Consider the following 57,671-nt stretch of genomic DNA (forward strand, 5'->3'; position numbering starts at 1 on the left):
AACATCGGTGCATTATTACGTGGTACAAAACGTGAAGAAATCGAACGTGGTCAAGTATTAGCGAAACCGGGTTCAATCACTCCACACACAGACTTCGAATCAGAAGTATACGTATTATCAAAAGAAGAAGGTGGTCGTCATACTCCATTCTTCAAAGGTTACCGTCCACAATTCTATTTCCGTACAACTGACGTAACAGGTACAATCGAGTTACCGGAAGGCGTAGAAATGGTAATGCCGGGCGATAACATCAAAATGACAGTAAGCTTAATCCACCCAATCGCGATGGACCAAGGTTTACGTTTTGCGATTCGTGAAGGCGGCCGTACAGTAGGTGCAGGCGTAGTAGCACGTATCATCAAATAATCCGCTTTGAATTAAAAGCAGAAAAAGGCATATCTTCGGGTATGCCTTTTTTGTTTTGGAGCTATGATTTAACGCTGAAATGAGATTGGTAAGCTTGTTGAATCGTGGTTGATGAGCTTATCGAAGCACGGTTGGTGAGCCTGTCGAACCACAAGGCATTTCAACAACTACACAAGACTTACGTTTCGACAGGCTCAACGACCGTCTTGTGCAACTGCTACATAATATCGGAAAAAGAGCCGCAGAGCGGCTCAGATTAGGAACCCTATACACGGTCGTATAGGGTAGGTTCACAGATTAAGGATGGGATTAAGCGTTAATATTGGCTTTCAAGAAAGAAAGTAACTGCTCTTTAGCAATCATCTGTTTTTCGCCGGTGCGGCGGTTTTTATATTCAATCTCGCCGTTTTCAAGGTTTTTCTCGCCAATAACCACCATATGCGGTACGCCGATCAATTCCATATCCGCAAACATCACACCCGGGCGTTCTTTGCGGTCATCAAAAATCACATCCACACCTTGTGCTTTTAAGGTTTTGTATAGATCTTCGGCGAAAGCTTGAACTTTTTCAGATTTGTGCATATTCATTGGCACGATTGCCACGGTAAACGGTGCAATTTCATCTGAAGGCCAAATAATACCGCGTTCATCGTGGTGCTGTTCAATTGCTGCAGCCACAACACGTGTAACCCCGATACCATAACAACCCATTGTCATAATTAAAGGTTTGCCGTCTTCGCCTTGCACGGTTGCCTTCATCGCTTCGGAATATTTTGTGCCTAATTGGAAAATATGCCCTACTTCAATACCACGTTTAATTTGTAGCACACCTTTACCGTCCGGGCTTGGATCGCCCTCAACCACATTACGTAAATCAAAGATTTCAGGGATAGCCGCATCACGTTCCCAGTTTACGTTGAAGTAGTGTTTACCATCAATGTTTGCACCACAACCAAAATCTGACATCAATGCCACTGAGCGGTCGATAATCGCAGGAATCGGTAAATTTACCACACCCAATGAACCTACGCCTGCACCGATTTTGGCTTTGATTTCCGCTTCATCAGCGAATTCAAGCGGATCTGCCACTAACGGATGTTTTTGTGCTTTGATTTCATTTAACTCGTGATCGCCACGAATCACTAATGCCACAAGCGGTTGTTCTTCTGTTGCACCTTTCACAATCAAGGTTTTTACCGTTTTTTCAATCGGTAAATTGAATTGTTCTACTAACTCATTGATAGTTTTCGCATTTGGCGTATCCACTAATTGCATTTCAGCGGTTGGTGCTTGACGTTCGCCCACAGCGACCGCTTCGGCTAACTCAATGTTTGCAGCAAAATCGCTTTCTGTTGAAAATACCACATCATCTTCGCCACTTGAAGCCAATACTTGGAACTCGTGTGAAGCCGAACCACCGATAGAACCGGTATCTGCTTGCACCGCACGGAAATCTAAGCCTAAACGAGTGAAGATGTTGCTGTACACTTGATACATCACATCATAGGTTTCTTGTAAGCTGGCTTTATCCATATGGAAAGAATAAGCGTCTTTCATAATAAATTCACGTGAACGCATTACGCCAAAACGAGGGCGAACTTCATCACGGAATTTAGTTTGAATTTGGTATAAGTTAAGCGGAAGCTGTTTATATGAAGAAACTTCACGGCGCACTAAATCCGTAATCACTTCTTCGTGTGTTGGGCCAAGTACAAAATCACGGTTACCACGGTCATTAAAGCGTAATAATTCTGGACCATATTGTTCCCAACGCCCCGACTCTTGCCATAATTCCGCAGGCTGAACAACCGGCATTAGCACCTCAATTGCACCGCCTTTGTTCATCTCTTCACGAACGATATTTTCCACTTTTTTCAACACTTTGATCCCTGTCGGCAACCAGTTATATAAGCCTGACGCCATCGGGCGGATCATACCGGCTCGTAACATAAGTTGGTGACTGACTACTTGTGCATCATTCGGGGTTTCTTTAAGGGTAGAAAAGAGATATTGACTTGTACGCATATTGTATCCTGTTTAATGTCAAAAAATTGGCGGTATTTTAGCATTAATTCCCACAAAGTGCGGTGAAAAATAAGGAAAATTTTGTGGTATGTTGCTCGACTTGCATAACAATCTTTCAAAAAACAGAAAGTGCGGTTATACTTAACCCCTATTTTCACTATCATTCGAGAGAACTTCCATGGAAGAATTTTTATCTCAAGCCGTCCCTTTCGCTAAAAACCATACCTTATTGGTCGGCGCGTGGGTCGCAATTTTTATTGCTACTATTTACACCTTTATCAAATCGGCTTTAAGTAAAGTAAAATTCGTATCAAATGCTGAAGCAACAGCCTTAATTAATACAAAAGATGCGGTTGTGATTGATTTGCGTACGATTGATGAATTTAAGCGCGGTCATATTGTGAACAGCTTACAATTCTTACCTACAGATATTAAAAATCACAATCTTGGCAAATTAGAACAGCACAAAGAAACCCCGATTATCTTAGTGGATACAAACGGTGTTGTTGCACGTTCATCTGCTGAAATTTTAGTAAAACAAGGATTCAGCCAAGTATATGCCTTAAATGAAGGCATTGCTGGCTGGAATGCGGCTAATTTACCACTCGTTAAATAAGGATTAATTATGTCAGAAGAAAACCAAGTGGCTCAAGAACAACAAGAACCTGTATTACAAATTCAACGTATTTATGTGAAAGACGTGTCTTTTGAAGCACCGAATCTACCCCATATTTTCCAACAAGAGTGGAAACCGAACTTAGCATTTAATCTCAGCACAGAAGCGAAACAGCTTGGCGAAGATTTATACGAAGTGACGTTACATCTTAATGTTGAAACCACACTGGAAGAAACAGGCGATTTAGCCTTTATTTGTGAAGTGAAACAAGCAGGTGTTTTTGCCATTAGCGGCTTAGAAGATATTCACATGGCACATGCTTTAACATCACGTTGCCCTGAAATGTTATTCCCATACGCCCGTGAATTGGTAGCAAGCTTAGTTAACCGTGGCACATTCCCGGCGTTAAATCTTGCACCGGTCAACTTTGACGCCCTCTTCCTTGAGCATATGCGCCGTGTCGAAGAAGAACAAGCGCAAGAATCGGCAGAACAACCGACATTAAATTAAAATTGAGCTCACGTTCTGCGTGAGCTTTTCTTTAGGATTTTAGGATAAAACATGACTCAAGCTGCAATGACGCCAATTACCGTGCTCGGTGCAGGCTCTTACGGCACTGCGCTTGCCATTGCATTTTCGCGCAATGGCTATCCCACCTATTTATGGGGACACAACCCTGATGAATGTCATCGCTTGCAGGCGGAACGGCAAAATGCACGGTTTTTGCCTGATATTCCTTTTCCTAATTCCCTTGAAATGATTGCCGACTTAGAAAGTGCGGTCAAAAAATCGCGAGATTTACTCATTGTCGTGCCAAGCCATGTATTTGGCGATGTCATTAAACAAATCAAACCATTTTTACGTACAGATCAACGCATTGCATGGGCAACCAAAGGATTAGAGCGCGATAAAGGGCGGCTGTTGCAATCGGTGATAGAAGATGAGTTGGGTTCCAATTACCCCCTTGCGGTCTTATCCGGCCCAACCTTTGCCAAAGAACTTGCTGCAGGTATGCCAACCGCCATTACCCTTGCCGCCAACGATTTAGCGTTTGCTCACGAACTACAAGCGCGTATTCATTGCAGTAAGCATTTCCGCGTCTATTTAAACCAAGATATGATCGGCGTGCAACTGGGGGGCGCGATTAAAAATGTCATTGCCATTGCAGCGGGTATGTCGGATGGTTTGGGCTTTGGGGCAAATGCACGTACGGCGTTAATTACGCGTGGTTTAGCTGAAATCAGCCGTTTAGGGGAAGCTTTGGGGGCAAATCCCCAAACCTTTATGGGCATGTCCGGATTAGGGGATCTTGTGTTAACTTGCACGGATAACCAATCGCGCAACCGCCGATTTGGTGTGGCACTTGGGCAAGGAAAATCCGCTCAAGAAGCGATGGATGAAATCGGGCAGGTGGTTGAAGGTTATTACAATACCAAAGAAACCATGGTGTTAGCGCAACGTCATGACGTAGAAATGCCCATTACGGAACAAATTTACCAAGCGTTATTTCATGGAAAAAATCCCCAAGAAATGGCGACCGCACTTTTAGGGCGCGCGCGTAAAGGGGAATAATGAGCGTATTTTAGGAGAACTTATGGCGATTGAAGTATGGAAAAAAATTCGTGATGAAGCGCAATGCTTAGTAGATAAAGAGCCGATGCTGGCAAGTTTCTTCCATTCCACGATTTTAAAACACAAAAATTTAGGTGGCGCACTGAGTTATATTTTAGCCAACAAACTGGCTACCGCGACCATGCCGGCGATTTCCTTGCGTGAAATTATTGAAGACGCCTACCAAGCGAAACCCAGCATTATCGAAAGTGCGGCCTGCGATATTCGCGCGGTGCGTCAGCGTGACCCTGCCGTGGATTTATGGTCAACGCCGCTGTTATATTTGAAAGGCTTCCACGCTTTACAAAGCTATCGTATTACCCATTATTTATGGGAAGATGATCGCCGTTCGTTAGCGATTTATTTGCAAAACCAAATTTCCGTTGCCTTTGATGTGGATATTCATCCGGCGGCACGTATTGGTTGTGGCATTATGTTTGACCATGCCACAGGCATTGTGGTGGGGGAAACTGCGGTGATTGAAAATGACGTGTCTATTTTACAAGGCGTTACGCTTGGTGGGACAGGAAAAGAAACAGGCGATCGCCATCCGAAAATTCGCGAAGGCGTCATGATTGGCGCGGGCGCAAAAATTCTCGGCAATATTGAAGTGGGCAAATACGCTAAAATTGGTGCCAATTCGGTGGTGTTACAACCTATTCCGGAACACGCCACTGCCGCAGGCGTACCCGCTCGCATTATCAGCAAAGATCATTCATCAAAACCCGCCTTTGATATGAACCAATATTTTATTGATGATGCGGCAATGCTGAATATTTAAGTAAAAAAGCGCGGTGAATTTTACAGGAGTTTTATATGCCAATTAACAAAGATACCAAACTGTGCATTTCAATTTCAGCACGTCCGAGCAACTTTGGGACAACCTTTCATAATTATTTGTACCAAAAATTAGGTTTGGACTTTATTTATAAAGCCTTTCAAGTGGACGATATTGAACAGGCGGTAAAAGGCGTGCGTGCGCTAGGTATTCGCGGTTGCGCGGTGTCAATGCCGCACAAAGAAAGTTGTATGGCGTTTGTGGATGAAATTTCCGAGTCAGCGGCGGCAATTCAGTCGGTGAATACCATTGTCAATGACAACGGCTATCTCAAAGCCTACAACACAGACTATATTGCCATTTATAAATTAATCGAAAAATATCAATTAGATAAAACGAAATCTGTCATTGTTTACGGTAGTGGCGGAATGGCAAAAGCGGTGGTGGCAGCGTTCAAAAACTCAGGTTTTAGCCACTTGAAAGTCTATGCCCGTAATGCAGAAACAGGCAAAAATCTCGCCGCACTTTATGGCTTTGAGTACATTTCAAGTCTTGAAAATCAACAAGCTGATATTTTGGTCAACGTTACGCCAATCGGCATGAAAGGCGGCAAAGATGAGTTTGAGTTAGCCTTTCCCGAAGCGTTGATTAAGGCGGCAGAAACTGCGTTTGATGTAGTGGCAATGCCGGTGGAAACGCCTTTTATCAAATTGGCGGAACGTTTGAACAAACAAGTGATTTCAGGGGCGGAAGTGATTGTGTTACAAGCGGTGGAGCAGTTTGAACTTTATACCCATCAACGTCCAAGCGATGAGTTAGTGATTGAAGCAGGCGATGTTGCACGAGCGACAGTGCAGAAATAATTAAAGCTTGTTGATTCCCGGCATGGCAGAGCCATACCGGGTTACGCATAAATCAGCCCCTTTGGGGCTGAAAATTAGCGTGGCAAAGCCATACATCAACAAGCCTTAAAAAGCGCGGTCAAAAAATTTATTGATTTTTGACCGCGCTTTCATTTTATTTTGTGCTCTTAGCCATTAAGCTGCCAAGCAAATTTGGCGAGATTAAAGGCAATTGCCCACATAACTAAACCAATCATCCCATCTAAAATCCGCCAAGTCATTGGGCGTTTAAAGAGGGGAATAAGCAAACGTGCGCCATAGCCCAATGAGAAAAACCACAGCAAAGAAGTGCAAAGCGCACCAGCCAAGAAGAAAATTTTACTGTCTGCCGGAATGGTGCCGGCAATGCCACCGATAATGGCGAAGCAATCCAAATAAACGTGCGGATTGAGTAAGGTGATGGCAAGGGTTGTGGCAATGGCTTTCCACGTAGATTGCTGAACGCTGTTATCATCACTTAATTCTAAGGCGACATGACCTTGATAAGCAGAACGAAACGCGCGTGCGCCATAAACCGTTAAGAATAGTGTGCCGACAATAGCAAGTGCCACCGTTGCCACTTGGCTTTCGCTAATCATGGAACCCAGCCCTAAAACGCCAAGGGAAATCAAAATGAAATCACAGGCGAAACAGGTAAGAATAATGGGCAAAATATTGTTTTTTAATAACCCTTGTTTTAAGACAAAGGCATTTTGCGCGCCAATGGCGATAATTAAACCGCCACAAACAAGAAAGCCTTGAATAAAAAAATCCATTATTACCTCCATTTTGAAAAGTCGCCGAAATTATACCGCACTTTTTGTGTTTTTCCCTTTAAATCCGCTATGGTTCAGTAGTACACTAGGGGCAATTTTGATTAACCCAAAAAAGGGGGAACCATGAAACCTTATCTTATTGCGCCGTCAATTTTGTCTGCAGATTTAGCCCGTCTTGGCGAAGATGTGGCAAATGTGCTTGCGGCAGGGGCGGATGTCATTCATTTTGATGTGATGGATAATCATTACGTGCCTAATTTGACCTTTGGCGCGCCTGTGTGTAAAGCGTTACGCGACTACGGTATTACCGCGCCTATTGATGTGCATTTAATGGCAACGCCGGTGGATAGTTTGGTGGTGGATTTTGCCAAAGCTGGGGCAAGTTCAATTACCTTTCATGCGGAAGCCAGCCAACATATCGATCGCACATTGCAATTAATTCGTGCGCAAGGTTGCCAAGCGGGTTTAGTTTTTAACCCTGCCACGCCATTGAGTTATTTGGATTATGTGATGGATAAGGTGGATATAATTTTATTAATGTCCGTCAATCCTGGTTTTGGCGGACAATCTTTTATTCCTGCAACATTGGAAAAATTACGCCAAGTTCGTCAGCGTATTGACGCCGGCGGTTATGATATTCGCTTAGAAATTGATGGTGGCGTGAAAGTGAATAATATCGCAGAAATTGCCGCTGCCGGCGCGGATATGTTTGTGGCGGGTTCTGCCATTTTTGATGCGCCTGATTACAAAAAAGTGATCGATGAAATGCGCGCTGAATTAGCAAAAATAGAAAAATAGGAAGAAAAATGACCTCTCAATTTAAAGTAATTGGATTTGATTTAGACGGCACATTAGTCAACAGCTTACCCGATTTAGCCTTGTCCGTTAACTCTGCTTTAGCGGAATTTGATTTGCCTGCCGCGCCCGAAGAGTTAGTATTAACTTGGATTGGTAATGGCGCCGATGTGCTCATTAGCCGCGGTTTAGCTTGGGCGAGTGAACAAACGGGCAAAACCTTAAACGATGAGCAAATTGCGCAATTAAAAGCGCGTTTTAATCATTTTTATGGCGAAAATATTTGTAACGTCAGCCGTTTATATCCCAACGTGAAAGCCACCTTAGAAGCCTTAAAAGCCCAAGGTTTCAAATTAGCGGTTGTGACGAACAAGCCAACCCAACACGTTTTGCCTGTGTTAAAAGCCTTTGAAATTGATCATTTATTCGATGAAGCCTTAGGCGGACAGTCTTTGCCGGCCATTAAACCGCACCCGGGTCCGCTTTATTATTTATGCGGAAAATTTGGCGTATTGCCACATCAAATCTTGTTTGTGGGCGACTCACGCAATGACATTATTGCGGCCCATGCGGCTGGTTGCCCTGTGGTGGGGTTAACTTACGGTTATAACTACAATATTCCAATTAGCGAAAGCCATCCTGATTGGGTGTTTGATGATTTTGCAGAGATTCAAAAAATCCTGTAAAGTGCGGTCGGAAATTTAGCAATTTTAAAACAAAGAGAAAGAAATTATGACAAAACCAGTTGTTCTGAGCGGTGTTCAACCTAGTGGTGAGTTGACTATCGGTAACTACCTTGGCGCGCTTCGCCAATGGGTCAAAATGCAAGAAGATTACGAATGTTTATTTTGTATTGTAGATTTGCACGCAATTACGGTGCGCCAAGATCCGGCGGCATTGCGTAAAGCGACTTTAGATGTGCTGGCTTTATATTTGGCTTGTGGCATCGATCCTGAAAAAAGCACGATTTTTATTCAATCTCATGTGCCGGAACATACGCAGCTTTCATGGGTGCTAAATTGTTACACTTATTACGGCGAAATGGGACGAATGACCCAATTCAAAGATAAATCGAGCAAACACGCAGACAATATTAATGTGGGCTTGTTTACTTACCCTGTGTTGATGGCGGCGGATATTTTGCTTTACCAAGCTCATCAAGTGCCGGTAGGCGAAGATCAGCGTCAACATTTAGAAATTACCCGTGATATTGCGCAACGTTTTAACGCTATTTATGGTAACGAAGACGGCTCGAATCAACCCTTTGTTGTGCCTGAAGCCTTTATCCCGAAAGCGGGCGCGAAGATTATGGCATTGCAAGATCCAAGCAAGAAAATGTCAAAATCCGATGATAATCGCAATAATGTGATTACCTTATTGGAAGATCCAAAATCCGTAGAGAAAAAAATCAAACGCGCTTTAACGGATGGCGATGAACCGCCTGTGGTGCGTTATGACTTACAAAATAAAGCGGGCGTATCCAACTTGTTGGAAATGCTTTCTGTGATGACAGATAAGCCAATTGCGCAGTTAGAACAAGAGTTTGAAGGCAAAATGTACGGTCATTTAAAAGGCGCGGTGGCTGAAGAAACCGTGAAAATGTTAACCGCACTTCAAGAGCGTTTCTGGCAATATCGCAATGATGAAGCCTTGTTGCATCGTATTGCTGCAGAAGGGGCGAAAAAAGCCCGTGAGCGTGCGCAAGCAACCTTAAAAACCGTTTATGATGCGGTGGGATTCGTGGCAGCACAATAACGCGCTGCAGAAAAACAAAAATCTCGTTGATGTGTATTCAACGAGATTTTTTATTTATTTAAACATTAAAGATAACGTTTGCTGATCACTTTTAAGTTATCGTCTAATTCGTACACTAACGGCTGACCGGTTGGGATTTCTAAATCCATGATGTCTGCGTCAGAGATACCTTCAATGTGTTTTGCTAATGCACGTAATGAGTTACCGTGTGCAGTCACAAGAACACGTTTACCTGATAATAATGCCGGTGCGATTTGATCTTCCCAGAATGGTAAAACACGTTCTAAGGTAATTTTTAAGTTTTCTGCATTTGGTACAACGTCTGCCGGTAAGTGCGCATAACGGCGGTCGTTGTGTGCAGAGAATGGATCTTGTGGATCTAAATCCGGTGGTGAAATGTCGTAAGAACGGCGCCAGATGTGAACTTGTTCATCACCGTATTGTTCTGCCGTTGCTTTTTTGTCTAAACCTTGTAATGCACCGTAGTGACGTTCGTTTAAACGCCAGTTTTTCACTTGTGGAATCCACAATTGGTTAGATTCTTCTAACACGATGTTACAAGTTTTGATCGCACGTGTTAAAACAGAAGTGAAAGCGATGTCGAATTCAAAGCCTGCTTCTTTTAATTTTTGACCGGCAGATTTTGCTTCTTCGATGCCGCGCTCTGTTAAGTTAACATCGCGCCAACCTGTGAATAAGTTTTTTGCGTTCCATTCACTGAAACCGTGACGGATAAAGACTAATTGCATTGGAATACTCCTATGTTGATAAAATGAATTCAAAATTCACCGCACTTTATAGCAAAAAATAGGTAGCTTTGAAAGCAAAAAGCGAATGTTTCCTGATCTTGCGCAAAAATATGCTATATTTAGTGCTAAATTTTTAGGCGATATGAAAGGAATATTTCAATGCAGTTATCGAAAATGCGTAAATCTATGATGAAAGTCACCACCTTTTGTGGCGGGGCGATATTGGCATTTTCTGTGCAAGCTGGGGATTTAAACCAAATTCAAAAGCAAATTAAGCAGCAAGAGCAAAAAATTGCGGAACAAAAACGTGAACAAAATAAGCTGCAATCTACCTTGAAAAATCAAGAAAATAAAATTAATGACGTGGTAGGCAATTTGCGTGAGACGGAAACCAACTTAAAAGAAATAAAGAGAATTATCGCGGAAACCAATAAGCAAATTCAGCGTTTAGGGCAACAAGAAAAAGCGCAGAAAGCAAAATTAGCCAAACAGCTAGATGCTATTTATCGTTCGGGCAACCCGAATTCGGTGGTGGAGCATTTGCTTTCTGATGACGCGAGTAAAAATGATCGAATGATGGTTTATGCGAAACATATGAACCAAGCTCGTTTGAACTTATTGGCGGATTTAAAGGCAACCCGTGCGCAATTGGAAAATGAGAAAGCCGAATTAGCCAATCAGCAGAAATTACAGCAAACGCAACTTTCTGAGCATAAAAAACAACGTCAAGAATTACAAAAGGCCCAAAATGAGCGGCAAAGTACGTTAAATCAGATCAATAAAAATCTCGAGCGGGATCAGAATAAATTAAATACGCTGAAAGAAAATGAAAATGCCTTGCGTAATGAAATTGCTCGTGCGGCACAAGCGGCTGAGCAGCAAGAAAAACGCGAGCGCGAACAGTTGGCACAGAAAAAACAAGCAGAAGAAAAACGCACTAATCGCACTTATCAGCCAACGGAACAAGAGCAACAGCTTATTCGTTCAGGTGGCGGATTAGCAGGGAAATATCCGCGCCCTGTGAATGGTTCCATTTTAAATAGCTATGGTTCAACCCAAGTAGGGGAAGTGAAATGGAAAGGGATTGTGATTGCGGCACCGGCAGGGACAGCGGTTAAAGCTATTGCTGGTGGTCGCGTGATTTTAGCCAGTTGGCTAAGCGGTTATGGTCAAGTGGTGGTGATTGATCACGGTAAGGGCTATATGTCGCTTTATGGCTATAACCAAGCGGTTTTTGTGCGTTCGGGAGCGTTGGTCAATGCGGGGCAAAAAATCGCGGAAGTGGGCAATAGCGGCGGACAAGGTCGTTCCGCACTTTATTTTGAAATTCGCCGTCAAGGAAATGCGGTGAACCCGATGAATTGGTTACGTTAATGAAGATGAATAATTGTCAAAGTGCGGTGAAAATTTTCTTTGTTTTTTTGACCGCACTTTTTGCGGCGTCGGCTCAAGCACAAAGGGCGAAGCTTGCCATTGTAATTGATGATGTGGGGTATCATCCCAAAGAAGACGCCGCGATTTATGGGATGCCGAAAGAAATTTCGGTGGCGATTATTCCTTCCGCACCTTATGCACAACAACGCAATAATCAAGCAGTTGCTCAAGGGCGTGATATTTTGATCCATATGCCGATGCAACCTGTGAGCAATATTAAAATGGAAGAAGGTGGCTTGTCGGTGGGGATGTCCCCGCAGGAAGTGGCGCAACGGGTTCAGTTCGCTAAAAGTATTGTGAAAAACGCGATTGGCATGAACAATCACATGGGCAGTGCAGCTACCGCGGACGTGCCATTGATGACCGCTTTAATGCAAGAATTGCACCGTTATCATTTGTTCTTTTTAGATAGCCGAACCATCGGCAAAAGTGTGGCAGGCAAAATCGCGAAAGAGCACGGAGTACAATCTTTAGATCGACATATTTTTTTAGATGACAGCGATGTGTTAGCGGATGTTCAACGTCAATTTCAATTGGCGTTACAGTACGCGCAAAAGCACGGTGTGGCAATTGTCATTGGTCATCCGCGTAAAAATACCGTTGCGGTGTTACAAGCGGGGCTGGCACATTTGCCCGAGAATATTCAGCTGGTGAGTATGGGTAGTTTATGGCGTAATGAAAAAATTGTACCACCAAAACCGTTTATTTTGCTGTTTAGTGATTTAAGTGCACCCACTAATCGCGCGCCTTATGAAGCCGTGCCGTTATTGCGCGGTGTTCCACGATAAGTAAGAAAAAGAGGATAACTTATGGCAGATCCGCATATTCAATCGCCCATGGATTTTTTAGATAAACTCACCGTGGTGATTTATCGTTTGGGCTTCATGGTGGCTGCGGTGGGAATGGGATGTTTATTTGTGCCTTCTCAGCACGGCTATTTGATTTTATTAGTCGCGGCGACAATGTGCGCGTCTTCTTTGCATATTTATCTCAAACCTTTTCGTTTACTGCTTCAATTCGCGACCTGGATTGCTTTGTTGTGTCATTTGTTTGGCTTGCCTGAACTTGCCCTTGGTGGTGCATTGCTGACGCTAGGCGGTTTGTGCTTTAAAGAATATTTTTGTTTTCGAGTGCCAACCTTGAATTTTATGCCGATTTTTGTGGCGTTACTTTGGGTTAGTTTTGTGGCGGATATGGTGTTGCTACGGCAAGCGATGAGCATAATTTGCGCACTATTGCTGGTGGTGTTGTTTGTTCAAAAATGCCGTATGCCGTTGCATTTTGATATTGGCGATAAAATGAAGTATCAAATTTAAAACTCGTGTAAAATAGACCGCACTTTTCTTTCAAAGGATTTATTTATGAACAAACTAAGTGTTGTAATTTTAGCAGCCGGTAAAGGCACGCGTATGTATTCGGACTTGCCGAAAGTGTTGCACAAAGTGGCTGGTAAGCCGATGGTGAAACATGTGATTGATACCGCAAAACAATTAAGTGCGGATCAAATTCACTTAATTTATGGTCATGGTGCAGATTTATTGAAAGCACGTTTAGCGGATGAGCCTGTGAATTGGGTATTCCAAGCAGAACAGTTGGGAACAGGTCACGCGATGCAACAAGCCGCACCGTTCTTTAAAGATGATGAAAATATTCTGATGCTTTATGGTGATGCGCCATTAATTACCAAAGAAACCTTGGAAAAATTAATTGCCGCGAAACCTGAAAACGGTATTGCGTTGTTAACGGTTAACTTGGAAAACCCAACAGGTTATGGTCGCATTATTCGTGAAAATGGTTCGGTGGTGGCGATTGTGGAGCAAAAAGATGCGAACCCTGAACAGTTGAAAATCACGGAAGTGAACACGGGCGTTATGGTGTCAGACGGCGCGAGCTTTAAAAAATGGTTAGCGCGTTTGGATAATAACAATGCGCAAGGCGAATATTACATGACAGATGTGATTGGCTTGGCGAATCAGGATGGCTTCCAAGTGGCGGCGGTGACGGCAGAGGATATTATGGAAGTAGAAGGTGCGAATAACCGTTTGCAACTGAATGCACTGGAACGTTATTACCAACGTAAACAAGCAAAAGCCTTGTTATTGGCGGGCGTCAGCTTGGCGGATCCTGAACGCTTTGATTTGCGTGGCGAATTAGTACATGGCAAAGATTGCGAAATCGATATTAATGTGATTATCGAAGGCAAAGTGGTATTGGGCAATAATGTCAGAATTGGCGCAGGTGCGGTGCTGAAAAATGTGACGTTGCATGATAACGTAGAAATCAAACCTTATAGTGTATTAGAAGACAGCGTTATTGGTGAAGCAGCGGATGTGGGTCCATTTGCACGCTTACGTCCAGGCGCAGAATTAGCGGCAAAAGCCCATGTGGGTAACTTTGTGGAAATCAAAAAAGCGGTGATTGGTGAAGGCTCAAAAGTTGGGCATTTAACTTACATCGGCGATGCCGAAGTGGGCGCGAATGTCAACGTAGGCGCCGGGGTGATTACGTGCAACTACGATGGTGCAAACAAATTCAAAACCATTATTGGGGATGATGTGTTTGTGGGGTCAGACAGCCAGTTAGTGGCACCAGTGACCATTGAAAAAGGGGCAACCATTGGCGCAGGTTCCACCATTACCAAAAACGTGGCGGAAAATGAATTGGTGATTACCCGCGTACCACAACGCCATATTCAAGGCTGGCAACGTCCAACGAAGAAAAAATAAAAGGTCTCTAAAAGCAAACCGCACTGGAGTAGTGCGGTTATCAAATTTCTGATAAGGTAGAGTTTCTACTTATATCGTCAAATAGGCACTAATTCACTATAGATTACGTCTATTCTCTACTCATTTAAATTTAATTGTCTCAGTTATCTATTTCTCATTTGGGAATATTGCATTAAAATCTCTTCAAGCTACTTAAGGAGGCATAACATGCATAATAATTGCTCATTTCGCTATTCTCTGCTTGCCTTACTTGTCTCAGGCGTCATTTACAATCATGCCTATGCAAGCACTGTACCCAATCATATCAATTACCAAGACTATCGTGACTTTGCCGAAAATAAAGGCAAATTTACAGTAGGTGCTAAAAACATTGCAGTTCATAGCACATCAGGCGCTGTATTAGGCACAATTATGACTAAAACACCAATGCCTGATTTTAGTGCAGTCAGTAAAAATGGTATTGCAACCTTAGTTAATCCTCAATTTATCACTAGCGTTGCGCATAATACCGGCTATACCACAATAAATTTTGGCTATAACGATATTCAAAATCAAGACTATAACTACCTCGTGGTTGCACGCAATAATTTTGCCGAGACACATTCTACTAGCTATGATGATTATCACGCACCACGCTTAAATAAATTGGTCACTGAAGCTGAACCTTTACCTATTCATTACTATGGCGAAGATGCCACAGCTTATCGTAACCCTACTCATTTTTTAGATTATGTAAGGCTAGGTTCCGGCTCTCAATATCAAGGTACAACGCCTGATGATAAAACAAATTTATCGGGCGCTTACAAATATCTTACAGGGGGAACACTCCCCGCTTTTGCAGATACCGTTGGAAAAGGCGTTCTCTATTTTAAACGTAGCTTTAACAATGCTCAAGGAGCAATGCCTTCTATGATTGAAGCTGGAGATAGTGGTTCTCCTTTGCTAGCCTATGATGCGAAAAAGAAACAATGGGGATTTATTGGCGTAGCAAGAGGTATATCAAGCAGCAAGATGTGGTACACCCTTGCTAAACAAGATTTTACGGATCAAAAAGTTAAAGAAACATATGCCGGAACGCTAAATAATACCCAAACAGGTGCTTCATTTAGCTGGGTTCCAACAGGAAATACCAGCCAAATTAGTGGCGTCGGTAAACGCCTACAAGTGGATCTTAAAGATGATGATAGTGTTAATACATCTAAGGAATTTCTAGCACTTAATCACGGTAAATCTGTTATTTTTACAGGAAAATCAGGCGTTCTTACCGCAAGCCAAAATATCCACCAAGGTGCCGGTGCTTTAGAATTTGAAACAGATTATACCGTTAAAGGTGCAACTTCCAATACAACTTGGGTGGGGGCTGGTGTCGTTGTTGCTGAAAATAAAACCGTAAACTGGCAACTTAAAAACCCTGAAGGTGATCGTCTATCAAAATTAGGGAAAGGCACACTGAATGTGAGTGGTACCGGTGTAAACCAAGGCGACATCAGCGTTGGCGATGGAACCGTTATTCTTGCGATGAATAGCGATGCTAATGGTCAAAAACAAGCCTTTAACAAAGTTGAAATCGTCAGTGGACGCTCAACGGTTGTATTAGCGGATGATAGCCAAATCAAGCCTGAAAACATTGTTTTTGGCTATCATGGCGGTCGTTTAGATTTAAACGGTACAACCTTTAATACCACGGTGATTAGCAATCGAGATGAAGGTGCACAAATTGTAAATCATAACAATAATCAGACCGCTAACCTTATTATTCGAGGCAATGGAAATATTGATACAAATCTGACGTGGGGAGCTTTGGGGAAGGCTGGAGCGGATATTTATGAATATATCAACACCCATCATAATAACCGTAAAGATTATTTTGTGCTAAAAAACAACGGGAACCCAAATCACTATTACCCAACGAACCAAAGCAGTAATGCAAGTTGGGAGTATATTGGTAGCGATAAAGAAGCTGCTGTACGCCTAGTTCAAGCCAATAAACTGGCTGAAACATTAACTTGGGGGCAATGGGCAACATCAGGGGCGGATATCTATGAGTATATCAATACCCATGCTGGTAACCGTAAGGACTACTTTGTCTTAAAAACTAATGGTCGCGCGAACCAGTTTTTCCCAACAAATCAAACGAGTAACGAAAGTTGGGAATATATTGGCAGTGATAAAGTCAATGCCATTGAAACAGCGTTTGCTCAAAAAATGGCTAAAGAACTCACTTGGGGAACGTCAGGTTCTACAAGTGCGGATATTTATGAGCACAAAACAGCAAACCGCACCGATTATTTCACATTAAAAGAAAATGGTAATGCGAATAGTGCTTTCCCAACCACTCAAACCAGCAATACGCATTGGCAATATATTGGTAGTGATCTCTTTACAGCAGTAACAAAGGCACTATATCAAAAAGAAGTCGCTCATTTAACGTGGGGAAAGTGGGGCGAAAGTGGTGCAGATATCTATGAATATATCAATAACCACGCTAGAAATCGCACTGATTATTTTGTCCTCAAGGAAGGTGGGAACGCAAATAGCTTCTACCCAACAAACCAAACGAGTAATGCAAGTTGGGAGTTTTTAGGCAGTAACAAGGATGAAGCAATTAAAACCGTTTTATCTCGTCAATATGCCAATAGCCACATTGAAACATTTGCAGGAGTACTTGGTGAAACCAGCGGCACAAATGGCAAAATGAATGTTACCTTTGCACCAACAGATGCCAAAGATACACTGGTAATGACGGGTGGAATGAAGCTAAACGGCGAACTAAAAGTCAATAATGGAGCGGTTATTCTTTCGGGAAGACCTGTTCCACATGCTTACGACTTTATTAACAATCAAGAGATTGTTTATGATGATAAATGGCTCAATCGTGAATTTAGAGCCAATGCCTTTAGCGCAAACCATGATGGAAAACTGATCTTTGGGCGTAATGCGGAACTTGCGACAGGTAGTTTCTATGCAGCACAAAACGGTTTATTACAATTAGGTTTCGTACAGGGCAATACGCCTATTTGTCAAAGATCGGATTATACAGGTGCAACAATATGTCAAACGCCAACTGTGGGAAAAGAGGTTTACGATAGCATCCCGACGTTACAAGCTAAAGGTAATGTTCGCTTGTGGCACAATGCTCAACTGCATATTGGTAAATCTATTTTATCTGGTGCAATCACCGCTGATAAAGAAACCAAAACCACCATTGAACATGATGGCCAATGGTTAATGAGCGGTAACAGTAGTATTGGAAGCCTCGTTTTAAATGGTGGTGTTGTTGATCTCAATGCGGCTAATAACCATAATGCTTATCAGAAACTGACTATTAACGGTGATCTGACCGGTCAAGGGCAATTTATTTACCTAACAAATGTGACTGCCGGAAAAGGCGATCATGTTACGGTAAATGGCACAGCTACGGGTAGTTTCTCTCTTTCTATGACAAATACTGGGGCAGAACCTAATTCTGTTCTACCCATCAGTCTATTTACCGTAGATAACCGTAGCCAAAATGCAAAATCGCTCAAACTTTCATTGAATGAAAATGGTTATGTTGATCTTGGGACCTATCGTTACATACTCAAAAACCAAAATAATGACTATTTCTTATATAGTCCTTTACGAGATGCCCAAATCAATAATAACTACTCACAGATTCAGTCACTGCTCACTGAAGCGCAGCAATCTGCTAAAGATTATGCTGAAGAAGTAGTAGAATTAAGTAATAAAGTAAAACAAGTTCAGTCTGAGCAAAAAAGTGTTAAATTATCCAAGGATAAAGCACAAAAACAAGTAGATGAACAGCAAGCCAAAGTAAATAGCTTACCGTGGTTTCGTTTTATTGCAAAAGCTCAAGCACGTAAACAGCTCACTAACTTACAAAAACAGTTAGGTGGCTATACTAACTTATATAACCAGCTTCAAACCACCATTGAAGCACTTGATCGCTCAATTTTACATGCGCAAAATCAGAAAGCGAATGCGGAAGCTAAACTTGAAGCTGTTGATTTGATGGTTAAAGATATTCTGGTTAAAGCTGAGAAACTGTGTTTACAAACGGAGTCTGCAGGAATTTGTAATGCTGTGGTCAATTTGACTTCTGGAGAGCCAGAGACTGCAGATGAAGAATATGATGTAATGAAAACGCAAAAAAATGGGATCAGTCGTTATGCTAATGCCGCTTTATCTGAACTTTCAGCCCAAATTGGTGCTTTGCTACAAGTAGAACGCAATCTTCACCGAGAACTGGTTACGCCGAAATATGAACCTTTATCGGTATGGGTAAACTACGACTATCAACAAATTAAATCAGACTCTGATAATTATAGAGGATACCAGAAAGATAGCACCTTAACGCAATTAGGTGTGGAAGGAGAACTCTCTAAGCACTTCCGCTTAGGGTCGATACTTTCCTCCGTAAATTCATCGTTAGATTATGATCAAGCGCAAGGTAAAGGAAAGCTAAATATGGCAACGCTTTACTTAAAAGCACAATCTGAAAATGGTTGGCTTTCAACCCTTGAAGCAAGCTATGGTCAAACTAAAAATGAATTACAGCTAGATGGCGAACGCAAAAATATCAATAGAGATGTTTCTGCATTGGGTATTAACTTTGCCAAAGCGTGGCAGTTAGAATCATGGAAAATTCTACCGTCCTTTGGTATCAAGCGTTATCGTTTATCAGGGGAAAATTACACGCTTAATGGCGCAAATGTACAACTTAAACCACTCACATTTACAAGCTATCAAGCAGGTTTATCTCTTTCTCGTGATTTTATGCTCGATAACATGACCATTACACCACGCATAAGTACGATTTATGTGGATGCTCGTCATCATTCTAATATTGAAAATGCCGTGATAGTAAATGGAAATCCATTAATTCAGACATTAGATCGCCATCTTAATCATGAATTTGGCATCACCTTTAAAGGCAACAATTGGTCTGTTGATGCTAACTTAGGAGTAATTTCTAGTAAAGAAATACAAAGACGGCGTTATGCTGGATTGAAAGTGGGTTATTACTGGTAAAATGTAAAGAGACAAGAGTAACGCTGTGATATAACAGACAAAACAGTTGCTAATATTTAGTTAGTTTAAATGTTAGCAACTTTTTTATTTAAATAATTTGTAATAGACAATATCTCACGATTTGTCTATTACACCAAAAAATAACCGCACTTTGTGTTGTCAGAGTGCGGTTATTTTTTTATAAAATTTATTTATGAAATGAAGTGTGATTAACCACGCACAGCAATGGCTTCAATTTCCAAGCCCACGTCTTTCGGTAAACGTGCCACTTCCACGCAAGAACGCGCCGGGAAATTTGGATGGTTATTTTCTTTAAAGAAACGTTCGTATTCCGCATTAACGGTCGCGAAATCATTTAAATCTTTCACAAATACCGTAGTTTTTACAATATCGCCAACGGTTAAACCGGCTTGCTCAATAATAGCCTTCACATTTTCTAAAGATTGACGCGCTTGTGCCGTAATATCTGTTGGGATTTCGCCTGTCGCCGGGTTAACCGGAATTTGACCTGAAGTCAATACCATATTGCCTAAGTCAACAGCTTGAACATAAGGGCCGATTGCTGCCGGGGCTTTTTCTGTATGAATAATCTTTGTCATAAATTTTCCTTTATTTTCATGTTATTGATATTGTATAGCCGTTACACAAGAACAAGACGTTCGTTGAGCTTGTCGAAACGTTAGTCTTGTGCAGTCGCTGAAATGGCTTATGGTTCGACAAGCTCACCAATCGCCATTTCAGCTTTGAGCAATAATTACATCATATCGATAAAACTCGGTAACCATTCTTCCGCGGCTTGTTCGTGGTCGAAGATGTTTCTCACGTCAATGCGCAAAGAGTCGCAAATTTTGACCGCGCTTTGGGCGTTTAACGCCTTTTCCACTTCATCCACGGCAAAGCAGAACGTGTCATAATCGGAATTTCCCAACCCCACTACACCGTAGCGCAACGCAGATAAATCCGGTTTTTCCGCATTGATTTGTGCAAACAACGGTTTGAGATTATCGGGCAATTCCCCCGCGCCGTGGGTGGATGTCACGATTAACCACAAAGATTGATCGCACACATCCGCTAAATTTGCCTGATTTTCAACTTGAACTTGATGCCCTTGTTGTTCTAACAAATCCGCTAAATGATCGCCCACATATTCCGCTCCACCGAGCGTACTACCTGTGATAATACAAATATTCATAGTCTTTAGTATCTGTTTACTTTTTATTCAACCACGCCATATATTCCGCTACACCGGTTGCCACATCTTTAAATTGATAATCACAACCTGCGGCGCGAAGTTTGCCCAAATTTGCCTGCGTGTATTCTTGATAACGGGATTTTAAATGTTCCGGGAATGGAATGGTTTCAATGGAACCTTTGCCGTGGAATTTCACGACCGCATCCGCCACTTCTCTGAAGCTTTGCGCTTTGCCTGTGCCTAAGTTGAAAATCCCTGAAATGCCATTTTGCCACGCCCAAATATTGACCGCCGCCACATCGCCCACATAAATAAAATCACGCAAGAAATGTTCGCTACCGGCAAATAATTTTGGATTTTCGCCTTTGTTGATTTGGTTGTTCAAATGGAACGCCACACTTGCCATCGAGCCTTTGTGCTGTTCACGTGGGCCGTAAACATTGAAATATTTAAAGCCGCAAACCGGAGAATTGGCTTCAGGTAAAATATCGCGCACATATTGGTCAAATAGGAATTTGGAATAGCCGTAAGCATTTAGTGGGCCTTCAAATTGGCGTTCTTCCACAAATTCTGTTTTATCGCCATAGGTCGCGGCGCTGGATGCATAGAAGAACGGAATTTCGCGATCTAAGCAATAATGCAACAACTCTTTGGAATATTCGTAGTTATTGTGCATTAAATATTTGCCGTCCCATTCTGTGGTTGCCGAGCAAGCACCTTGATGGAAAACCGCATCAATATCGCCTAAATCATCGCCGGCAATAATGGACGCTAAGAAATCGTCTTTATCGCAATAATCCGCAATATCTAAATCCACTAAATTGATGAATTTTGTGCCGTCTTTGAGATTGTCCACCACCAAAATATCTTTACGCCCCATATCGTTTAAAGCTTTCACGATATTTGAGCCAATCATGCCCGCGCCGCCGGTTACAATAATCATAATCTTGTCCTTTTTGCTATTTGAATTACCGCTATTGTAATCGATCTTAACAAAGTGCGGTCATTTTTTTCGTTGAATATCGGTGTTTTGTTGCCAATCCTAAAAATAAATTCCTAGGACAACAAGGTTTTTAGCTGATACAAATACGCTAACGCTTGTTTTGGGGTTAAGTCATCGGGATCGAGTTTTTCCAGCATTTCTAATATCGCCTTTTTGCTGTCATCTTCTTCCAATAACGCCAATTCCCCTTGAGATTGGTGCAAGTTACGCAAATCTTGCACTTTTTTATCCGCACTTTGCGCGCTGACTTTTTCCAAATAGGCTAATTTTTGTTTTGCCAATTTGATCACATTTTGCGGAACCCCTGCCAACGCCGCTACCGCCAAACCATAGCTTTTGCTTGCCGCGCCTTCTTGCACGCTGTGCATAAAGGCAATGCTGTTGTTGTGTTCTAAGGCATCTAAGTGCACGTTTGCGGTGCCGGCGATTTGCTCCGGTAAGGTGGTTAACTCAAAATAATGGGTGGCAAAAAGCGTCAGCGAGCGGATTTTTTTTGCCAACCATTCTGCACAAGCCCACGCCAAGGATAAGCCGTCATAGGTAGAAGTGCCACGTCCGATTTCGTCAATTAAAACCAGACTTTTTTCCGTGGCTTGGTGAAGAATATTCGCCATTTCTGTCATTTCCACCATAAAGGTTGACCGCCCTGACGCTAAATCATCACTTGCACCAATTCGGGTAAAAATACGATCAATTTGCCCGATTACCGCCTTTTCCGCTGGAACAAAGCTGCCGATATGCGCCATGAGCGTAATTAAAGCCGTTTGGCGCATATAGGTGCTTTTACCGCCCATATTCGGGCCGGTGATGACCAATAAATGTCGTGCTGAATTCAACTGCACGGGGTTGGCGATAAAGGGCTCTTTGATCACTTGCTCAACCACAGGATGACGCCCATTTTCAATGTGCAAACCGATGTCTTGGCTGAACTCAGGTTGCACATAATTCAAGGTATCCGCGCGTTCCGCTAAGTTAGCAAGCACGTCTAATTCCGCTAAGGTCAAACTAGAAAGTTGCAGCGCGCCTAAGTGCGGTAAAATTTGGTCGAAAATTTCATCATAAAGCTGTTTTTCCAATGCCAAGCTCGCGCCTTTGGCTTTTAACACTTTATCTTCGTAGGTTTTGAGCTCAGGAATAATATAGCGTTCCGCATTTTTCAAGGTTTGACGGCGCACATAGTGCATCGGCGCTTTGTGTGCTTGCCCTTGGCTGATTTGAATATAATAGCCGTGTACGGCGTTAAAACCGACTTTTAGGGTGTCAATGCCTGTACTTTCCCGCTCGCGGCGTTCCAATTCTTCTAAATATTGAGTTGCGCCATCCGCAAGGGAACGCCATTCGTCTAATTCCGCGTTGTAGCCTTCTGCAATAACGCCCCCATCACGAATTAAGAGCGGTGGCGTGTCGATAATGGCTCGTTGAAGCAAGTCAAAAAGTTCGCTAAATTCGCCAATTATGCTAGAAAGTGCGGTTAAATTTGACGATGTTTTGAGAAGTTGGTTAATCCAAGGCAATTGTTCCAAGGCGGTGCGTAAACGGGTCAAATCCCGCGGTCTGGCGGTGCGTAAGGCAACGCGCGCCAGAATTCGTTCCATATCGCCCACTTGTTGCAAGTGCGGTTGTAATTCGCTGACTAAATCCTGTTCCAGCAAAGCTTTAATGGTATTTTGTCGTTGTTGTAATTTGGAAATTTGGCGAATGGGTTGATGAATCCAACGTTTAAGCAAACGGCTTCCCATTGGGGTCACACATTTATCTAATACCGCCGCAAGGGTATTTTCTGTGCCGCCTGCAAGATTTTGCGTCAATTCCAAATTACGGCGCGTAGCCGCATCCAGTTGGATATTTTCCGTGTTTTCAATCAAACTGATACTTTGAATATGGGGCAAGGCAGTGCGTTGGGTTTCTTTGGCGTAGTGCAATAAACAGCCTGCTGCGCAAAGCCCTAAAATCGCCTTTTCCACCCCAAAGGCTTTTAAGTCTTTGGTGCCAAATTGACGATTAAGCAATTGCACTGCCGTGCCCGGTTCAAATTCCCAAATAGGACGGCGGCGCAAGCCTTTGGCATGTTCAATTAATGTCATTGCCGCGAAATCTTCGCAATAGAGCAATTCCACCGGGGCAAGGCGTTGTAATTCCGCGCGCAAGGTTTCCGGATTTTCCGGCTCAGAAATTTGGAAACGCCCCGATGTCATATCCAAGGTGGCTAAGCCGAATTTTTCTTTTTCCTGATAAACAGCGGCTAAAAGATTATCTAACCGTTCCGGCAATAGGGCTTCATCACTGACGGTGCCGGGGGTCACAATGCGCACCACTTTGCGCTCAACAGGCTGCCCTTTCGCCAAAGCAGGATCGCCAACTTGTTCGCAAATCGCCACAGACTCGCCCAGTTGCACCAATTTCGCCAAATAGCCTTCCACCGCATGATAAGGCACTCCCGCCATAGGAATTGGCTCGCCCGCCGAAGCCCCACGTTTGGTCAAAGAAATATCCAATAACGCCGCCGCTTTTTTGGCATCGTCATAAAAAAGCTCATAAAAATCCCCCATACGATAAAACAGCAAAACATCGGGATTTTCTGCTTTAATGGTTAAATACTGACGCATCATTGGGGTATGTTGTGTTAAATTTTCATTTAAATTCATTATGTTGACTCGTTTAATAGGGCTATTATCGGACGATGGGTTTCTCGCTGTAAAACCAAGAAAGCTTGCCGAATATCGAATGGAAATTGTAAATGAAAGGGGAACTGATGTTCAAGTCGTAGGATGGGCTTTAGCCCATCATTCGCCTAATTCACAGCCCCAAAGGGGCTGATTTATGCGTAACCCGGTATGGCTTTGCCATGCCGGGATTTTTGGGGCGAACCGTACCAAAATAATCACTGAACATCAGGACGAAAGATGTTTCGCCCGTACAACTATCCCCAATCCCATAGCATTTCAATAAAATTTCCTATTTTTTCACCGCGCTTTTTCTTGCGTTAAACCTAAAAATCATTAAAATGAACGAACGTTCATTCAGTGGCATTTTTACCATTGAATGAATTTTCTTTAATCTACTATGAAATCTCAAATTATGTGTCGATCTGAACTGGATATGGCGGAGCAGATTTTCTTAGCCACAGAGCAATTAATTGCAGAAGGCGGGGTTCATAGCCTCTCTATGCATAAGATTGCCAAGGAAGCAAAGATTTCAGCCGGAACCATTTATCTTTACTTTAAAAGCAAAGATGAATTGCTTGAACAGCTGGCTCGCCGTGTATTGCAACTCTTTTCTCAAGAGTTGGAAAAAGACTATGACGAAACACGTTCTTATTTTGAGCAATATCGAACGATATGGTGGAATATTTGGCATTATTTTTCGGATAATCCCATTATGGTGAAGAATATTCACCAGTATTTTTCTCTGCCCTCTTTTGTTAACGTTTGCTCTGAAATGAAAAGTCAAAGTCATTGGGCTTTATTTTGCCAAAAGGCAGTGGCTGCCGGGGCAATGTGTGATTTGCCATTAGCAGCATTATCTTCTTTAGGTTTGGGAAGTATTATTCATTTAGCGAGCGATCGTATTTACTTTAACCTTCACTTAACGGAAGAATATTTGGAATGCGTCATTGAACGAACGTGGCGCGCACTTAAAAAATAAATTTTATTTTCTTTTAACGGAGTTTTTATGACCCAACTTCAAACAAATAAACCCAAACGTTCCCACGCTTTCTTTTTGAAAGTGGGCTTAACGGTAGCGGTATTGGTCTTTGCCCTTGTCATTGGTTTGAATAAATTCAAAGAAATTATGATTGGCAAAGCCATTGCGAATATGCCTGAAAAAGCCAATCCTGTAACGGCTGTGATTGTGAAGCCAAGCGAATGGACGCCGGTGATTAATACCACCGGTCTTGTACGCCCAAATCAAGGGGCAATGCTCAGCGCACAAGCCTCAGGAACGATTAAAAAAATCTTGGTTCAATCAGGCCAAACCGTGAAAAAAGGCGATGTGTTGGTTGAATTTGATAATGATGTGGAAGTGGCAAGTTTACGCGCGGCAGAAGCGCAAGTGCCGGCGGCACGTCTAACCTATCAACGCTATGCCAACTTAATTAAGTCACAAAGCATCTCACAAACGGAATTGGACAACGCCAAAGCCACCTTAGATCAGTTGGTTGCCAATGTAAACTCTCTTAAAGCCACCATTGAACGCCGTAAAATTGTGGCGCCTTATGATGGGGTAACCGGTATTGTTCAAGTGAATGAAGGGCAATATGTGGCAACAGGCACAGCCATTGTGCGTGTGGAAGATATTAGTGCTATGAAAGTGGATTTCTCGATTTCGCAAAATGAGCTTGAGAATTTGCAATTAGGTCAGAAAGTGACGGCAACATCCGATGCCCGTCAAGGGGAAACTTTTGCAGCCACCATCACGGCCATTGAACCGGCCATTAATAAAGCCACCGGTTTAATTGATGTTCAAGCAACATTTGCACCGGAAGATGGGGCAAAATTGCTTTCAGGTATGTTCACTCGTTTACGTGTCGCGTTGCCTACGGAAAGTAATCAAATTGTGATCCCTCAAGTGGCAATTACCTACAATATGTATGGTGAAACCGCTTATGTGTTAAAACCCTTATCTGATGAAGATAAAACCAAATTTGCAGATAACGAAAATCTAAGCAAAATGTATCGTGCGCAACAAATCACTGTCTTTACCAAAGACCGTCAAGGCATTTATTCACAGTTAAAAGGGGATGATGTCAAAGTCAACGATATTATCGTGACAGGCGGTCAACAACGTTTGAGCAATGGCAGTTTAGTTGTTGTATCAGACAAAGAAGGGGTTGGTACGGTACAACCCGCCGCAAAAACTAATCTTTAATTTCGGAATCATTCAATGAAATTTACAGATATTTTTATTAAACGCCCCATTATGGCAATTTCTATTAGCTTGCTGATCGTCATTCTTGGCTTGCAAGCGATTTCCAAATTGTCTGTGCGCGAATACCCGAAAATGACGACTACGGTGATTAACGTTAGCACAACCTATGCAGGGGCAGACGCAGGCTTAATTCAAGCCTTTGTAACGTCAAAGTTAGAAGAAGCTATTGCACAAGCCGATAATATTGATTATCTCTCATCCACCAGTGCACCAAGTTCTTCTAATATCACCGTAAAAATGAAGTTAAATACGGATCCGGCGGCAGCCTTGGCAGATGTGTTATCCAAAGTGCAATCTGTTCGCTCAGAACTGCCAAGCGGAATTGAAGACCCAACATTGACTTCATCAACCGGTGGTTCCGGTTTGATGTATATCAGCTTTGTGTCGGATAAATTACATCCAAGCCAAGTCACGGACTATATTGAACGCGTGGTAAAACCACAATTGTTTACCGTAGAAGGTGTGGCAAAAGTCAATGTTTATGGGGCAGCAGAATACGCCATGCGTATTTGGTTGGATCCACAAAAAATGGCGGCGCAAAACCTGTCTGCAAGTCAAGTTGCTTCTGCCTTAGCAAGTAATAACGTACAAGCGGCAGCCGGTAACGACAATGGCTATTTCACGGTTTACCGTAACAAAGTAGAAACCACCACAAATACCATCGAAGATTTAGGCAATTTAATTGTTTATTCCGATGGGGATAAATTAGTACGTTTACGCGATGTAGCGGATGTGGAATTAGATAAAGAAAGCGATTCCACGCGTGCGGCAGCGAACGGCTCTGATGCGGTGGTATTGGGGATTGAACCGACTTCAAGCGCGAACCCATTAGATGTAGCGGCAAAAATTCGTCCATTGTACGAACAAATTAAAAAGAACTTACCGAACAGTATTAAATCCGACATTCTTTATGACCGCACTATTGCCATTAACAGCTCAATCAATGACGTAATTCACACCATTGTGGAAGCGGTGGTGATCGTATTAGTGGTGATTATGATGTTTATCGGTTCCTTGCGTGCCATTTTAATCCCAATTATCACCATTCCAATTTCATTGATCGGGGTTATCTTTATGCTACAAGCATTGGATTTCTCCCTGAACTTAATGACCTTACTGGCGATGATTCTCGCCATCGGTTTGGTGGTGGATGACGCCATTGTGGTGCTGGAAAACGTTGACCGTCATATCAAAGAAGGGGAAACCCCGTTCCGTGCGGCAATTATTGGAACGCGCGAAATCGCGGTGCCGGTTATTTCTATGACCATTGCCCTTGTGGCGGTATATTCGCCAATGGCGTTAATGGGCGGAATTACCGGTACGCTGTTTAAAGAGTTTGCCTTAACCTTAGCCGGTTCCGTTTTCATTTCAGGGATCATTGCGTTAACCCTTTCGCCAATGATGTCGAGCAAAATGTTGAAACACGAAAGCTCGAATTTTGAAGAAAGAGTAAACCGCACTTTAACCAAAATGACCAACCTTTATACCTACGTGTTAGGTTTGGTGATGCAAACCCGTAAAACGGTATTGGTCTTTGCGGTGATTATTTTTGCCACCTTACCAACCTTGTTTATGTCGCTTTCTAGCGAATTAACGCCGGCGGAAGATAAAGGGGCGTTCTTAGGTATGGTGACGGCGCCGTCTAATGTGAACGTGGATTATGTTCAACAAGCGACCAAACCTTATGAAGCAATCTTAAATAACACCCCTGAGAAACAATATTCGCAGGTGATTGCCGGTGCGCCAAATACCAACCAAGCGTTGGTAATTACGACCTTAAAAAATTGGTCTGAACGTTCGCGCAGCCAAGCGCAAGTGATGGCAGATTTAACCAAACAGGCAGCCGCCATTCCTGAAGTGTCTATTTCAGCCTTCTCATTCCCTGAAATTGACACCGGGGAACAAGGTCCGCCCGTAGTTTTTGTGTTAACTTCACCAAGCAGCACCAAAGAACTGGCGCAAGTGGCGGGTTCTTTCTTAGATAAAATCCGCAAATCAGGGAAATTTGTGTACTCAAACTTAACCTTGAAATATGACGTGGCACAAATGCGCATTACCGTGGATAAAGAAAAAGCAGGAACCTATGGTATTTCTATGCAACAAATTGCCAATACCTTAGGCAGCTACTTATCCGAAGCCACCATTACACGTGTGGATATGGACGGACGTGCTTATAAAGTGATTGCCCAAGTGAAACGGGAAAATCGTTTATCCCCTGAAAGCTTGAAAAATTACTACATTAATGCGTCTAACGGCGAAAGCGTGCCATTAAGCAGCTTGCTTGAAATGACCCTTGAACCACAACCTTATTCACTCCCGCGTTTCAGCCAATTGAACTCGGCGGAAATTCAGTTAGTGCCATCGCCAACCACAACCACCGGTGATGCCATTGCGTGGTTGCAAGACGCAGCAAAAGAGTTACCGCAAGGTTATAACTACGACTGGAAAGGCGAAGCGCGTCAGTTAGTGCAAGAAGGGAATTCCCTTGCGACCACTTTCGTGTTGGCAGTATTGATTATCTTCTTGGTATTAGCGATCCAATTTGAGTCTATCCGCGATCCGTTGGTGATTTTAGTGTCCGTGCCATTGGCAATTTCAGGGGCATTATTGGTGTTGAACTTGCTCAGCTTCCTTGGTGTCACCGGCGTGACGCTCAATATTTACTCGGAAGTAGGTTTAATTACACTGGTGGGCTTAATTACCAAACACGGTATTTTGATGTGTGAAGTGGCAAAAGAAGAACAGCTCAATCACGGTAAAAACAAAATGGAAGCCATTATGACAGCGGCAAAATTACGTTTACGCCCAATCTTAATGACCACCGCCGCGATGATTGCCGGTCTTATCCCATTGCTTTACGCCTCAGGCGCAGGCGCGGTAATGCGCTTTAGTATGGGCGTAGTGGTGGTTGCCGGTCTTGCCATTGGTACCCTGTTCACCTTATTCGTTTTACCGGTGATTTACACCTACTTAGGTTCCAACCATGAACCTGAACCGGTATTTGATGAAAACGCACCGCGTATTAGCACAGGCGAACATCATTAATCATAAAATCCCTTAATTTTGACCGCACTTTAAAGTGCGGTCGTTTTTTCTGAGATTCCGAGGTTAGAAACGAGTAAACCCTATATTCACTCCTCCAACCAAACCTGTACGTTTTTATCCTGATAACGCTTAGCTGCATTTCGGCAGTGGGCTTGGGTTTGTGCCACCAACGGGCGGATTTGCGCTTGGTGGGGTTGGTGGTTCAGCCAGTTTTCGAGAATATCGATGGTCGCCCAAAAGCCTTTGATCATCTTATTGCGCCCGTTGATGGTTTGGTTCAACGAGCCATCACGCTCACGGTAATAATAGCAAAGCAAATCGCTTTCGATCACCTTGGCATTCGGATCGGATAAAAAGAGTTTGCAGCTAAACGCCACATCTTCCGCAAAAACGCCTTCTTCAAACATCAGCTGATGTTTTTCCAAAAAGCTACGTTTAATCAAATACTTCCACACCATTTGCGTATTGTGCGCCAACAAAAGCGGGTAAAAATCCGCCGCCCGATGGTTTACCTTTGGTAAACCATACTCACTAGTGAGTAGCGTCGATGTTCTGAGCAAACTACGATATTGCATATTGGCAATCTGTGCGTTATTTTCCACCGCTTGTTGCAGCAACTCGGCAAGATTTTGGTTAATCAAATAATCGTCAGCGTCCACAAAATGCACATAATTACCGCGCGCCAGCTTAATGCCTTTGTTGCGAGCCGCCGACAGCCCTTCGTTTTTACTGCGCACCAACACAATTTCCTCATTACGCACCGCATAATTTAAGGCGATAAGCAAACTGTTATCCGTTGAACCGTCATCAATCAAAATAATCTCTTTGCGCACCTTTTCCGCCAAAATGCTTTCCAAACAAGTGGGCAGCCACTTTTCCACATTGTAAATCGGCACAATAAAACTAATGTCAATCTCCGGCGGTTTGGGTAGCAAGGCTGAAAAAGTGCGGTCGTTTTTTTCTGCATTTGGGTTGAGATAATAGCCACGACCAACTTGCTGCTCCGCCAACGCCGCTTCTTTGGCTTGATAATCGGCAAATTGGGTCGAAGTGAGTAACCATTTAAAATAAGGCTGCTGTTCTAACAAGGCTTTATCCACGCCTTGCGAGCGCAACACCGAATGATTTTGGGTAATAATGCTACGCAATTTATCCCGCACATAATCGAAATGGCGAGTTGGTGGATAATGGACGCTGATCGCCTGCAAATAATCCAAAAAATAGGCTTTGCCGTTGGTTTTCTCAATGGAAATCGGCGCAGTAGAAAGGGAATTTTCACGCTTTTGATAGTGATAAAACACAAAAGGCACTTCCGCCATTTTGACATTGCTGCTGAGCAATTGATAAACAAACAGCATATCTTCACACATCGGCATTGGCGAAACAAAGGCTAAATTTAACCGCTTGAGCGTTGTGCGGCGGATAAAATAGCAGCCAATATGGGCAAAATAATGCGTGCCAAAGGCTTGCTCGGCAAAGTCAAGGCTTGAAATAATGGCTTTCTGCCCTTGCGCCACCGCCGCCAACACCGGCTGTTTCACCATCGGCGGCACATCGGGAATACTCAATAAATACAGCCCTTTCAGCAGATCCAATTGATTGCTTTCCGCATAATCCAACAACACATTCAAATCGCTGTCGTTAATCATCACATCATCGCCGTCCACAAACAGCAACCAATCGCCACTTGCCTGCGAAAGCCCCGCATTACGTGCGCCGGATAGCCTTGCATTATTTACCGATTGTGACTATTTGGGTGCTCCTTCTGAGTTTTTTAATTCTTCTTCTTGTGAAGATATAAAATATCTCGTGTTCCAAGACACCGACAACACGACTACAGTAAGTTCTAATAAGTCATTTTTAAAAGCAACGGGAACTACGGCAACGACTGAAAACAAAAATGCGCAAGGTATCGGTTTTAACACGGATTACCAATTAGATTTTGACTATGATGAGAATATCTTCAACGTTACTAAAGACGATAAATTCTCGCTTAAACTTAACGGCACAAGTTCGCCGTTAGATATCACACCTGCTGGTTTAAGGTTAAATTATGATCCGGCAACTTTAACCGTAACTGACGGCAAATTAACCGCACTTCCAAGTCAAGTTTACTTCCACACCAACGATGGCACAGGCACGCAAGGCGCAGGCGATCCAAATACCAACCTTGGCAAATTAACCGATTCAGCGGGCGCAACAGGCAAATTTTCGGTCACTGCCGGTGTGAATGTTACGGCTAAGGGCGAAGGTGCGTTTGCAGCGGGTTATAATGTAACCACAGTAGGGAATGGCGGTATTACCATTGGTGATAGCTCAAATGTCTCAACGACTATGGTCGAGTGGGTTGCTTCTGATACGAAAAATGATAGCAAGGGCGATAAAGGTGTCTACTACACCAAAATCACTACAACCAAAAATGGTAACCAAGTTACAGTAACGCGCGAGATATACAAAGATACTAACAATCTCGCTAAGGTGACAAGAGGCGATCGTTTTAACCCTGAAAAAATTACTGATGTAGATGTAACAGGTTTAACACCCGTTACTTTTGCTGAAGCAAGCCAAACGACCCCAACAGGTGCAAGCGGTACCGCGAGCATTGCAATGGGAGCGGATAAAATTCCGATGGATCTATCATTAGTAGAGTTTAACTTGGACGGGACAATTAAAAAGGATGGAAGAAGTGATGTCTCAAAAATAGCGATTATTAATCGCTCCCCAATTACCGTAGCAAGAGGTCAGGAAATTTCTAATAATGCCTATGCCGAACGTATTACAACTTCCATGCAAGACATCAATTGGGCACCTACTGCAAGCGGTGAAGCAGCAGTTGCCATTGGTGCGAAAACCACCGCACAAGGCGAAGGTTCTGTTGCGCTCGGTCCTGTAGCAACGGCATTATCCAATCACTCTATCTCTATTGGTGTGGGCGCAATCACCCGTTCATTCCTTGATCCTTATTCAAAAGGCGTGCAATCAGGTAAATCTGTAGCCATCGGTTATTTAGCTACCTCAGAAAACCAAGGCTCAGTCTCTTTGGGGCAACAAGCACAAGCCTTATACCGTTTTAAATAAAGATGAGTTTTCTGTTGAAGCACTAGCCCTAAAAATCTACGACCCTATCGGTTATGTCAGCGGAATGGTTGCCCAATATAAAGCGCAAGGCAAATCCGGGTGATACGGTTACAATGACCGCCGGTGATAATATGAAGATCACCAAAGAGGGCTTAAACTACACCATCGAAACGAAGAAAGATGTTAAGTTTGATAGTGTAACGGCAAATAGCGTCAATATCGGCCCTGTTACCTTAACCGGCTCAACGGTAACCAATCCGGACGGTAGCAAGACCAACGAGTTAAGCGTAGGTACAGCAGATGCACCAACACGCATTACCAATGTCGCACCGGGTGTGAAAGACGCCGATGCGGTTAATGTGAGCCAATTAAAAGGCGTACAAAATAACATTAACCAACGTTTTGGGGATGTGTACCAAAAAATGGATCGTGAGCATAAAAACCTTCGCGCAGGTATCGCGGGCGCAGCGGCTCTTGCAGGTATCCCGGAAGTACACGTAGCCGGTCGTTCAATGATTGCGGCAGCTGCAAGTGCGTATAAGAGCGAGAACGCCATTGCAGTGGGTTATTCACGTCTCTCTGATAACAGCAAAATTAAATTGAAGTTAACAGGTAGCGCGAACTCTCGTGGTGATGTAATGGGTACTGTGGGTGTAGGTTATATGTGGTAATCCACGCCATAACCTTAAGTTAAAACCGTAAAACAAAGAGCTGATTTTGAGATTTATCGAAATCAGCTCTTTTTGTTTTGGGTTGGTGGGGGTGACAAGCTCAACATTTCATTTCAGCAGGGGCAATTGGGTAAAAAGAGTAGATTTGTACGGCTGTTAGCCGTATATTGGTTATCCCAGCATGGCAGAGCTATACTGGGTTACGCATAAATCGGCCCCTTTGGGGCTGAGAATTAGTGTGGCAAAGCCACTCAAGTATGCGTAACTCAACTATGCGTAACCTAGTACGCATTTTGCGTTCTAGGTATAAGATAGTATATTTTATAAGCACAAAACATCAGCATGCCTTAATTCTATGACACGTCAATTTAGTGTAGTTCGACAGGCTCACCAACCCCATTTTAGCGTTGCTCAACTGTGACATCATAGCAACAAAAAAGCCTTGAACTGTGTTCAAGGCTTTGTGATTTGGTGGAGATAATCGGGATCGAACCGACGACCTCTTGAATGCCATTCAAGCGCTCTCCCAACTGAGCTATATCCCCGTGTGATGGGCGGTATAATAAATTGCACCGCCTATTATGTCAATACCTAATTACGCTTGCGCGCGGATAAATTCAATGGCTTTTTGCAAACGAGCTAAGGTTTTTTCTTTGCCGACTAACTTCGCGGTAATATCCATTGATGGCGATTGACCTGAACCGGTTACCGCTAAACGGAATGGCATCCCCACTTTGCCCATGCCGATTTCTAGCTCTGCCGCGGTGGCGTTCATAGCGTCATGAATATTTTCTACTGTCCAATCAGTAAGTGCGGTCAATTTTTCCGTTAATTTTGAAAGGGGTACAACGGCTTCAGGCTTGAAGTTTTTCGCCGCTGCTTTTTCATCATAAGAGTCGAAATCTTGATAAAAGTAACGGCTTTGGCCGGCTAATTCTTTCAAGGTTTTTGCACGTTCGCCTAATACAGGAATAATTTCTTCTAAGGCTACGCCATTTTCGAACGGGATGCCTTGCTCTTTCATATGCCACTCAAGATGTTTGGCAACATAGCTTGGATCAAGCGAACGAATATAATGTTGGTTCAACCATTGTAATTTTTCGGTATTAAACGCGCTTGCGGATTTGCTGACGGAATGAATATCGAACAATTCGATCATTTCTTCGCGCGAGAAAATTTCTTGGTCGCCGTGGCCCCAACCTAAACGTACGAGATAGTTGATCAAAGCTTCGGGTAAATAGCCGTCATCACGGTATTGCATCACACTGACTGCGCCGTGGCGTTTTGAGAGTTTTTGACCATCATCGCCGTTAATCATTGAAACGTGTGCGTAAGTTGGAATTGGCGCACCTAATGCTTTCAAGATATTGATTTGACGTGGCGTGTTATTGATATGATCTTCGCCACGCACAACGTGAGTAATGCCCATATCCCAATCGTCCACCACAACGCAGAAGTTGTAAGTCGGTGAACCGTCTGTACGGCGAATAATTAAATCATCTAATTCGCTGTTGCTAATTTCAATACGACCACGTACGGCGTCATCAAAAACGACGGATCCTTCTGTTGGGTTTTTGAAACGAACAACGTGTGGCTCATTAGGATTGTGAGTGTGATCGCCTAAACAATGGCGGTCATAACGGGGTTTTTCTTTATTGGCTTCTTGGCTGTGGCGCAATGCTTCTAAACGCTCTTTTGAGCAGTAGCAACGATAGGCTAAGCCTTGTTCGATCATTTGATCGATAACTTGGTTGTAGCGGTCAAAGCGTTTGGTTTGGAAATAAGGGCCGTGTTCCCAAGCTAAATTTAACCATTCCATTCCTTCAATAATGGCGGCGGTGGCTTCCGGTGTAGAACGCTCTAAGTCGGTGTCTTCAATGCGCAACACAAATTCGCCGTTATTGTGTTTGGCATATAACCAAGAATAAAGGGCGGTGCGTGCGCCGCCTACGTGTAAATAACCGGTTGGACTTGGCGCAAAACGGGTGCGCACTTTTACATTAGGATCTAAATCAAATAAGGCTTCTAGTTTCATTCTTATATTCCATATTCATGACAAAATTGTGGGCTATTGTACCTTTTTTTAAGGCAATGCTTAATAGAAATTTCGTTGCTGATGGTTATTTTTGAGCCATTTAATGTAAATTTTATAAAAAGAAGTTGACGAGCAAGGATAAATCCATATAATACGCCCCACAACAGCGGGCGATTAGCTCAGTTGGGAGAGCACCTCCCTTACAAGGAGGGGGCCACTGGTTCGAGACCGGTATCGCCCACCACTTCAACTTATGTGGTTCCGCTGTTTCCCTTGATTTTAAGGCTCTTTAAGTGGGCGATTAGCTCAGTTGGGAGAGCACCTCCCTTACAAGGAGGGGGTCACTGGTTCGAGACCGGTATCGCCCACCACTTAACGCCATAAAATCTAAATCCATAAAATTTGTAGCTAGTGTAAAGCTGAAAATTTTAAGGGCGATTAGCTCAGTTGGGAGAGCACCTCCCTTACAAGGAGGGGGTCACTGGTTCGAGACCGGTATCGCCCACCACTTCTTTCTTATCTTCCTTTGAACTTCAAATTCAATTTCGTTATACTGCGCATCTATTGATATTTACTCGCAGGAACGTTATTTTGTCTCTCATTGCTTTCATTTTTACCCTTTGGATTTTATTTGCTTATTTCCAAGGAATTCTGTTTTTACACCGTTGCCATATGGCAAAGGCATTTATTTCCACAGAAATTCGCCAAAATACACAATACCAATCCGCCTTAACGCGTATGAGACGCCGCGGTGCGCAATTTGATGCCAAAGTGATTGCCATTGTTCTTGCCCCTTTTTTCTTATTGGGTAGTGCAACCTTTTCATTTTTAAGCTTAAAAACCACCGCACTTTTTTGGGCAATTTACATCTTAATTTTTGCCATCGTGCTTATTGGCATTGTGGCGGGTAACTTTTATTACTACAAAACCTACAACAATTATTACGACATGTTTATGTTCGGCTTAGTGGAAGACGATACCAAAGCCGTGTTGAAAAATATCTATGACGATTATCCTGTGATTTCAGGCTCGCTTGCGGTGCTGGTATTGGCGGTATTGCCTGCGGGTTTTGTGTATCACGCCTTATACGGTTGGTTTTTAGGTTTGGATGCCCATTGGTCTGTTTCAACCTTACTTTTTATTGGTTCATTCCTTGCCTTAGCCTTTTTTGCGCGCGGCACCATCCGTTCCACTCCATTAAGCAAAAATCATGCGCAAGTGTCTTCTTTAGCCGTGATCAATAAATTAGTGCCAAATGGCGTGATTGCCATGGAATGGGCGTTCAAAGATCGTAAACGCAATATTCATTTTGACGCCGTCAATTTAGACGAAGGCAAGGCATTAATGCAGCAAGCCTTCGGCACAGATAGCCTGCTTGAACGCACGCCTGCTAATCCTGCATTGCAAGCAATCAAGCCCAATGTAGTGTTTGCTTTAATGGAAAGTTTTGGTACGAACTATCTGGTTTTAGATAACCCTGAAACCAATGATTTATTGGGCGAATTACGACCGCACTTTGAACGTGATTTTGTGTTTAAACGCTTTACGTCTGATTATGACGGTACCGCGCCCACCTTGGCTTCACTGTATTTTTACAGCCCTATTCAAAATATCAGCCAATCGGCGGCACAGCAAATCGCCTTGCCCTATAGCCCCTTTAAAACCTATAAACAACAAGGTTATCGCACGGTGTTTATCACATCAGGCGGTTTAATGTGGCGCAACTTAGGCAACTATTTGCCGTTGCAAGGTGTGGATGAATGTTATGACCAAAATGACATTATCGAAGCCTTTCCCGAAGCAAAATCGACAATGTCTTATTGGGGCATTGCGGATGAATATGCTTTTGCCTTGGCAGAAAAATTACTCAAAGAAAGCGATGAACCTTTGTTCATCAATATCTTAAGTATGACCAACCATCCGCCCTATGAAGTCCCGAAACATTACCAAGCGGCGCGTATTAATCCAAATGTGTTAGCGGGAAAATTTGGCAACGAAGAAGAAAATCGTAAATCCCTTTCCACTTACCAATATGCCAATAACGCCTTGGGGCAATTTATTACGCAAGTGGCGCAAAGTGCGGTGGGAAATCGAACTATTATTGCTGCCACTGGGGATCATCACGTGCGTTGTGTACGTTTTGACGCGCCAAAACAGAATTTTATGGCGAAAGGTGTACCGTTTTATGTTCATATTCCAACGGAATTACAACGCAAACTTGCCCTTAAATTTGATCCGAATCGCATTGGTTCGCACAAAGATATTATGCCAACCTTGTACCATTTGAGCTTATCGGATGCGGAATATTGGAACCTTGGCGGACGTAATTTGTTGGCGGAGCAAGACAATGAAAACTATGCTTTTGCTTATAACGAAGGGCTTTATGCGGATAGCGAAGGGGTGAGCGATGGTGAGCATCTTGAACAATATTCTTGGCAAAATCCCACCGCACTTTATCCCGACAATCTCTGGGTTGGCGAGTTGAAATCGGTGAGCGATAAAAAACGGGCACGAATTCAAGCCTATAAACAACTTTTAACCTGGCAAATTAATTACTTAGTAAAAGGCGCAAAAGAATAAATGGTCACGCAGTATTTTAATCTTGATATTCCAACGGAACCTAACGATCACAAAATCCTTGGCAATGTGTTGCAAGGCGCAGACAGCCTTGCCATTAGCCAAGTGGCGCAACATTACAAAGGATTAACCGTTGTTGTGACGCCTGATAACAAAAGTGCGGTGCGTTTAGAGCGCGTTTTAGCGGATTTTTATCCAGGTGAAATTCGTCTATTTCCAGACTGGGAAACTTTGCCCTATGATGCGTTTTCGCCTACCCAAGAAATTGTTTCAACGCGATTAAGCGCGCTTTTTTATTTGCAACAAGCCAATTCGGGCATTTTAATCCTACCGATAAACACGCTCATGCAACGCCTTTGTCCGCCTTCTTTTCTACAGAATAATGTGTTGTTGGTGAAAAATGGTGATCGTTTAAATATTGAACGTTTACGTTTGCAATTGGAAAATACGGGCTATCGCGCCGTTGAGCAAGTGCTTGAGCCTGGGGAATTTGCGGTACGCGGTTCTTTGCTTGACTTGTTCCCAATGGGAAGTGCGGTGCCTTTTCGCTTAGATTTTTTTGATGATGAAATTGATAGTATTCGTACCTTTGATGTGGATACACAACGAACCTTGGAAGCCATTCCAAGCATTAATTTATTGCCGGCCCACGAATTCCCAACGGATGAAAAAGGGATCGAATTGTTCCGCTCGCAATTTCGCGACACCTTTGGCGAAATTCGCCGCGATCCTGAACATATTTATCAACAAGTTTCCAAAGGCACATTGGCGTCAGGGATTGAATATTGGCAACCTTTGTTTTTCGCCGAAATGGCAACGTTGTTTGATTACTTGCCTAAAAATACCTTATTTATTGATTTTGAACGCAACCCAACGCAAGCGGAACGTTTTTATGCGGACGCAGAGCAACGCTTTGAAAGCCGCCGTGTGGATCCTATGCGTCCCTTGCTTGAGCCGGCGAAACTTTGGGTGAAAATCGATGAAATTAATCGTCATTTAAAACAGTATCCGAAATTAACGTTTAAAGAAGAGAAAGTTGCGCGCGCTTCGGTGCGACAAAAAAATCTCACGGTTTCAACCTTGCCTGACGTGCAACTGCAAGCGCAATCAAAAGAACCGTTACAACCTTTACGCCAATTTATCGAACAATTTGATGGCAAAATTCTGTTTTCCGTGGAAACGGAAGGTCGCCGCGAAACCTTGTTGGATTTATTAAAACCACTCAAACTGAAACCTAAACAAATCAAGACGTTGTCTCACGCCGAAGAACAGCATTTTAGTTTAATGGTGAGTCGTCTTGCCCATAGCTTTATTATTGAAGCAGAAAGTGCGGTGAAAATTGCGGTGATTTGCGAAACGGAATTGTTGGGCGAACGCGTTCAGCAACGAACTCGTGACAGACGCAAATCCGTGAACCCCGATACATTAATTCGCAACTTGGCTGAACTCAAAATAGGGCAAGCGGTGGTGCATTTAGAACACGGTGTAGGGCGTTACGGCGGTTTAGTGACCCTCGAAAATGGCGGTGTGAAAGCAGAATATTTGTTGTTGACCTACGCCAATGACGCCAAATTATATGTGCCGGTGGCGAGTTTGCATTTAATTAGCCGTTATGTGGGCGGCAACGATGAAACCGCGCCGTTACATAAATTAGGTTCAGACGCGTGGAGCAAAGCCCGCCAACGTGCGGCGGAAAAAATTCGTGATGTCGCCGCCGAGTTGCTGGATGTGTATGCCCAACGGGAAGCTCAAAAAGGCTTCGCCTTTCACTATGATCGCGATGAATTTATGCAATTTGCCGCCACTTTCCCATTTGAAGAAACCTTAGATCAAGAAATGGCGATCAACGCTGTAATTTCGGATATGTGCCAACCCAAAGCCATGGATCGTTTGGTTTGTGGTGATGTGGGTTTTGGCAAAACTGAAGTGGCAATGCGCGCCGCATTTTTAGCGGTAATGAACCATAAACAAGTGGCGGTTTTAGTGCCAACCACTTTATTAGCCCAACAGCATTATGAAAATTTCCGCGATCGTTTTGCCAATTTGCCGGTGAACGTGGAAGTGCTGTCGCGCTTTAAAACGGCGAAAGAACAGAAAAAAGTGTTGGAGGAGTTGGCGGAAGGCAAAGTGGATATTTTGATTGGAACCCATAAGCTCATTCAATCTGATGTGAAATTCCACGATTTAGGTTTGCTGGTCATTGACGAAGAACATCGTTTTGGCGTGCGTCAAAAAGAGAAAATCAAGCAACTTCGCGCTAATATTGATATTTTGACCTTAACTGCAACGCCGATTCCGCGCACCTTAAATATGGCGATGAACGGCATTCGTGATTTATCCATTATTTCCACACCGCCGGCGCGCCGTTTAACCATCAAAACCTTTGTGCGCGAAAAAGACGATTTGGTGGTACGCGAAGCGATTTTGCGTGAAATTTTGCGTGGTGGGCAGGTTTATTATTTGCACAATGATGTGGCGAGCATTGAAAATTGTGCAGAAAAATTGACCGCACTTGTGCCGGAAGCACGCGTCACCATTGGGCATGGGCAAATGCGTGAGCGCGAATTGGAACGTGTCATGAGCGATTTTTATCATCAACGTTTTAATGTGTTGGTGTGTTCAACTATTATCGAAACAGGTATTGACGTACCAACGGCGAATACCATTATTATTGAACGCGCGGATAATTTTGGTTTGGCACAGTTGCACCAATTACGCGGTCGGGTAGGGCGTTCTCATCATCAAGCCTATGCGTATTTACTGACCCCACACAAAAAATTAATGACCAAAGACGCGGTAAAACGCCTTGAAGCCTTGGAAAGTTTGGATAATCTTGGTGCGGGCTTTATTTTAGCAACTCACGATTTAGAAATTCGTGGTGCAGGCGAGCTGCTCGGTTCTGAGCAAAGCGGACAAATCGAAAGCATTGGTTTTAGTTTGTATATGGAATTGCTGGAAAGTGCGGTGAAAGCCATGAAAGAAGGACGCGAACCAAGTTTAGATGAACTGACACAACAGCAAGTGGAGATTGATCTCCGTGTGCCGGCCCTACTGCCTGATGATTATCTTGGCGATGTCAATATGCGTTTGTCCTTCTACAAGCGTATTGCCGGCGCAGAAGATAAAGCGGCGCTAGATGAGTTAAAAGTTGAACTCATTGACCGTTTCGGCTTATTGCCAGAAGCGACAAAAAATTTAATGCAAATTGCCGAATTGCGCTTACTGGCGAAACAACTCAAGGTGATTAAAATTGACGCAACAGCAAATGGCGGGTTTATTGAGTTCAACCCAACCGCCGATTTAGACCCAATGAAGTTCTTAACGCTCATCAAAGAAAAACCGGCGGTATATAAATTTGACGGACCAACTAAATTCCGATTTAGCTGTAATTTGGAGCAGGTGAAAGGGCGGTTGGAATTTATGTTGAATTTACTTAATTCTTTGCTCAGTTAAAAATCAGTTTCGCCCGATGGGCGACTTACTTTTACTTTGCTCGTGCAAAGAAAAGTAAGCAAAAGAAAGCACGCCCCGACTTCGTTGCTTTTCCTCGCTTATTTGAAATTTTTTTAACGCAAAATTCCAGAACTCGCTTCGCTCAGACATACTGAATTTTGCTAAAAATTTCAAAACGCTCGGGCAACTCAGACGGGGACCCATTGGCGCATTTATTCATATTCAGATTTATTCATTAATATCGGAAAAGCGCGGTCAATTTTTTCAAAGTTTTTGTTATACTAAAGAACTGTTAGTCCCCGTCTTTGACGCCCTTTTTTCCTGCTGATTTTTAGCTAAATTCAGTATGTCTGAGCGAAGCGAGTTTTGGAATTTAGCGTTAAAAAAATCAGCAAGAAAAAAGGAAAAAGCGGCAAAACCGGGGCGTGTTTCTTTTGCCTACTTTGCTTTGCACGAGCAAAGACAAAACCTTTAGGTTTTGAACGTTGCCAACAGCAACGGCACGTAGTGCAAGCGTAGCGCAGTAAAAGTAGGTCGCCAAAGGCGAAATTCGATCTCTATTAACGGAGAAATGAGAGAAAAAAATTCAATTCAAAAGGAGAACTTTATGTACCTAGATCAAGTAAAAGCCGAATTATTAGAAGCCCAAGACGTATTACAAAAATTTATTGCAGATGAAAATAACATCAAGCTCATTCAAGAAGCCGCATTGTTAATTTCAGACAGCTTTAAACAAGGCGGTAAAGTATTATCTTGTGGTAACGGTGGTTCCCATTGTGACGCTATGCACTTTGCGGAAGAATTAACGGGCCGTTACCGCGAAAACCGCCCAGGCTACCCAGCTATTGCGATTTCAGACGTGAGCCATTTAAGCTGCGTGAGTAACGATTTTGGTTATGACTACGTCTTCTCACGCTATGTCGAAGCGGTAGGTCAAAAAGGCGATGTCTTATTTGGTTTATCCACCTCAGGCAACTCAAAAAACGTACTTAACGCTATTGAAGCCGCAAAAGCAAAAGGCATGAAAGTCATTGCTATGACAGGGAAAGACGGTGGAAAAATGGCAGGCTTGGCTGATGTAGAAATCCGCGTTCCCCATTTCCGCTACGCTGATCGTATTCAAGAAATTCACATCAAAGTTATTCATATTTTGATGATGTTAATTGAATTTGAAATGGCGAAAGATGCGTAATAGGCAAATTTATTACTGAGTCTTGTGTTGTGTAGCCCTTACACAAAGATTTAACCAATTGAAAATATTAAAATCCCTATTGAGATTTTCTCTCAATAGGGATTTTGACGATATTATGTCGCAGTTGCACAAGACGGTCGTTGAGCTTGTCGAAACGTGAGTCTTGTGCGGTAAAAGCTGAAATGGCTTATAGTTCGACAAGCTCACTAACCGTGGTTCGACAGGCTCACCAATCACCATTTCAGTTTAATTTAAGGTGTCATCTTAAATTAAACTGATTTTTTATTGTTGCACGTTAAATTGGCGGCAAGTCTGTCATTGCCCAGCGCGGTTTGACATCAATGGCTAAGCCGCTGTATTCACCGTTTTGTAAGCGAAGTGCGCCGATATAGGCGATCATTGCGCCATTATCTGTACAAAATTGGGGGGCAGGATAGAATACGCGTCCGCCAAGTTCTGACATCAGTCCCGCTAAACCTTGGCGTAATTGTTTATTGGCGCTGACGCCGCCTGCAATCACTAAACGTTTATAACCCGTTTCTTTGAGTGCGCGTTTGCATTTTATGGCAAGGGTTTCTACGACTGCGGTTTGGAAAGCGTGCGCAATGTCGGCTTTGGTTTGTTCAGTCAGTTCACCTTCTGATTTTATGGCTTGATTAATAGTATTAGCCGCTGCGGTTTTTAATCCGGAGAAACTAAAATCTAAGCCGGGGCGATCGGTCATGGGTTTCGGAAAGACAAAACGTCCAGCGGTGCCTTTTTCTGCTAAGCGCGAAAGTGCTGCCCCCCCGGGGTAATCTAGCCCGAGCAATTTTGCTGTTTTATCAAAGGCTTCACCCGCTGCGTCATCAATACTTTCGCCCATCACTTCATATTTTCCTACGCCATCGACTTTTACTAATTGAGTATGCCCGCCTGAAACCAGTAAGGCAATAAAAGGAAAGTGCGGTCGATTTTCAGGTTGTTCTAACATCGGCGCAAGTAGATGCCCTTCCATGTGATGAACGCCAACCGCTGGGATATTCCAAGCATAAGCGAGCGAACGTGCAATAGTAGAACCCACTAATAATGCGCCCACAAGCCCGGGACCTGCAGTGTAAGCAATGCCGTCAATTTCATCCGCGGTCAGATTCGCTTCTTTGAGTGCCGCTTGAATTAACGGCGTTGTTTTACGGATATGATCACGGGATGCCAACTCGGGAACGACACCGCCGTAATCTGCATGCAATGCAATTTGGGTATAAAGTTGGTTTGCGATTAAGCCTTGTTCGGTGTCATAAATCGCGACACCGGTTTCATCGCAAGAAGTTTCAATGCCTAAGACTTTCATTCTATTCTCTACGTAGTCAAAATTAACGGAAATTTTACCGCACTTTTGTGTGATTGTCGCCCCATCAGAAAAGTTCAAGTAAATCTCGCGGTGTTAATGGGAAAAGTCGAGTAAATAGAGAAATTCTTATGAAAGATCCTTTAAGATCTAAATTTAAACTTTACTTTTGCTATCAAACTAGAGTAGAATTGCGACCCTTATTGAGTAAGTTGCTCAGTAATTTTGCAAAATTAACTTAAACTTATTATCAAATTTTATTAGAGGTGATGGCATATGCCAGTAATTAAAGTACGTGAAAACGAATCATTTGACGTTGCATTACGTCGTTTCAAACGCTCTTGCGAAAAAGCAGGTATTTTAGCAGAAGTTCGCGCTCGTGAATTCTATGAAAAACCAACAACAATTCGTAAACGTGAAAACGCAACCCGTGCAAAACGTCACGCTAAACGCGTAGCTCGTGAGAACGCACGTAATACACGTTTATACTAATTCGTCACGTTAACGAATTAAAACTCGAGTTAAACAAACCGTGATGCCAATGGGATCGCGGTTTTGTTTCTTTAGGTCGTTTTATTGTTTTTTCAATCAAATTGAGTACAGGGCAGTAATGTGCTATTAATTTGATTTGAGATAATTAGACGCAAGAGGGTTTACTATGGCAGGTCTTATTCCACGCGATTTTATTAATGATATTATTGCGAAAGCGGATATTGTTGATGTAGTAGGTTCTCGCGTTAAACTTAAAAAAGCAGGCTCGAATAATTATCAAGCTTGCTGTCCTTTCCATCACGAAAAGACCCCTTCTTTTACGGTTAGCAAAAATAAGCAGTTCTATCATTGTTTTGGCTGTGGTGCACACGGTAATGCCATTGGCTTTTTAATGGATTACGACAAATTAGAATTTGTGGAAGCGGTGGAAGAATTGGCGAGTATGCTGGGGTTGGACGTGCCGCGTGAGCAAAGTGCGGACAAAAAATCCTTTAAATCGCAAACCGGTTATAAAGCCAAAAAAGATTTGTATGCGTTGATGCAAGAGATTGCACAAACTTATCAAGCGGAATTGCCGAAACATGATAATGCCTTGGCTTATTTGCAACAACGCGGTTTGTCGGCTGATGTGATTCAACGTTTTGGTATTGGTTTTGTGCCGGATGTGTTTGATTTGATACTGAATAAGTTTGGGCGTTCAAAGGAAGAGCAAGATCGGTTATTCGATTTGGGGATGTTAAAGCGGAGTGAACGCGGTAAGGTTTATGATACTTTCCGTCATCGCGTGATGTTTCCTATTCGAGATCGCCGCGGTCGTACCATCGCATTTGGTGGGCGCGTGTTAGGCGATGAGCGTCCTAAATATTTGAATTCATCAGAAACGATTACTTATCACAAAGGCAATGAACTTTATGGTTTGTTTGAGGCGTTACAAGCTAATGATACCCCTGAAATGTTGCTGGTGGTGGAAGGTTATATGGATGTGGTGGCGTTGGCGCAATTTGGGGTCAATTATGCCGTTGCGTCTTTGGGAACGGCAACCACGCCGGAGCAAATCCAGTTGGCATTTCGTTCCACTGAGCAGATAGTCTGCTGTTATGATGGCGATCGTGCGGGGCGGGATGCGGCGTGGCGTGCGCTTGAAAATGCGTTGCCTTATTTGGAAGATGGACGTCAGTTGAAATTTATTTTCTTACCTGATGGGGAAGATCCTGATACCTATATTCGTCAATATGGCAAAGAAGGATTCGAGCAATATATTCAACAGGCGCAAAGTTTGGAGACATTTCTGTTTGAGCATTTGTTGCAACAACAGATTGATTTGGCTACTAAAGAAGGAAAGAGCAAGTTGGCGTCTTTGGCGGTGCCGTTAATTAATCGCGTATCCGGTGAAACCTTGCGGTTGTATTTGCAGAATGCGTTGGGGCAGAAATTAGGGATTATTAACCCGAGTCAACTAGAAAAACTTTTTGCTCGTCATCCTAAATCGGAGAATACGATATCTCAGGTGGCTAAAAGTGCGGTGAAAAAGCCGACAGAAATAAAACGAACACCCATGCGCGTGATGGTGGCGTTGTTGTTACAAAATCCACACTTGGCGCAATTGCCTTATGATTTGGTGCTTTTTAAAGCCTTAAAAGGGGATGTGGCAGGGTTAGATTTGCTGGAAAGTTTGACCGCACTTTGTCGCGATAATGTGGGCATTACCATGGGGCAAATTTTAGAGCATTATCGTGATACAAATTTTGCTAAGCCACTTGAAATGTTAGCGGTGTGGGATCATCTCATTGACGATGAACAAATCGAGACTACTTTCGTTGATACCTTAGCTTATTACGCCAATCAATTAACTGAACAACGCATTGAAGAATTAATTGCCAAGGATCGCAGTGGCGGTTTAGACGCCCAAGAAAAACAAGAGCTTGTGCAATTATTGAACAGTAGAAAATAAATTAGAGAAAGCATAGATTTAGTGGTAAAATTACCGCTATTTCTAAAGTCAACATCATAAATTAATCAAAGGCGGATTCTTATGGATCAAAATCCACAATCACAACTGAAATTGTTAATCGCCCAAGGGAAGGAGCAAGGTTATCTGACCTTTGCGGAAGTCAACGATCATCTTCCTGAAGAATTGGTCGATACCGATCAAATTGAAGACATTATTCAGATGATTAATGATATGGGTATTCAAGTGCTGGAAACGGCGCCTGATGCCGATGATTTAATTTTAAATGAAAATATCACGGATACCGATGATGATGCGGTAGAAGAAGCGACACAAGTGCTTTCCAGTGTAGAAGCCGAACTTGGTCGTACGACTGACCCGGTGCGTATGTATATGCGCGAAATGGGGAGTGTTGAATTGCTTGACCGTGAAGGCGAAATTGATATTGCCAAACGTATTGAAGATGGGATTAATGAAGTACAAAGTACGGTCGCTGAATACCCGGAATCTTTATCTTTCTTACTTGAGCAATATGCGTTAGTGGAAGAAGGAACCGTTCGTTTAGGTGATTTGATTACAGGTTTTGTTGATCCGAATGAATTGGCTGATGATGTTCCGCCTGTCTTAGATGATGAGATGACCGATGATGACAGTGAGAGCGATCTTGCTTCTTCAGCCTCAGAGGAAGATGAAGAAGATAATGATGATGGCGATAGCTCAAGTGATGATAGCGATAACTCAATTGACCCGGAAGTGGCGCGTGAGAAGTTTGTTGCGTTGAAAGAGCAACATGCAAAAACCCTTGAAATGATTGAAAAGCATGGTCGTTCGAGCAAAAAAGCCAAAGATGAAATGAAGCTATTATCCGATATCTTCACGCAATTCCGCTTGGTTCCACGTCAATTTGATAGTCTTGTCATTCCAATGCGCGATTTGATGAAACGTATTCGTGCTGAAGAGCGTCAAATTCAGCGTTGGGTTGTAGATTATGCCAAAATGCCGAAGGATGATTTTTCTAAAGCCTTTAATGCGGTGAAAGAAACCAATGATGATTGGTTAGTCAAAGCATTGGCAAGCAATAAACCTTATGCGGAAAAACTTGAGAAATACGCTGCGGATATTCGTGGTGCTATTGCTAAGTTACAACATATTGAAGCGGAAACCAATTTGACCATTGCCCAAATTCGAGATATTGGCGATCGTGTGGCACAAGGTGAATTAAAAGCACGCCGTGCGAAAAAAGAAATGGTGGAAGCGAACTTACGTCTTGTGATTTCGATTGCGAAAAAATACACCAACCGCGGTTTACAATTCCTTGATTTAATTCAAGAAGGGAATATTGGTTTGATGAAAGCGGTGGATAAATTTGAATATCGCCGTGGTTATAAATTCTCTACTTATGCAACTTGGTGGATTCGTCAAGCGATTACCCGTTCCATTGCAGACCAAGCGCGTACTATTCGTATTCCTGTGCATATGATTGAAACGATTAACAAATTAAATCGTATTTCTCGTCAATGCTTACAAGAAATGGGGCGCGAAGCGACACCGGAAGAATTGGCTGAACGCATGGGGATGCCAGAAGATAAAATTCGTAAAGTGTTGAAGATCGCGAAAGAGCCAATTTCAATGGAAACACCAATTGGTGATGACGATGATTCACATTTAGGGGATTTTATCGAAGATAATACGCTCGAATTACCATTGGATAGTGCAACCGCACAAAGCTTACGTGCTGCAACTCACGAAGTGCTTGAAGGCTTAACGCCAAGAGAAGCAAAAGTATTGCGTATGCGTTTTGGTATTGATATGAATACTGACCATACTCTTGAAGAAGTGGGTAAACAGTTTGATGTAACGCGTGAACGTATTCGTCAAATTGAAGCTAAAGCATTGCGTAAATTACGTCATCCAAGTCGTTCAGAAACATTGCGTAGTTTCTTAGATGAATAATTGAAACGAACAAATTATGTACGCATATACGAAAGGTCTAGCAAAAACTAGACCTTTTTTGTTGATATTAATACGCTGTTCTAGACTTTGAGCCAATATTCCCATATAATCGACCGCACTTCGCATTCGCGAATTTCTCTTGCCCCCATAGCTCAGCGGTCAGAGCAGGCGACTCATAATCGCTTGGTCACTGGTTCAATCCCAGTTGGGGGCACCAAACCAACTTTTTTCTTCTTTTGCCATATTCCGCCATTATTCAAAACCCCTTATAAAATCTAGCTTTATCGCCTTTCTTCTTTTCGTTTTCGTTCGTTATCGTTCGCTATTATACGTTTACAGCCTGAAATTTTAAGGGTACATTTAAGGGTACGTTTTAAATAGTGGTTTTTTGCGTACCCTTAAAAGTTGCAAAAATCCTTTTCTGTACAGGCTTGAGCGGTGACAAAATGGCAAGAATTATAAAAGCATTGACTAATACCGAAGTGAACAATGCGAAAGCGAAAGAGAAAGATTATAAACTTATGGACGGCAAAGGGCTTTTTCTGTTGGTGAAGAAGACAGGGGCTAAAGTATGGCGTTTTAGATATAAAAAACCATTTGCAAAAACTGAAACAGATATGAGTATAGGCTCTTTCCCTGATGTCTCTTTAGCGCAAGCGCGCGCTATGCGTGAAGATTATCGCGCATTATTGGCGCAAGATATTGACCCACAGGAGTACCGCCAACAGAAACAGGATGAAGAGCAAGCAAGGCGAGAAAATACATTTTTACACCTTGCGGAGCAGTGGAAAGCTAAAATGCTGATGGATGTTAAAAAAGGGGCGGTAAAGGATGAAACGCTTGCTAAAAATTGGCTGATAATTACTAAATACTTAATTCCTGATTTGGGTCAAATGCCGATTGAGAGCATAACCCCAAAGCGTGTTATTCAAGCAATTCAGCCGTTAGACGCAAGGGGAACCCCTTTAATGGAGAGACTAAAATGAACTTACAATATATTAACGATTTAAATAATAATCCGCTTTTTGTTGTTTTACCTGTTAGCGAATATCAAAGACTCAAAAAATACGAAGCGCAACAAACCGACAACGATGCGGAAGAGTGGGCAAGCTTACCCTATGAGCAAAGCGATAATGATGATGTACTAATTCCGCACAACGTTGTTATGGCAATGATTAAACATAACGTAAACCATTTAGGTGCGTGGAGAATTTACCGCAATCTATCGCAACAAGAAGTAGCAGAATTAACAGGATTATCACAATCTGCTATTTCACAAATGGAACGAAGCGACAGCAGACCCCAGAAAAAAACACTTGAACGCTTTTCTAAAATCTATGATTGTGATGTTAAGCAGATGTATTAAATAACAAGCCTTACATTTTTGAATGTAGGGCTTTTTTATTGGCAATTATCTCTAAAATCACATCAAATTTTGTGATCTCCATTCCAAAACCCACGTTTGCACATTTCTTTTTTTGCTATTCTCACTATAGTTAACGAAAAAACCGAGTAAGAAATGAATATTTTTGGATTTCGTTGTGTGCATTGCCAAGGTCAGTTAGCGGTTGCTTCTCACGGTCTTTGTTGTCGTTGCAATCGTCTTGTTCAATCTCGCGCATATTGTGGAAAGTGCGGTGCAGAATTGCCACAAAATGCGATGATGTGTGGGCAATGTTTGCGTCACGAGCCAAGTTGGGATCGTTTGGTGATGGCGGGGCGTTATAACGAACCTTTGTCAACTTTAATTCATCGTTTTAAATTTCAACAGGCTTTTTGGCTTGATCGCACCTTGGCGCGGTTGCTGTTGTTGGCAGTGATGAAAGCAAGACGGGAACATGGGTTAACCTTGCCCGATGTGCTTATTCCTGTGCCATTACATCATTTTCGTCAGTGGCGGCGGGGCTATAATCAGGCTGATTTAATTGCAGGTTGGTTGTCGAAATGGCTCAAAATGCCTTGTGAAAACAATTTGTTAGTACGTGCTAAGCATACCCCCACACAACGTGGGTTAACCGCAAAAGCGCGCCGTCAAAACTTGAAAAATGCTTTTCGGGTAAAAAGGAAAATCCCCCATCAACGAATCGCGTTAATTGATGATGTGATTACAACGGGTTCCACATTAAATGAAATCGCAAAATTATTACGAAAACAGGGCGTGCAGGAAATTCAAGTGTGGGGATTAGCAAAAACCTAGGGCTATTTTTGACGGAAAAAGGCTAATATCCGTTTAATCGCTTGCTCTCGAATGGCATCTCGCTCAAAAAGGATTTCGTGTTTAGCATGGGTGATGACGTCCATTTCGCCTTTTGGCAAAAGTGCGGTGAGTTTTTCGATATTTTTATTTGAGACGATACGATCGCGTTCTGACTGAAAAATCAGCACGGGAATTTCAATGCGCGGTAAAATTTTAGGCAATCCTTTAATGGCATTTAAACAAAGATGAACCCAGCGAAAGGTTGGGCCGCCGAGATGCAATTCGGGGAATTTACGATTTACACGGTTCATCCATTTCATCCGCGTTTTACAATGGCTCAGTTCGTTATTATCTAAATCCGCAGGTTTATAGGAAGTTTTGCCAAATACATAGCGAGAACCTTGCCCAAATAAATTCATGGCTGCCAGAACAAGCTGATCGCGGATGGGGCTTTTAAGTGGTGCACCAAAAAAGGGCGCAGAAAGTACTGCACGTTTAATGTGGTGATCATAATTGGCGAGATAATAACTCGAAATCAGCGCGCCAAGGGAATGGGCGACAATATATTGTGCTTTGTAATCATAAAGTGCGGTGGCGTGCGCGATAATTTTTGCCATATCATCCGTATAAAAACGAAATTCATCCAAATGACCTTTGTCGGGATCTTGCAATAATCGCTGCGAATAACCTTGTCCGCGGTGATCAAACAGCAGCACGTCATAACCGCTCAAGAAAAAATCATAAGCCAGCTCAGTCCATTTCAAAAGATTTTCCGCCCGACCATTAACTAACACCACCAATTGGCGTTGTTGGGGTTCTTCGTGTGTGATGTGTCGATAAGCCAGTCGGCAATTATTTTTGCCTTGCAAATGTTGAATCGGAAATTGTTCCACAAAGGGTTGCAGTTGGCTTAGGGCAAATCGATGAAAATGGGGTTCGCGAGTCATGGATTAGTCTTGTACAAAAATGAACGTAGAGAGAATAGAAAATGTGCAGCTGGAAGGGCGGTTGGTGAGCTTGTCGAACCACAAGCCATTTCAGCGCGTTACACAAGACTTACGTTTCGACAAGCTCAACGAACGTCTTGTGTGTCTGCTGCATAATACCAAAAAGTGCGGTCAATTTAACCGCACTTTCACCGGTTTAGCTTACACTAATTGTTTTAAAATACGGCGTACCGGTTCTGCCGCACCCCATAATAATTGGTCACCTACGGTGAAGGCTGCCAAATATTCAGGACCCATTGCTAATTTACGTAAACGACCCACCGGTACGCTTAATGTGCCCGTCACTTTCGCCGGGGTTAATTCACGTAATGTGGTTTCTTTGTCGTTTGGAATCACTTTTACCCATTCGTTGTGAGCCGCAATGATTTGTTCAATTTCCGCTAATGGAATGTCTTTTTTGAGTTTAATGGTGAACGCTTGGCTGTGGCAGCGTAATGCACCGATACGCACACATAAACCATCCACAGGAATTGGGTTGTCGCTTAAACCTAAAATCTTGTTGGTTTCTGCATAACCTTTCCATTCTTCTTTGGTTTGTCCTGTTTCCGGTAATAATTTGTCAATCCAAGGAATTAAGCTACCGCCTAATGCCGCACCAAAGTTTTCTGTTGGGAAATCTTCTGCACGCATTTTCGCTGTCACTTTACGTTCAATCTCTAGAATTGAAGACGCCGGATCCGCCAATTCTGCTTGCACCGCATTTTCTAATTGACCCATTTGGCTTAATAATTCACGCATATTTTTCGCGCCGGCACCTGAAGCCGCTTGGTAAGTGGCAACAGAAATCCATTCCACTAAATCTTTCTCGAAAAGACCACCAATCGCCATTAGCATTAAACTCACGGTACAGTTACCGCCCACGAAAGTTTTAATGCCGTTTTTTAAGCCTTCTGAAATAACGTGTTGGTTAACCGGGTCTAACACGATAATCGCGTCTTTTTCCATACGTAATGCAGAAGCTGCATCCACCCAATAGCCATCCCAACCTGTGGCTTTTAATTTTGGATAAACTTCGTTGGTGTAGTCGCCGCCTTGGCAGGTCACGATCACATCTAATTTCTTAAGTTCTTCAATGTCGAATGCGTTTTTTAATTCACCTGCGTCTTTACCACCAAATACAGGCGCTTTTTGACCTGCTTGTGAGGTGGTGAAGAAAATAGGGTTAATGTTCGCAAAATCGTTTTCCTGAACCATGCGATCCATTAAAACGGAACCCACCATACCGCGCCAACCGATAAAACCGACATTTTTCATATTTTATTCCTTTTGTTGTGTTTGAATTGAGATAGCTCTAATTAATTACAGAACAATCAAATAAAATCAAGTCCAATCTCATAAAAAAATAAAAAAAATGATGAAAACCTGAAATAACGCAAATTTTCATCATCCTTTTTTAAATTTTTTATTTTTCCAGCAAGCGAATATGTCGCGTTGCCGCAATCCACGCAGAAATATAGCCTGCAATGGCACAGAGAATAAATAGGAAGATTATCTCACCAAAATCTAATCCGCCCACATCAAAATTAACCGCAAAAATATCTGTTACATATTTGACCGCACTTGTGAAATAGCCCACCAGCAACGCACTAAAGAAGCAAGCAAAAAATGCGCCTAACACGCCATAAATCATCCCGGTCCACAAAAATGGGCGTAAAATAAATTGTTCTGTGGCGCCCAGTAATTTCATTACTTGAATGTTGGCTTGACTGCTGTAAACATCAGAACGGATACTGTTGCCAATCACCAAAAATACCGCGCACATCATTAACACCGTACAGAAAATCGCAATATGGGCAATTAACCAAGATAATGCCGCTAATTTTTCCAACCAGTCATTATCCATTCTCACTTCTTCTACGCCTTTAATTTTCATCAAACCTTGATAAAGCTCTTGGCGTTTTTCCGAAGGCTGGAAGGCTTTGGTTGGCGTAATCATCACCACCGCAGGCAACGGATTATCATCCAATACGTCCAATTCTTCACCAAAACCCGACCAGTTTTTAAATTCCTTGAGACTTTGTTGGCGAGAAACATAATTCAGGGTTTCAATCCCCTCTTGTTCCCGAATTTTATCCACTACGGTGTTGGCATCTTCTTCCGTGAGATTTTTATGCAAATAAACCGTCAATTCACTTTCAGGATAAAATTGCGTAGTGGCTTGATGAATATTTTTCCAAAGTAAAAAACTCACTGTAGGAATTGTTAAGGAAACTGCAATCACTAATACCGTTAATAAAGTCGCGTATTTCTTCTTAATTAAATCCGCCCACACATCTCGTAATACATATTGCATTTGCACCCAAAATGGCGCTTTTTGTAATGAACTCATAAATATCTTCCCCGATTTGCGCCGAATTAACGTAAATGCCCTTGCTCTAACACAAGACAAGGTTTGGGTTTCTGGTTAATCAATCCCACATCGTGAGTGGCAATTAACACCGTCATCCCCATACGGTTAAAATCTTCAAACAGATTAAAAATCTCTAAAGACAAGGCATTATCTAAGTTACCCGTAGGCTCATCAGCGAGCAATAATTGCGGTTTATGCACCACCGCACGTGCAATATCTACGCGTTGTTGCTCACCGCCTGAAAGATGAATCGGCGCATGATTGGCACGATCATATAAGCCCACGCGATCTAACGCAGAAAGCGCGCGCTCTCGTGCGGTTTTAGGATGCATCCCATTAATAATTAACGGCAACGCCACATTATCCACAATAGCGCGATCTGACAATAAACGATAATCTTGATGCACCATACCGATTTGACGGCGCAAAAATGGCAATTCATAGTGGGATAAACGCGTAATATCATGTCCGTTGAACCAAATACTCCCGCCATTGGCACGTTCCATCCCCATAATCAACTTCAACAGCGTGCTTTTACCGGCACCGGAATGTCCGGTCAAATAGGTCATACTGCCCACAGGCAAATGGAATGACAGCCCTTGTAACGCAGGTTTACCCCCTAAATAGGCTTTACTGACATTTTCAAAATGTATCATCTTCTTTTCTCTATTAGTCAAAAACTTTGCTCATTATACAGAAAAGCACCGTGCGATACAGGGCTTATCTGTTGATTTTGTTCAAACAAACCCTGTACCACTAGGCATTATTGCGCTGGGAAGAATGGGAAGAAAATCGGCAACAATACCATGCTGATCGCGATAATAATCAAAATCAACGGCAAACCTGCTTTAGCATAATCCGCAAAGCGATAACGCCCTACAGATAAAATCATGGTGTTAGCCGGCGTCCCAATGGGTGTCGCAAAGGCACAAGATGACCCCACTACGACCGCCATTAATACCGCGCGCGGATCGGCGCCCAAAGTATTAGCAATCGAAAGCCCGATAGGCGCAAGCAATGCCGCCGTTGCTGTGTTTGACATAAAGTTTGTCAACACACAGCTTAACAATAAAATGGTTAACAACAACACATAAGAATTCGGGTGCGCCCCTAACCAACCAATAATAGTATGAGCAATATCCGCCCCGGCACCTGTCACTTTCAAGGCTTCCGCAAGGGCAAGGGTTCCGGCAAATAAGAAAATTACTTGGCTATCAATGGCTTCATAGGCTTGTTTTTCCGTAATTACACGTAAAATCACCAAAATTAACGCCCCCACACAAGCCGAAAGGTAGAGCTTAATCCCTATCACATCTTCAAAGACCATCGCAAATAAGGTGGCTAATAACACGGCAAAAGAGGTCCACTGTTTCCATTTGGGAATATGGTTATGGTGATTATGGAATACGTGTACATCGTCTTCGTCAAAACCTACATTTTCCGTTTTTGGCAACAAGCGATAACCGATAAAGGTAAAAAATAAAACCCCGGCAATTAACATCGGTACACCGATTTTGGCATATTCAAAGAAACCAAATTTATGCCCTGCGCCTTCTAACACCCCTTGTACCACCAAGTTATTCGGTGAACCAATCAACGACAGGTTACCACCTAAAGTCGAAGCAAATGCCATTGGCATTAACAAACGAGAGCGCGCAAAACCGGATTTAACCGTAATCCCCAAAATCACAGGAATCAGAATCGCCGCCGTCCCCGTATTGGATAACACCCCGGACATCACCCCGGTAATGACCATCAGCACAATCATCAATTTTAATTCGCTGCTCGCAAATTTAGTGACCACCCCACCAATTTTATTTGCCATCCCCGTTTCAAATAAAGCACCGCCGATAATAAACATCGCCGCAAATAAAATCACGTTAGTATCCACAAAACCTAAAAACGCTTCCTTTTGTGGCAACACACCTGTAAGGGATAACCCCACACAAACAATCATCGCCGTCACAGCAAGGGGCAATTTTTCCCATGCAAACATAATCACAGCAAAAACGAGAAAGCACAGGGTAATAATACTTGGGGTCATAAATCCTCCGATAAATAAAAAACGGCGCATTATAGCCCATAACCCAGCAAAGGGGGAATGTTTGAATAAAAAAGATAACGTTAAAGGGTAAGAATAAAAGATTAGCCCGAACTGTGGGAACAGGGTTTATTCCAAACCAAATAAGTCCACAAGGATCCCCATTTGCCTTGCAGAGCCTACACAATATATTGGATTTAAAGGCGATATTCTTAATTATCCAACAGGGCAAATTAAGGTTGGTGAGCCTGTCGAACCGCACTAAACTGACGAGTTATAAAATCAGCAAAAAAACGACCGCGCTTTTGATAAAGTGCGGTCGTTTTGTTTGCTATATTGTACCGATTATTCAGCGGCTTTTTCTGGCTCTGAGTCACCAAATTTTAACCAAGACGGTAAACTTAAGAACGGCTCATCGGGTTTCTCAGCTTCTTTAAGCACCTTGCCTTCATTGGCTTTAACTAAAGCCGCGGCTTTTTGTTCTAATTGGGTTAAGCCCATTTCATGATAAGCTTCTTGCATTAATGGCAAGGCTTCTAATGTCGCGTAAGTATCCGGGTATAAACGCAACATATCTGTCACACGATTTGATACCGCAACCCATGCTTTGCGTTTCGCGTAGAATTTTGCAATTTCTAATTCATGGCGTGCCAAACGGTCTTTAATATAAGCCATTCGCGTTAAGGCATCAGGGGTATATTGGCTGTTTGGGAAATGTTGCACCAATGTTTGGAAGTTACTAAATGCCGTTTTCATGGAAGTCGTTTCTCGCGTTGAGCGATCGATACCAAATAAATCCTGAAGATAGTTATCGCCCATCGACATATTGGTTAATGCCGCCATGTAAAGCACATAATCCGTGTATGGGCTACCTGAATGTTGTTGTAAGAAACGATCTGCGGTAACAAGTGCGGTCGTATAATCTTGCGTTTTGTATGCAACGTAAATGAGATTTAACTGTGCTTGTTCGCTATAAGTGCCGCCCGGGAAACGCGTATCAACGGCTTGTAAATAACGCGTAGCATCAGAATATTCTGCATTTTGTAAATGCGCTTGACCAATCGTAAATAGCTCTTGTTCTGAAGCTTGTTCTACTTCTTTGCTGCTTGAACAAGCAGTCATAGCCAATGCCGTCAATGTCGCGAACGCAAGCGATTTTAATTTACGCATAACCTTATCCTTTTCTATCTTAAAATGTGCTATTGAGTTACAATATTTGCCGTATTTTATAGAACATTATTCATTAAATCACGGATTTTTTATTATTTATGGCTCAAATTACCCTTTCAACGGAAGTCCAATCCGAACAAATGGGACAACGCTTAGACCAAACGCTGGCGGAGTTGTTCCCGGAATATTCTCGTTCACGTTTGAAAACGTGGATTGAGCAAAATCTTGTGCTGGTTAACGGCAATGTCATCAATGTGCCGCGCACCAAAGTATTAGGCGGTGAACACATAGAAATTACGGTGGAAGTGGAAGATGAAACCCATTTTGAACCTGAAAATATTCCACTTAATATTGTTTACGAAGACGAACATATTTTAGTGATCAATAAACCTAAAGATTTTGTGGTTCACCCCGGTGCCGGTAATCCACGCGGTACGGTGCTTAACGCGTTGCTTTATCACTATCCAC

General features: G+C 42.8%; 46 protein-coding genes, 5 tRNA genes and 1 pseudogene (1 of these 52 running past the window's edge). 34 read left to right on the forward strand and 18 right to left on the reverse strand.

Annotated elements, in window-relative coordinates:
- The coding region (locus E7T07_RS00005; protein WP_446651555.1) for an EF-Tu C-terminal domain-related protein at positions 1-366 on the forward strand (366 nt) is incomplete at its 5' end.
- A 309-nt stretch (positions 367-675) separates the two neighbouring features.
- Here the strand turns inward: E7T07_RS00005 and proS are convergent.
- Positions 676-2,391 (reverse strand): proline--tRNA ligase, encoded by a 1,716-nt coding sequence (gene proS / locus E7T07_RS00010; RefSeq protein WP_135708899.1) that lies wholly within the window; start codon positions 2,389-2,391, stop codon positions 676-678.
- A gap of 178 nt (positions 2,392-2,569) precedes the next feature.
- Here proS and E7T07_RS00015 point away from each other — a divergent pair, with 178 nt between their 5' ends.
- Genes E7T07_RS00015 through E7T07_RS00035 form a run of 5 tightly spaced genes read left to right on the forward strand, consistent with a single transcriptional unit; the run spans position 2,570 to position 6,259 of the window.
- On the forward strand, positions 2,570-3,007 hold the full coding sequence (locus E7T07_RS00015) for a rhodanese-like domain-containing protein (protein WP_135708900.1): 438 nt from the start codon (positions 2,570-2,572) through the stop codon (positions 3,005-3,007).
- 9 nt (positions 3,008-3,016) lie between these two features.
- Positions 3,017-3,517, forward strand: coding sequence for a protein-export chaperone SecB (secB, locus tag E7T07_RS00020; RefSeq protein ID WP_135708901.1), 501 nt, complete (start codon positions 3,017-3,019; stop codon positions 3,515-3,517).
- 51 nt (positions 3,518-3,568) lie between these two features.
- Positions 3,569-4,579 (forward strand): NAD(P)H-dependent glycerol-3-phosphate dehydrogenase, encoded by a 1,011-nt coding sequence (gpsA, locus tag E7T07_RS00025; RefSeq protein ID WP_135708902.1) that lies wholly within the window; start codon positions 3,569-3,571, stop codon positions 4,577-4,579.
- Positions 4,580-4,601: 22 nt separating this feature from the next.
- A complete protein-coding gene (gene cysE / locus E7T07_RS00030) occupies positions 4,602-5,399 on the forward strand; it encodes a serine O-acetyltransferase (protein WP_135708903.1) in 798 nt (265 codons plus the stop codon).
- A 35-nt stretch (positions 5,400-5,434) separates the two neighbouring features.
- A complete protein-coding gene (locus tag E7T07_RS00035) occupies positions 5,435-6,259 on the forward strand; it encodes a shikimate 5-dehydrogenase (RefSeq protein ID WP_135708904.1) in 825 nt (274 codons plus the stop codon).
- 167 nt (positions 6,260-6,426) lie between these two features.
- Here the strand turns inward: E7T07_RS00035 and E7T07_RS00040 are convergent, their stop codons facing one another.
- Positions 6,427-7,053: a LysE/ArgO family amino acid transporter gene (locus E7T07_RS00040; RefSeq protein WP_135708905.1), complete on the reverse strand. Its 627-nt coding sequence runs from the start codon at positions 7,051-7,053 to the stop codon at positions 6,427-6,429.
- A gap of 123 nt (positions 7,054-7,176) precedes the next feature.
- Here E7T07_RS00040 and rpe point away from each other — a divergent pair, with 123 nt between their 5' ends.
- The 3 genes from rpe to trpS are packed head-to-tail and all read left to right on the forward strand — an operon-like array spanning position 7,177 to position 9,603.
- Entirely contained in the window at positions 7,177-7,851 is a 675-nt protein-coding gene (gene rpe / locus E7T07_RS00045; protein ID WP_135708906.1) for a ribulose-phosphate 3-epimerase, read from the forward strand.
- Positions 7,852-7,859: 8 nt separating this feature from the next.
- On the forward strand, positions 7,860-8,534 hold the full coding sequence (locus E7T07_RS00050; protein ID WP_135708907.1) for a phosphoglycolate phosphatase: 675 nt from the start codon (positions 7,860-7,862) through the stop codon (positions 8,532-8,534).
- A gap of 46 nt (positions 8,535-8,580) precedes the next feature.
- Positions 8,581-9,603, forward strand: coding sequence for a tryptophan--tRNA ligase (gene trpS, locus E7T07_RS00055; protein WP_135708908.1), 1,023 nt, complete (start codon positions 8,581-8,583; stop codon positions 9,601-9,603).
- A gap of 65 nt (positions 9,604-9,668) precedes the next feature.
- On the opposite strand, the gene E7T07_RS00060 is transcribed toward trpS, so the two are convergent.
- Positions 9,669-10,352, reverse strand: coding sequence for a 2,3-diphosphoglycerate-dependent phosphoglycerate mutase (locus E7T07_RS00060; protein ID WP_135708909.1), 684 nt, complete (start codon positions 10,350-10,352; stop codon positions 9,669-9,671).
- A gap of 159 nt (positions 10,353-10,511) precedes the next feature.
- Between E7T07_RS00060 and envC the strand changes: the two genes are divergently transcribed.
- The 5 genes from envC to E7T07_RS00085 all read left to right on the forward strand — a co-directional run bounded on the left by envC (position 10,512) and on the right by E7T07_RS00085 (position 19,543).
- Positions 10,512-11,726 (forward strand): murein hydrolase activator EnvC, encoded by a 1,215-nt coding sequence (gene envC, locus E7T07_RS00065; RefSeq protein ID WP_135708910.1) that lies wholly within the window; start codon positions 10,512-10,514, stop codon positions 11,724-11,726.
- Positions 11,726-12,574, forward strand: a complete 849-nt coding sequence (locus E7T07_RS00070; protein WP_135708911.1) for a divergent polysaccharide deacetylase family protein — start codon at positions 11,726-11,728, stop codon at positions 12,572-12,574. Before envC ends, E7T07_RS00070 begins: the two co-directional genes overlap by 1 nt.
- A gap of 21 nt (positions 12,575-12,595) precedes the next feature.
- Positions 12,596-13,102: a DUF2301 domain-containing membrane protein gene (locus E7T07_RS00075; protein WP_135708912.1), complete on the forward strand. Its 507-nt coding sequence runs from the start codon at positions 12,596-12,598 to the stop codon at positions 13,100-13,102.
- A 45-nt stretch (positions 13,103-13,147) separates the two neighbouring features.
- Entirely contained in the window at positions 13,148-14,512 is a 1,365-nt protein-coding gene (gene glmU / locus E7T07_RS00080) for a bifunctional UDP-N-acetylglucosamine diphosphorylase/glucosamine-1-phosphate N-acetyltransferase GlmU (protein WP_135708913.1), read from the forward strand.
- Between the two features lie 207 nt (positions 14,513-14,719).
- Complete coding sequence (locus E7T07_RS00085; RefSeq protein WP_135708914.1) at positions 14,720-19,543, forward strand: S6 family peptidase; 4,824 nt, start codon at positions 14,720-14,722, stop codon at positions 19,541-19,543.
- 209 nt (positions 19,544-19,752) lie between these two features.
- Here the strand turns inward: E7T07_RS00085 and E7T07_RS00090 are convergent, their stop codons facing one another.
- The 4 genes from E7T07_RS00090 to mutS form a co-directional block, all read right to left on the reverse strand.
- Entirely contained in the window at positions 19,753-20,142 is a 390-nt protein-coding gene (locus E7T07_RS00090; protein WP_135708915.1) for a RidA family protein, read from the reverse strand.
- A gap of 155 nt (positions 20,143-20,297) precedes the next feature.
- Entirely contained in the window at positions 20,298-20,735 is a 438-nt protein-coding gene (mioC, locus tag E7T07_RS00095) for an FMN-binding protein MioC (RefSeq protein WP_135708916.1), read from the reverse strand.
- Positions 20,736-20,751: 16 nt separating this feature from the next.
- A complete protein-coding gene (rfaD, locus tag E7T07_RS00100; RefSeq protein WP_135708917.1) occupies positions 20,752-21,678 on the reverse strand; it encodes an ADP-glyceromanno-heptose 6-epimerase in 927 nt (308 codons plus the stop codon).
- A gap of 113 nt (positions 21,679-21,791) precedes the next feature.
- Positions 21,792-24,383, reverse strand: a complete 2,592-nt coding sequence (gene mutS / locus E7T07_RS00105) for a DNA mismatch repair protein MutS (protein WP_135708918.1) — start codon at positions 24,381-24,383, stop codon at positions 21,792-21,794.
- A 433-nt stretch (positions 24,384-24,816) separates the two neighbouring features.
- On the opposite strand from mutS, the gene E7T07_RS00110 reads away from it, so the two are divergent.
- From E7T07_RS00110 to acrB, 3 genes are read left to right on the forward strand one after another with little or no spacing between them, the layout of a single operon-like run.
- Positions 24,817-25,383 (forward strand): TetR/AcrR family transcriptional regulator, encoded by a 567-nt coding sequence (locus tag E7T07_RS00110; protein WP_135708919.1) that lies wholly within the window; start codon positions 24,817-24,819, stop codon positions 25,381-25,383.
- 27 nt (positions 25,384-25,410) lie between these two features.
- On the forward strand, positions 25,411-26,607 hold the full coding sequence (locus E7T07_RS00115; protein WP_135708920.1) for an efflux RND transporter periplasmic adaptor subunit: 1,197 nt from the start codon (positions 25,411-25,413) through the stop codon (positions 26,605-26,607).
- A 15-nt stretch (positions 26,608-26,622) separates the two neighbouring features.
- Positions 26,623-29,712: a multidrug efflux RND transporter permease subunit AcrB gene (gene acrB, locus E7T07_RS00120; protein ID WP_135708921.1), complete on the forward strand. Its 3,090-nt coding sequence runs from the start codon at positions 26,623-26,625 to the stop codon at positions 29,710-29,712.
- Between the two features lie 86 nt (positions 29,713-29,798).
- On the opposite strand, the gene E7T07_RS00125 is transcribed toward acrB, so the two are convergent.
- Both E7T07_RS00125 and E7T07_RS11160 read right to left on the reverse strand, forming a co-directional pair.
- Positions 29,799-31,256 (reverse strand): glycosyltransferase family 2 protein, encoded by a 1,458-nt coding sequence (locus E7T07_RS00125; RefSeq protein WP_342773687.1) that lies wholly within the window; start codon positions 31,254-31,256, stop codon positions 29,799-29,801.
- A 12-nt stretch (positions 31,257-31,268) separates the two neighbouring features.
- A pseudogene (locus E7T07_RS11160) lies at positions 31,269-31,436 on the reverse strand (glycosyltransferase); the annotation flags it as partial.
- A gap of 28 nt (positions 31,437-31,464) precedes the next feature.
- On the opposite strand from E7T07_RS11160, the gene E7T07_RS00130 reads away from it, so the two are divergent.
- Positions 31,465-32,790, forward strand: coding sequence for a hypothetical protein (locus E7T07_RS00130; protein WP_167874917.1), 1,326 nt, complete (start codon positions 31,465-31,467; stop codon positions 32,788-32,790).
- A 53-nt stretch (positions 32,791-32,843) separates the two neighbouring features.
- Entirely contained in the window at positions 32,844-33,461 is a 618-nt protein-coding gene (locus tag E7T07_RS00135) for a YadA family autotransporter adhesin (protein ID WP_135708924.1), read from the forward strand.
- A gap of 469 nt (positions 33,462-33,930) precedes the next feature.
- Here the strand turns inward: E7T07_RS00135 and E7T07_RS00140 are convergent.
- Both E7T07_RS00140 and gltX read right to left on the reverse strand, forming a co-directional pair.
- Positions 33,931-34,006: transfer RNA gene (locus E7T07_RS00140), tRNA-Ala, on the reverse strand.
- Between the two features lie 50 nt (positions 34,007-34,056).
- The gene (gene gltX / locus E7T07_RS00145) at positions 34,057-35,496 is read right to left on the reverse strand and encodes a glutamate--tRNA ligase (protein WP_135708925.1); all 1,440 of its coding nucleotides are present in this window, start codon (positions 35,494-35,496) and stop codon (positions 34,057-34,059) included.
- Positions 35,497-35,664: 168 nt separating this feature from the next.
- On the opposite strand from gltX, the gene E7T07_RS00150 reads away from it, so the two are divergent.
- The 7 genes from E7T07_RS00150 (at position 35,665) to lpcA (ending at position 42,718) form a co-directional block, all read left to right on the forward strand.
- Positions 35,665-35,740 (forward strand) — tRNA-Val (locus tag E7T07_RS00150).
- A gap of 51 nt (positions 35,741-35,791) precedes the next feature.
- Positions 35,792-35,867: transfer RNA gene (locus E7T07_RS00155), tRNA-Val, on the forward strand.
- A 61-nt stretch (positions 35,868-35,928) separates the two neighbouring features.
- Positions 35,929-36,004: transfer RNA gene (locus E7T07_RS00160), tRNA-Val, on the forward strand.
- Positions 36,005-36,087: 83 nt separating this feature from the next.
- The gene (locus E7T07_RS00165; RefSeq protein WP_246046041.1) at positions 36,088-38,076 is read left to right on the forward strand and encodes an LTA synthase family protein; all 1,989 of its coding nucleotides are present in this window, start codon (positions 36,088-36,090) and stop codon (positions 38,074-38,076) included.
- A complete protein-coding gene (gene mfd, locus E7T07_RS00170) occupies positions 38,077-41,526 on the forward strand; it encodes a transcription-repair coupling factor (RefSeq protein ID WP_135708926.1) in 3,450 nt (1,149 codons plus the stop codon). It begins immediately after the preceding gene.
- A 346-nt stretch (positions 41,527-41,872) separates the two neighbouring features.
- Positions 41,873-42,001, forward strand: a complete 129-nt coding sequence (locus E7T07_RS11165; protein ID WP_281279596.1) for a hypothetical protein — start codon at positions 41,873-41,875, stop codon at positions 41,999-42,001.
- A gap of 132 nt (positions 42,002-42,133) precedes the next feature.
- Positions 42,134-42,718 carry a D-sedoheptulose 7-phosphate isomerase gene (gene lpcA, locus E7T07_RS00175; protein WP_135708927.1) on the forward strand — a complete coding sequence of 195 codons (585 nt, stop codon included), beginning with the start codon at positions 42,134-42,136 and terminating at the stop codon, positions 42,716-42,718.
- Between the two features lie 295 nt (positions 42,719-43,013).
- On the opposite strand, the gene tsaD is transcribed toward lpcA, so the two are convergent.
- Complete coding sequence (gene tsaD / locus E7T07_RS00180) at positions 43,014-44,048, reverse strand: tRNA (adenosine(37)-N6)-threonylcarbamoyltransferase complex transferase subunit TsaD (protein ID WP_135709146.1); 1,035 nt, start codon at positions 44,046-44,048, stop codon at positions 43,014-43,016.
- Between the two features lie 273 nt (positions 44,049-44,321).
- On the opposite strand from tsaD, the gene rpsU reads away from it, so the two are divergent.
- The 7 genes from rpsU to E7T07_RS00215 all read left to right on the forward strand — a co-directional run bounded on the left by rpsU (position 44,322) and on the right by E7T07_RS00215 (position 50,635).
- Positions 44,322-44,537, forward strand: a complete 216-nt coding sequence (gene rpsU / locus E7T07_RS00185) for a 30S ribosomal protein S21 (RefSeq protein ID WP_005701713.1) — start codon at positions 44,322-44,324, stop codon at positions 44,535-44,537.
- Between the two features lie 166 nt (positions 44,538-44,703).
- Entirely contained in the window at positions 44,704-46,488 is a 1,785-nt protein-coding gene (gene dnaG, locus E7T07_RS00190) for a DNA primase (protein ID WP_135708928.1), read from the forward strand.
- A gap of 81 nt (positions 46,489-46,569) precedes the next feature.
- On the forward strand, positions 46,570-48,438 hold the full coding sequence (gene rpoD / locus E7T07_RS00195; protein ID WP_135708929.1) for an RNA polymerase sigma factor RpoD: 1,869 nt from the start codon (positions 46,570-46,572) through the stop codon (positions 48,436-48,438).
- Positions 48,439-48,579: 141 nt separating this feature from the next.
- Positions 48,580-48,655: transfer RNA gene (locus E7T07_RS00200), tRNA-Ile, on the forward strand.
- A 229-nt stretch (positions 48,656-48,884) separates the two neighbouring features.
- A complete protein-coding gene (locus E7T07_RS00205) occupies positions 48,885-49,424 on the forward strand; it encodes an integrase arm-type DNA-binding domain-containing protein (RefSeq protein WP_135708930.1) in 540 nt (179 codons plus the stop codon).
- Positions 49,421-49,804, forward strand: coding sequence for a helix-turn-helix domain-containing protein (locus tag E7T07_RS00210; RefSeq protein ID WP_135708931.1), 384 nt, complete (start codon positions 49,421-49,423; stop codon positions 49,802-49,804). The genes E7T07_RS00205 and E7T07_RS00210 overlap by 4 nt, the downstream gene beginning before the upstream one ends.
- A 153-nt stretch (positions 49,805-49,957) precedes the next feature.
- Entirely contained in the window at positions 49,958-50,635 is a 678-nt protein-coding gene (locus tag E7T07_RS00215) for a ComF family protein (RefSeq protein WP_135708932.1), read from the forward strand.
- 2 nt (positions 50,636-50,637) lie between these two features.
- Here E7T07_RS00215 and E7T07_RS00220 read toward each other — a convergent pair whose 3' ends face one another.
- The 6 genes from E7T07_RS00220 to E7T07_RS00245 all read right to left on the reverse strand — a co-directional run bounded on the left by E7T07_RS00220 (position 50,638) and on the right by E7T07_RS00245 (position 57,203).
- The gene (locus tag E7T07_RS00220) at positions 50,638-51,582 is read right to left on the reverse strand and encodes an alpha/beta fold hydrolase (protein ID WP_135708933.1); all 945 of its coding nucleotides are present in this window, start codon (positions 51,580-51,582) and stop codon (positions 50,638-50,640) included.
- Positions 51,583-51,783: 201 nt separating this feature from the next.
- Positions 51,784-52,896: an aspartate-semialdehyde dehydrogenase gene (asd, locus tag E7T07_RS00225; protein WP_135708934.1), complete on the reverse strand. Its 1,113-nt coding sequence runs from the start codon at positions 52,894-52,896 to the stop codon at positions 51,784-51,786.
- Between the two features lie 148 nt (positions 52,897-53,044).
- Positions 53,045-53,971: a permease-like cell division protein FtsX gene (ftsX, locus tag E7T07_RS00230; RefSeq protein WP_135708935.1), complete on the reverse strand. Its 927-nt coding sequence runs from the start codon at positions 53,969-53,971 to the stop codon at positions 53,045-53,047.
- Between the two features lie 26 nt (positions 53,972-53,997).
- Positions 53,998-54,648, reverse strand: a complete 651-nt coding sequence (gene ftsE / locus E7T07_RS00235) for a cell division ATP-binding protein FtsE (protein WP_135708936.1) — start codon at positions 54,646-54,648, stop codon at positions 53,998-54,000.
- A gap of 107 nt (positions 54,649-54,755) precedes the next feature.
- Complete coding sequence (sdcA, locus tag E7T07_RS00240; protein ID WP_135708937.1) at positions 54,756-56,036, reverse strand: sodium/C4-dicarboxylate transporter SdcA; 1,281 nt, start codon at positions 56,034-56,036, stop codon at positions 54,756-54,758.
- A gap of 342 nt (positions 56,037-56,378) precedes the next feature.
- Entirely contained in the window at positions 56,379-57,203 is an 825-nt protein-coding gene (locus tag E7T07_RS00245) for an outer membrane protein assembly factor BamD (protein WP_135708938.1), read from the reverse strand.
- A 98-nt stretch (positions 57,204-57,301) separates the two neighbouring features.
- Between E7T07_RS00245 and rluD the strand changes: the two genes are divergently transcribed.
- Positions 57,302-57,671: the 5' end (the start) of a 23S rRNA pseudouridine(1911/1915/1917) synthase RluD gene (gene rluD, locus E7T07_RS00250; protein ID WP_135708939.1), read on the forward strand. 605 nt of this gene lie beyond the right edge of the window; 370 of the gene's 975 nt are visible here — the first part of the coding sequence; its start codon is at positions 57,302-57,304; its stop codon lies off the right edge, out of view.

Origin of the sequence: Actinobacillus porcinus, from assembly GCF_901764995.1 — a bacterium.
GTDB classification, from domain to species: domain Bacteria; phylum Pseudomonadota; class Gammaproteobacteria; order Enterobacterales; family Pasteurellaceae; genus Exercitatus; species Exercitatus porcinus.

What these genes read in the sequence shown, in the direction of transcription:
- mfd (WP_135708926.1), top strand. Translation starts at nt 38,077, where the DNA reads ATGGTCACGCAGTATTTTAATCTTGATATTCCAACGGAACCTAACGAT.
- E7T07_RS00135 (WP_135708924.1), top strand. Translation starts at nt 32,844, where the DNA reads ATGTCAGCGGAATGGTTGCCCAATATAAAGCGCAAGGCAAATCCGGGT.
- E7T07_RS00125 (WP_342773687.1), bottom strand. Translation starts at nt 31,256, where the DNA reads ATGGTGAAACAGCCGGTGTTGGCGGCGGTGGCGCAAGGGCAGAAAGCC.
- E7T07_RS00245 (WP_135708938.1), bottom strand. Translation starts at nt 57,203, where the DNA reads ATGCGTAAATTAAAATCGCTTGCGTTCGCGACATTGACGGCATTGGCT.
- glmU (WP_135708913.1), top strand. Translation starts at nt 13,148, where the DNA reads ATGAACAAACTAAGTGTTGTAATTTTAGCAGCCGGTAAAGGCACGCGT.
- mutS (WP_135708918.1), bottom strand. Translation starts at nt 24,383, where the DNA reads ATGAATTTAAATGAAAATTTAACACAACATACCCCAATGATGCGTCAG.
- acrB (WP_135708921.1), top strand. Translation starts at nt 26,623, where the DNA reads ATGAAATTTACAGATATTTTTATTAAACGCCCCATTATGGCAATTTCT.
- gpsA (WP_135708902.1), top strand. Translation starts at nt 3,569, where the DNA reads ATGACTCAAGCTGCAATGACGCCAATTACCGTGCTCGGTGCAGGCTCT.
- proS (WP_135708899.1), bottom strand. Translation starts at nt 2,391, where the DNA reads ATGCGTACAAGTCAATATCTCTTTTCTACCCTTAAAGAAACCCCGAAT.
- E7T07_RS00015 (WP_135708900.1), top strand. Translation starts at nt 2,570, where the DNA reads ATGGAAGAATTTTTATCTCAAGCCGTCCCTTTCGCTAAAAACCATACC.
- gltX (WP_135708925.1), bottom strand. Translation starts at nt 35,496, where the DNA reads ATGAAACTAGAAGCCTTATTTGATTTAGATCCTAATGTAAAAGTGCGC.
- E7T07_RS00220 (WP_135708933.1), bottom strand. Translation starts at nt 51,582, where the DNA reads ATGACTCGCGAACCCCATTTTCATCGATTTGCCCTAAGCCAACTGCAA.
- E7T07_RS00205 (WP_135708930.1), top strand. Translation starts at nt 48,885, where the DNA reads ATGGCAAGAATTATAAAAGCATTGACTAATACCGAAGTGAACAATGCG.
- ftsE (WP_135708936.1), bottom strand. Translation starts at nt 54,648, where the DNA reads ATGATACATTTTGAAAATGTCAGTAAAGCCTATTTAGGGGGTAAACCT.
- E7T07_RS00060 (WP_135708909.1), bottom strand. Translation starts at nt 10,352, where the DNA reads ATGCAATTAGTCTTTATCCGTCACGGTTTCAGTGAATGGAACGCAAAA.
- rpoD (WP_135708929.1), top strand. Translation starts at nt 46,570, where the DNA reads ATGGATCAAAATCCACAATCACAACTGAAATTGTTAATCGCCCAAGGG.
- rfaD (WP_135708917.1), bottom strand. Translation starts at nt 21,678, where the DNA reads ATGATTATTGTAACCGGCGGCGCGGGCATGATTGGCTCAAATATCGTG.
- cysE (WP_135708903.1), top strand. Translation starts at nt 4,602, where the DNA reads ATGGCGATTGAAGTATGGAAAAAAATTCGTGATGAAGCGCAATGCTTA.
- E7T07_RS00050 (WP_135708907.1), top strand. Translation starts at nt 7,860, where the DNA reads ATGACCTCTCAATTTAAAGTAATTGGATTTGATTTAGACGGCACATTA.
- E7T07_RS00090 (WP_135708915.1), bottom strand. Translation starts at nt 20,142, where the DNA reads ATGACAAAGATTATTCATACAGAAAAAGCCCCGGCAGCAATCGGCCCT.
- ftsX (WP_135708935.1), bottom strand. Translation starts at nt 53,971, where the DNA reads ATGAGTTCATTACAAAAAGCGCCATTTTGGGTGCAAATGCAATATGTA.
- E7T07_RS11165 (WP_281279596.1), top strand. Translation starts at nt 41,873, where the DNA reads ATGTCTGAGCGAAGCGAGTTTTGGAATTTAGCGTTAAAAAAATCAGCA.
- E7T07_RS00035 (WP_135708904.1), top strand. Translation starts at nt 5,435, where the DNA reads ATGCCAATTAACAAAGATACCAAACTGTGCATTTCAATTTCAGCACGT.
- rpsU (WP_005701713.1), top strand. Translation starts at nt 44,322, where the DNA reads ATGCCAGTAATTAAAGTACGTGAAAACGAATCATTTGACGTTGCATTA.
- E7T07_RS00070 (WP_135708911.1), top strand. Translation starts at nt 11,726, where the DNA reads ATGAAGATGAATAATTGTCAAAGTGCGGTGAAAATTTTCTTTGTTTTT.
- dnaG (WP_135708928.1), top strand. Translation starts at nt 44,704, where the DNA reads ATGGCAGGTCTTATTCCACGCGATTTTATTAATGATATTATTGCGAAA.
- E7T07_RS00110 (WP_135708919.1), top strand. Translation starts at nt 24,817, where the DNA reads ATGTGTCGATCTGAACTGGATATGGCGGAGCAGATTTTCTTAGCCACA.
- trpS (WP_135708908.1), top strand. Translation starts at nt 8,581, where the DNA reads ATGACAAAACCAGTTGTTCTGAGCGGTGTTCAACCTAGTGGTGAGTTG.
- mioC (WP_135708916.1), bottom strand. Translation starts at nt 20,735, where the DNA reads ATGAATATTTGTATTATCACAGGTAGTACGCTCGGTGGAGCGGAATAT.
- E7T07_RS00085 (WP_135708914.1), top strand. Translation starts at nt 14,720, where the DNA reads ATGCATAATAATTGCTCATTTCGCTATTCTCTGCTTGCCTTACTTGTC.
- envC (WP_135708910.1), top strand. Translation starts at nt 10,512, where the DNA reads ATGCAGTTATCGAAAATGCGTAAATCTATGATGAAAGTCACCACCTTT.
- rpe (WP_135708906.1), top strand. Translation starts at nt 7,177, where the DNA reads ATGAAACCTTATCTTATTGCGCCGTCAATTTTGTCTGCAGATTTAGCC.
- tsaD (WP_135709146.1), bottom strand. Translation starts at nt 44,048, where the DNA reads ATGAAAGTCTTAGGCATTGAAACTTCTTGCGATGAAACCGGTGTCGCG.
- lpcA (WP_135708927.1), top strand. Translation starts at nt 42,134, where the DNA reads ATGTACCTAGATCAAGTAAAAGCCGAATTATTAGAAGCCCAAGACGTA.
- E7T07_RS00210 (WP_135708931.1), top strand. Translation starts at nt 49,421, where the DNA reads ATGAACTTACAATATATTAACGATTTAAATAATAATCCGCTTTTTGTT.
- secB (WP_135708901.1), top strand. Translation starts at nt 3,017, where the DNA reads ATGTCAGAAGAAAACCAAGTGGCTCAAGAACAACAAGAACCTGTATTA.
- asd (WP_135708934.1), bottom strand. Translation starts at nt 52,896, where the DNA reads ATGAAAAATGTCGGTTTTATCGGTTGGCGCGGTATGGTGGGTTCCGTT.
- E7T07_RS00215 (WP_135708932.1), top strand. Translation starts at nt 49,958, where the DNA reads ATGAATATTTTTGGATTTCGTTGTGTGCATTGCCAAGGTCAGTTAGCG.
- sdcA (WP_135708937.1), bottom strand. Translation starts at nt 56,036, where the DNA reads ATGACCCCAAGTATTATTACCCTGTGCTTTCTCGTTTTTGCTGTGATT.
- E7T07_RS00075 (WP_135708912.1), top strand. Translation starts at nt 12,596, where the DNA reads ATGGCAGATCCGCATATTCAATCGCCCATGGATTTTTTAGATAAACTC.
- E7T07_RS00040 (WP_135708905.1), bottom strand. Translation starts at nt 7,053, where the DNA reads ATGGATTTTTTTATTCAAGGCTTTCTTGTTTGTGGCGGTTTAATTATC.
- E7T07_RS00115 (WP_135708920.1), top strand. Translation starts at nt 25,411, where the DNA reads ATGACCCAACTTCAAACAAATAAACCCAAACGTTCCCACGCTTTCTTT.